Source organism: Haemophilus sp. HMSC71H05 (assembly GCF_001838635.1).
GTDB lineage: Bacteria > Pseudomonadota > Gammaproteobacteria > Enterobacterales > Pasteurellaceae > Haemophilus_D > Haemophilus_D parainfluenzae_R.
In genome coordinates this window covers 424,581-482,251 of the sequence record NZ_KV838037.1, presented here as the reverse complement: position 1 = coordinate 482,251, position 57,671 = coordinate 424,581, and the positions used below count along the sequence as shown (strand labels likewise).

General features: G+C 39.9%; 49 protein-coding genes and 1 tRNA gene (1 of these 50 only partly in view). 19 read left to right on the top strand and 31 right to left on the bottom strand.

Features of this window, described 5'->3' with window-relative positions; genetic code table 11:
- From HMPREF3279_RS08735 to uvrD, 3 genes are all read right to left on the bottom strand, one after another.
- Positions 1 to 175: the start of an ABC transporter permease subunit gene (locus HMPREF3279_RS08735; RefSeq protein WP_005697777.1), read on the bottom strand. It extends 722 nt beyond the left edge of the window; only the first 175 of its 897 coding nucleotides appear in the window; it begins with the start codon at positions 173 to 175; the stop codon falls past the left edge of the window.
- A gap of 12 nt (positions 176 to 187) precedes the next feature.
- Positions 188 to 1,192, bottom strand: coding sequence for an ABC transporter permease subunit (locus HMPREF3279_RS08730; RefSeq protein ID WP_070868901.1), 1,005 nt, complete (start codon positions 1,190 to 1,192; stop codon positions 188 to 190).
- Positions 1,193 to 1,300: 108 nt separating this feature from the next.
- Positions 1,301 to 3,478: a DNA helicase II gene (uvrD, locus tag HMPREF3279_RS08725; protein ID WP_070868900.1), complete on the bottom strand. Its 2,178-nt coding sequence runs from the start codon at positions 3,476 to 3,478 to the stop codon at positions 1,301 to 1,303.
- A 146-nt stretch (positions 3,479 to 3,624) separates the two neighbouring features.
- On the opposite strand from uvrD, the gene HMPREF3279_RS08720 reads away from it, so the two are divergent.
- Positions 3,625 to 4,671, top strand: a complete 1,047-nt coding sequence (locus tag HMPREF3279_RS08720; RefSeq protein WP_070868899.1) for an ABC transporter substrate-binding protein — start codon at positions 3,625 to 3,627, stop codon at positions 4,669 to 4,671.
- A 68-nt stretch (positions 4,672 to 4,739) separates the two neighbouring features.
- Here HMPREF3279_RS08720 and fdhD read toward each other — a convergent pair whose 3' ends face one another.
- Complete coding sequence (fdhD, locus tag HMPREF3279_RS08715; protein ID WP_070868898.1) at positions 4,740 to 5,549, bottom strand: formate dehydrogenase accessory sulfurtransferase FdhD; 810 nt, start codon at positions 5,547 to 5,549, stop codon at positions 4,740 to 4,742.
- Positions 5,550 to 5,824: 275 nt separating this feature from the next.
- Here fdhD and fdnG point away from each other — a divergent pair, with 275 nt between their 5' ends.
- The 4 genes from fdnG to fdhE are packed head-to-tail and all read left to right on the top strand — an operon-like array spanning position 5,825 to position 11,523.
- The gene (fdnG, locus tag HMPREF3279_RS08705; RefSeq protein ID WP_143422667.1) at positions 5,825 to 8,908 is read left to right on the top strand and encodes a formate dehydrogenase-N subunit alpha; all 3,084 of its coding nucleotides are present in this window, start codon (positions 5,825 to 5,827) and stop codon (positions 8,906 to 8,908) included.
- A gap of 1 nt (position 8,909) precedes the next feature.
- Entirely contained in the window at positions 8,910 to 9,845 is a 936-nt protein-coding gene (fdxH, locus tag HMPREF3279_RS08700) for a formate dehydrogenase subunit beta (RefSeq protein ID WP_049365401.1), read from the top strand.
- The gene (locus tag HMPREF3279_RS08695) at positions 9,838 to 10,554 is read left to right on the top strand and encodes a formate dehydrogenase subunit gamma (RefSeq protein WP_049365400.1); all 717 of its coding nucleotides are present in this window, start codon (positions 9,838 to 9,840) and stop codon (positions 10,552 to 10,554) included. Before fdxH ends, HMPREF3279_RS08695 begins: the two co-directional genes overlap by 8 nt.
- 60 nt (positions 10,555 to 10,614) lie before the next feature.
- Positions 10,615 to 11,523 (top strand): formate dehydrogenase accessory protein FdhE, encoded by a 909-nt coding sequence (gene fdhE / locus HMPREF3279_RS08690; RefSeq protein WP_070868897.1) that lies wholly within the window; start codon positions 10,615 to 10,617, stop codon positions 11,521 to 11,523.
- A gap of 55 nt (positions 11,524 to 11,578) precedes the next feature.
- On the opposite strand, the gene rimI is transcribed toward fdhE, so the two are convergent.
- The 3 genes from rimI to HMPREF3279_RS08675 are packed head-to-tail and all read right to left on the bottom strand — an operon-like array spanning position 11,579 to position 13,026.
- Positions 11,579 to 12,019, bottom strand: coding sequence for a ribosomal protein S18-alanine N-acetyltransferase (gene rimI / locus HMPREF3279_RS08685; protein WP_070868920.1), 441 nt, complete (start codon positions 12,017 to 12,019; stop codon positions 11,579 to 11,581).
- A 5-nt stretch (positions 12,020 to 12,024) separates the two neighbouring features.
- A complete protein-coding gene (locus HMPREF3279_RS08680; protein ID WP_070868896.1) occupies positions 12,025 to 12,429 on the bottom strand; it encodes a DNA polymerase III subunit psi in 405 nt (134 codons plus the stop codon).
- 3 nt (positions 12,430 to 12,432) lie between these two features.
- Positions 12,433 to 13,026, bottom strand: a complete 594-nt coding sequence (locus tag HMPREF3279_RS08675; protein ID WP_070868895.1) for a hypothetical protein — start codon at positions 13,024 to 13,026, stop codon at positions 12,433 to 12,435.
- A gap of 87 nt (positions 13,027 to 13,113) precedes the next feature.
- On the opposite strand from HMPREF3279_RS08675, the gene rsmC reads away from it, so the two are divergent.
- Together rsmC and HMPREF3279_RS08665 are read left to right on the top strand one after the other, a co-directional pair.
- On the top strand, positions 13,114 to 14,106 hold the full coding sequence (gene rsmC, locus HMPREF3279_RS08670; protein ID WP_070868894.1) for a 16S rRNA (guanine(1207)-N(2))-methyltransferase RsmC: 993 nt from the start codon (positions 13,114 to 13,116) through the stop codon (positions 14,104 to 14,106).
- 10 nt (positions 14,107 to 14,116) lie between these two features.
- Positions 14,117 to 14,614 (top strand): YbhB/YbcL family Raf kinase inhibitor-like protein, encoded by a 498-nt coding sequence (locus HMPREF3279_RS08665; protein ID WP_070868893.1) that lies wholly within the window; start codon positions 14,117 to 14,119, stop codon positions 14,612 to 14,614.
- Positions 14,615 to 14,690: 76 nt separating this feature from the next.
- Here HMPREF3279_RS08665 and HMPREF3279_RS08660 read toward each other — a convergent pair whose 3' ends face one another.
- Entirely contained in the window at positions 14,691 to 15,041 is a 351-nt protein-coding gene (locus HMPREF3279_RS08660; RefSeq protein ID WP_049362174.1) for a DUF496 family protein, read from the bottom strand.
- A 178-nt stretch (positions 15,042 to 15,219) separates the two neighbouring features.
- Here HMPREF3279_RS08660 and serC point away from each other — a divergent pair, with 178 nt between their 5' ends.
- The gene (gene serC, locus HMPREF3279_RS08655) at positions 15,220 to 16,302 is read left to right on the top strand and encodes a 3-phosphoserine/phosphohydroxythreonine transaminase (protein ID WP_070868892.1); all 1,083 of its coding nucleotides are present in this window, start codon (positions 15,220 to 15,222) and stop codon (positions 16,300 to 16,302) included.
- A gap of 63 nt (positions 16,303 to 16,365) precedes the next feature.
- Positions 16,366 to 17,469, top strand: coding sequence for a histidinol-phosphate transaminase (hisC, locus tag HMPREF3279_RS08650; protein ID WP_070868891.1), 1,104 nt, complete (start codon positions 16,366 to 16,368; stop codon positions 17,467 to 17,469).
- A gap of 40 nt (positions 17,470 to 17,509) precedes the next feature.
- Here the strand turns inward: hisC and HMPREF3279_RS08645 are convergent, their stop codons facing one another.
- The 4 genes from HMPREF3279_RS08645 to gshAB all read right to left on the bottom strand — a co-directional run bounded on the left by HMPREF3279_RS08645 (position 17,510) and on the right by gshAB (position 22,240).
- Entirely contained in the window at positions 17,510 to 18,295 is a 786-nt protein-coding gene (locus tag HMPREF3279_RS08645) for a Cof-type HAD-IIB family hydrolase (protein WP_070868890.1), read from the bottom strand.
- Positions 18,296 to 18,313: 18 nt separating this feature from the next.
- Complete coding sequence (gene ybeY / locus HMPREF3279_RS08640; RefSeq protein WP_070868889.1) at positions 18,314 to 18,778, bottom strand: rRNA maturation RNase YbeY; 465 nt, start codon at positions 18,776 to 18,778, stop codon at positions 18,314 to 18,316.
- 1 nt (position 18,779) lies between these two features.
- On the bottom strand, positions 18,780 to 19,868 hold the full coding sequence (locus HMPREF3279_RS08635) for a PhoH family protein (protein WP_065244359.1): 1,089 nt from the start codon (positions 19,866 to 19,868) through the stop codon (positions 18,780 to 18,782).
- A 98-nt stretch (positions 19,869 to 19,966) separates the two neighbouring features.
- A complete protein-coding gene (gene gshAB / locus HMPREF3279_RS08630) occupies positions 19,967 to 22,240 on the bottom strand; it encodes a bifunctional glutamate--cysteine ligase GshA/glutathione synthetase GshB (protein WP_070868888.1) in 2,274 nt (757 codons plus the stop codon).
- Positions 22,241 to 22,445: 205 nt separating this feature from the next.
- Here gshAB and HMPREF3279_RS08625 point away from each other — a divergent pair, with 205 nt between their 5' ends.
- The 3 genes from HMPREF3279_RS08625 to HMPREF3279_RS08615 all read left to right on the top strand — a co-directional run bounded on the left by HMPREF3279_RS08625 (position 22,446) and on the right by HMPREF3279_RS08615 (position 26,128).
- Positions 22,446 to 23,444, top strand: a complete 999-nt coding sequence (locus HMPREF3279_RS08625; protein WP_070868887.1) for an iron ABC transporter substrate-binding protein — start codon at positions 22,446 to 22,448, stop codon at positions 23,442 to 23,444.
- A 97-nt stretch (positions 23,445 to 23,541) separates the two neighbouring features.
- Positions 23,542 to 25,062 carry an ABC transporter permease gene (locus HMPREF3279_RS08620; RefSeq protein WP_070868886.1) on the top strand — a complete coding sequence of 507 codons (1,521 nt, stop codon included), beginning with the start codon at positions 23,542 to 23,544 and terminating at the stop codon, positions 25,060 to 25,062.
- 13 nt (positions 25,063 to 25,075) lie between these two features.
- A complete protein-coding gene (locus HMPREF3279_RS08615) occupies positions 25,076 to 26,128 on the top strand; it encodes an ABC transporter ATP-binding protein (protein WP_070868885.1) in 1,053 nt (350 codons plus the stop codon).
- 37 nt (positions 26,129 to 26,165) lie between these two features.
- On the opposite strand, the gene HMPREF3279_RS08610 is transcribed toward HMPREF3279_RS08615, so the two are convergent.
- The 7 genes from HMPREF3279_RS08610 to HMPREF3279_RS08580 all read right to left on the bottom strand — a co-directional run bounded on the left by HMPREF3279_RS08610 (position 26,166) and on the right by HMPREF3279_RS08580 (position 34,990).
- Positions 26,166 to 26,885 (bottom strand): TerC family protein, encoded by a 720-nt coding sequence (locus HMPREF3279_RS08610; RefSeq protein WP_070868884.1) that lies wholly within the window; start codon positions 26,883 to 26,885, stop codon positions 26,166 to 26,168.
- Positions 26,886 to 26,954: 69 nt separating this feature from the next.
- Positions 26,955 to 28,781 carry an excinuclease ABC subunit UvrC gene (uvrC, locus tag HMPREF3279_RS08605; protein ID WP_070868883.1) on the bottom strand — a complete coding sequence of 609 codons (1,827 nt, stop codon included), beginning with the start codon at positions 28,779 to 28,781 and terminating at the stop codon, positions 26,955 to 26,957.
- Positions 28,782 to 28,790: 9 nt separating this feature from the next.
- Positions 28,791 to 29,549 (bottom strand): 3-deoxy-manno-octulosonate cytidylyltransferase, encoded by a 759-nt coding sequence (gene kdsB / locus HMPREF3279_RS08600; protein ID WP_070868882.1) that lies wholly within the window; start codon positions 29,547 to 29,549, stop codon positions 28,791 to 28,793.
- Positions 29,550 to 29,558: 9 nt separating this feature from the next.
- Positions 29,559 to 29,738 (bottom strand): Trm112 family protein, encoded by a 180-nt coding sequence (locus tag HMPREF3279_RS08595; protein WP_070583226.1) that lies wholly within the window; start codon positions 29,736 to 29,738, stop codon positions 29,559 to 29,561.
- Positions 29,739 to 29,755: 17 nt separating this feature from the next.
- Entirely contained in the window at positions 29,756 to 30,736 is a 981-nt protein-coding gene (gene lpxK / locus HMPREF3279_RS08590) for a tetraacyldisaccharide 4'-kinase (protein WP_070868881.1), read from the bottom strand.
- A 53-nt stretch (positions 30,737 to 30,789) separates the two neighbouring features.
- Positions 30,790 to 32,538: a lipid A ABC transporter ATP-binding protein/permease MsbA gene (gene msbA, locus HMPREF3279_RS08585; protein ID WP_070868880.1), complete on the bottom strand. Its 1,749-nt coding sequence runs from the start codon at positions 32,536 to 32,538 to the stop codon at positions 30,790 to 30,792.
- A 49-nt stretch (positions 32,539 to 32,587) separates the two neighbouring features.
- Positions 32,588 to 34,990, bottom strand: a complete 2,403-nt coding sequence (locus HMPREF3279_RS08580; protein ID WP_070868879.1) for a DNA internalization-related competence protein ComEC/Rec2 — start codon at positions 34,988 to 34,990, stop codon at positions 32,588 to 32,590.
- Between the two features lie 262 nt (positions 34,991 to 35,252).
- On the opposite strand from HMPREF3279_RS08580, the gene dksA reads away from it, so the two are divergent.
- From dksA to folK, 3 genes are all read left to right on the top strand, one after another.
- On the top strand, positions 35,253 to 35,690 hold the full coding sequence (gene dksA, locus HMPREF3279_RS08575; RefSeq protein ID WP_049384440.1) for an RNA polymerase-binding protein DksA: 438 nt from the start codon (positions 35,253 to 35,255) through the stop codon (positions 35,688 to 35,690).
- 97 nt (positions 35,691 to 35,787) lie between these two features.
- On the top strand, positions 35,788 to 37,284 hold the full coding sequence (gene pcnB, locus HMPREF3279_RS08570; RefSeq protein WP_373897133.1) for a polynucleotide adenylyltransferase PcnB: 1,497 nt from the start codon (positions 35,788 to 35,790) through the stop codon (positions 37,282 to 37,284).
- A complete protein-coding gene (folK, locus tag HMPREF3279_RS08565; protein WP_070868877.1) occupies positions 37,284 to 37,787 on the top strand; it encodes a 2-amino-4-hydroxy-6-hydroxymethyldihydropteridine diphosphokinase in 504 nt (167 codons plus the stop codon). The genes pcnB and folK overlap by 1 nt, the downstream gene beginning before the upstream one ends.
- Before the next feature lie 54 nt (positions 37,788 to 37,841).
- On the opposite strand, the gene dcuC is transcribed toward folK, so the two are convergent.
- From dcuC to HMPREF3279_RS08540, 5 genes are all read right to left on the bottom strand, one after another.
- A complete protein-coding gene (gene dcuC, locus HMPREF3279_RS08560; RefSeq protein WP_070868876.1) occupies positions 37,842 to 39,200 on the bottom strand; it encodes an anaerobic C4-dicarboxylate transporter DcuC in 1,359 nt (452 codons plus the stop codon).
- Positions 39,201 to 39,429: 229 nt separating this feature from the next.
- Positions 39,430 to 40,320 carry an Abi-alpha family protein gene (locus HMPREF3279_RS08555; RefSeq protein ID WP_070868875.1) on the bottom strand — a complete coding sequence of 297 codons (891 nt, stop codon included), beginning with the start codon at positions 40,318 to 40,320 and terminating at the stop codon, positions 39,430 to 39,432.
- A 17-nt stretch (positions 40,321 to 40,337) separates the two neighbouring features.
- Entirely contained in the window at positions 40,338 to 44,246 is a 3,909-nt protein-coding gene (gene hrpA, locus HMPREF3279_RS08550) for an ATP-dependent RNA helicase HrpA (protein WP_070868874.1), read from the bottom strand.
- Positions 44,243 to 44,632 carry a DUF423 domain-containing protein gene (locus HMPREF3279_RS08545; protein WP_065244346.1) on the bottom strand — a complete coding sequence of 130 codons (390 nt, stop codon included), beginning with the start codon at positions 44,630 to 44,632 and terminating at the stop codon, positions 44,243 to 44,245. Before HMPREF3279_RS08545 ends, hrpA begins: the two co-directional genes overlap by 4 nt.
- Positions 44,633 to 45,085, bottom strand: a complete 453-nt coding sequence (locus HMPREF3279_RS08540) for a DUF441 domain-containing protein (RefSeq protein WP_070868873.1) — start codon at positions 45,083 to 45,085, stop codon at positions 44,633 to 44,635.
- A 167-nt stretch (positions 45,086 to 45,252) separates the two neighbouring features.
- Between HMPREF3279_RS08540 and HMPREF3279_RS08535 the strand changes: the two genes are divergently transcribed.
- Positions 45,253 to 47,157: a monovalent cation:proton antiporter-2 (CPA2) family protein gene (locus tag HMPREF3279_RS08535; RefSeq protein ID WP_070868872.1), complete on the top strand. Its 1,905-nt coding sequence runs from the start codon at positions 45,253 to 45,255 to the stop codon at positions 47,155 to 47,157.
- Positions 47,158 to 47,192: 35 nt separating this feature from the next.
- Here the strand turns inward: HMPREF3279_RS08535 and rlmKL are convergent, their stop codons facing one another.
- From rlmKL to mltA, 4 genes are all read right to left on the bottom strand, one after another.
- Positions 47,193 to 49,328 (bottom strand): bifunctional 23S rRNA (guanine(2069)-N(7))-methyltransferase RlmK/23S rRNA (guanine(2445)-N(2))-methyltransferase RlmL, encoded by a 2,136-nt coding sequence (gene rlmKL / locus HMPREF3279_RS08530; protein WP_070868871.1) that lies wholly within the window; start codon positions 49,326 to 49,328, stop codon positions 47,193 to 47,195.
- A gap of 119 nt (positions 49,329 to 49,447) precedes the next feature.
- Positions 49,448 to 50,434 carry a zinc ABC transporter substrate-binding protein ZnuA gene (gene znuA / locus HMPREF3279_RS08525; RefSeq protein WP_070868870.1) on the bottom strand — a complete coding sequence of 329 codons (987 nt, stop codon included), beginning with the start codon at positions 50,432 to 50,434 and terminating at the stop codon, positions 49,448 to 49,450.
- Between the two features lie 167 nt (positions 50,435 to 50,601).
- Positions 50,602 to 51,363, bottom strand: a complete 762-nt coding sequence (tcdA, locus tag HMPREF3279_RS08520; protein ID WP_070868869.1) for a tRNA cyclic N6-threonylcarbamoyladenosine(37) synthase TcdA — start codon at positions 51,361 to 51,363, stop codon at positions 50,602 to 50,604.
- Positions 51,363 to 52,490 (bottom strand): murein transglycosylase A, encoded by a 1,128-nt coding sequence (gene mltA / locus HMPREF3279_RS08515; RefSeq protein WP_070868868.1) that lies wholly within the window; start codon positions 52,488 to 52,490, stop codon positions 51,363 to 51,365. Before mltA ends, tcdA begins: the two co-directional genes overlap by 1 nt.
- 191 nt (positions 52,491 to 52,681) lie before the next feature.
- On the opposite strand from mltA, the gene HMPREF3279_RS08510 reads away from it, so the two are divergent.
- Positions 52,682 to 52,758 (top strand) — tRNA-Met (locus HMPREF3279_RS08510).
- Between the two features lie 114 nt (positions 52,759 to 52,872).
- Here HMPREF3279_RS08510 and HMPREF3279_RS08505 read toward each other — a convergent pair.
- The 3 genes from HMPREF3279_RS08505 to metC form a co-directional block, all read right to left on the bottom strand.
- Positions 52,873 to 53,379, bottom strand: a complete 507-nt coding sequence (locus HMPREF3279_RS08505; protein WP_070868867.1) for a DUF2301 domain-containing membrane protein — start codon at positions 53,377 to 53,379, stop codon at positions 52,873 to 52,875.
- Positions 53,380 to 53,453: 74 nt separating this feature from the next.
- A complete protein-coding gene (gene mpl, locus HMPREF3279_RS08500) occupies positions 53,454 to 54,809 on the bottom strand; it encodes a UDP-N-acetylmuramate:L-alanyl-gamma-D-glutamyl-meso-diaminopimelate ligase (protein ID WP_070868866.1) in 1,356 nt (451 codons plus the stop codon).
- Positions 54,810 to 54,900: 91 nt separating this feature from the next.
- On the bottom strand, positions 54,901 to 56,091 hold the full coding sequence (gene metC, locus HMPREF3279_RS08495) for a cystathionine beta-lyase (RefSeq protein ID WP_070868865.1): 1,191 nt from the start codon (positions 56,089 to 56,091) through the stop codon (positions 54,901 to 54,903).
- Between the two features lie 140 nt (positions 56,092 to 56,231).
- Between metC and HMPREF3279_RS08490 the strand changes: the two genes are divergently transcribed.
- Complete coding sequence (locus tag HMPREF3279_RS08490) at positions 56,232 to 56,834, top strand: peroxiredoxin C (RefSeq protein WP_049370140.1); 603 nt, start codon at positions 56,232 to 56,234, stop codon at positions 56,832 to 56,834.
- A gap of 90 nt (positions 56,835 to 56,924) precedes the next feature.
- On the top strand, positions 56,925 to 57,482 hold the full coding sequence (gene pgsA, locus HMPREF3279_RS08485; RefSeq protein WP_070868864.1) for a CDP-diacylglycerol--glycerol-3-phosphate 3-phosphatidyltransferase: 558 nt from the start codon (positions 56,925 to 56,927) through the stop codon (positions 57,480 to 57,482).
- Positions 57,483 to 57,671 lie beyond the last annotated feature (189 nt).

Below are 57,671 nucleotides of genomic sequence, written 5' to 3'. Positions count from 1 at the left end.
TTTGTTCGATAGGGTCAAAAGGTGCAATCCAAGGCGCAAAAACACTGATTAATGCCACAACAAGAATAAAAGTGAGCCCAATCACAGCCCCTTTATTTTGTTTGAAATAAAACCAAAACTCCTGCAACGGTGTGCGAGGTGCAATCGTTTCAATAGATAAAGTTTGTTCCGTCATTAATAAGGCTCCTTATTGATGGCGAATACGTGGGTTTACCACGCCATAAAGTAAATCAATCGTCAAATTCACCACAATGATAATTGTAGCAATAATCAACACGGCGCCTTGTAAGACAGGATAATCACGATTGGAAATCGCATCAATAATCCATTTACCAATACCCGGCCATGAGAAAATTGTTTCGGTTAAAACCGCACCGGATAATAGCTGTCCTACAATCAAGCCCACCACTGTCACAACAGGGATAAGTGCATTACGTAGCGCATGAACAATCACAATTCGGGTATAACTTAAGCCTTTCGCTTTTGCGGTACGAATATAATCTTCACCTAACACTTCCAACATCGAAGAACGTGTCATTCTGGTAATCACCGCAAGTGGAATGGTGCCTAACACAATAGACGGGAGAATCAATGACTTAATGGCATTCCCAAAGGCGCCTGGCACACCTGAAAGCCAAGTATCAATTAACATGAAACCGGTCGGCGTATCGATCCAGAAGCTATCTTCTAAACGCCCCCCTTGTGGTAAATCTAACCAAGGTGAAACATATAAGATCAAAATTAATCCCCACCAGAAAATTGGCATGGAATAACCCGTTAAGGACATGGCTGTTACGGTATGAGAAATCCAACTATCTTTCTTGACGGCCGCAATCGTTCCGAGCGTAATACCCGCAATTAACGACCAAAATAACGCAAAGAAAGCTAATTCAAAGGTAGCAGGAAAGAGTGTGAAAAACTCCCTCAGAACAGGTTGTTGGGTGCGGAATGATTCACCGAAATCGCCTTGTATTACATTGCCAATATAATTGAAATATTGCTGATACAACGGTAAATCAAGACCAAGTTGCTTCATCATTTGTTGATGAACTTCTGGCGTTAAACCTCGCTCTCCCATCATAATCTCCACGGGATCACCCGGAATAAAATGAATGAGAGCAAAAGTCACAAAAGTAATGGCGATAAAGGTAGGAATCACCATTAAAATACGTTTTAAAATAAATTTAAACATCTACTTCCCACATGATAAAAGTGCGGTCGTTTCTTCGAACATTTCCGCACTGGCATATTGAATATGAACACTAACATCCATACTCGTTGCAATAAAATCCTCCCGATTCTACCGCACTTTTTCTAATTTTGCCAAATGCGCAATCAGCCACTTAATGCCTTGAGCTTGGAAAGCAATTTGTAAACGGGTGTTATTATCTGAGCCTTCAACGTTTATCACTGTGCCAAAACCAAACTTTTCATGTTTCACTTTTTGCCCCATTTTCCATTCATTTTCTGGCAAACTCGTGCTTAAACTTCCTACTTTCGCTTGGTTTAATGCTCGAGTCACCGTTCCGCGCAAACGGATTTCTTGAATACACTCTGATGGCAATTCTGTGATAAATCGCGAAGGCAAATGACGTTCTTCTTTCGTATAAACACGACGGCTTTCAGCATAACAAATGGTGAGTTTTTGCTTCGCTCGAGTAATGCCCACATAAGCAAGACGGCGTTCTTCCTCCAAACGACCAGGCTCTTCAAATGAACGGAAACTTGGGAATACGCCCTCTTCTACCCCCACCATAAATACGCGCGGGAATTCCAAGCCTTTTGCAGAGTGTAAAGTCATCATTTCCACACAAGATTGATGCGGCGAAGCCTGCTCTTCTCCCGCCTCTAAAGAAGCATGAGTTAAAAAGGCGGTAAGATCGGTCATATCCTCCGCGTCATCAGGTTTGATAAATTCTCGGGTTGCCGTCACCAATTCTTCTAAGTTTTCAATACGTACTTCACCTTTCTCGCCTTTTTCCTGTTTATACATATCGTATAAGCCAGAATGTTTAATCACGAAATCAGTTTGTGCAAATAGTGGCATTTCGGCTGTATCAACCTGCAAAGAATTAATCAACTCTTGGAAACGAAGCAATGCGGTTGAAGCACGTCCCGTTAGCATATTTTCTTGTGTGGCCACTTGTACTGCTTGCCATAAGGTAATTTGACGTTCACGCGTTAAGTTACGTAATACATCTAAAGTACGATCACCTATACCACGCGTAGGCGTATTAATCACACGTTCAAACGCGGCGTCATCTTGACGATTATTAATTAAGCGTAAATACGCCAATGCATCTTTAATTTCTTGGCGTTCGAAGAATCGCATCCCGCCATAAATCCGATAAGGAATTTGGCAACGAATCAAGGCTTCTTCAATAACACGAGATTGGCTATTACTACGATATAAAACAGCACAATCATCTAATTTTCCACCGCTATCTACCCAATTTTGGATTTGAGACGCCACAAATTTAGCTTCATCTAACTCATTAAATGCCGCATAAATACCCACTGGCTCACCCATTTCACCGTCGGTCCATAAATTCTTACCGAGGCGATCACTATTATTCGAAATAAGTTGGTTGGCACTTTTCAGAATATTGCCGGTAGAACGATAGTTTTGTTCTAAACGAATAGTTTCAGCGTTGAAATCTTTTAGGAATTTTTGAATATTTTCGACTTGCGCACCACGCCATCCATAAATGGATTGGTCATCATCGCCCACAATCATCACTTTACCCGTATTACCGGCAAGAATTTTGATCCAGGCATATTGGATTTTATTAGTATCTTGAAACTCATCCACCAAAATGTGCTGAAAACGTTGCTGATAACGTTGCAAAATCACGGGCTTTTTAGCAAATAATTCATACGCACGAATTAACAATTCAGCAAAATCCACCAAGCCCGCACGATCACAAGTATCTTGATAAATTTGATAAATCTTAATCCACTCTTTTTCCTGACGATCACCAAAATCATTAATATCTTGCGGTCTTAAACCTTCATCTTTTTTATTATTGATATACCAGCACGCTTGTTTCGGTGGAAATGCTTTATCGTCATAATTGTGCAATTTCATCAAGCGTTTTACTAAACGAAGTTGGTCTTCAGAATCCAAAATCTGGAAATCTTGTGGCAAGTTTACATCTAAATGGTGAGCGCGTAATAATCGATGGGCAATGCTATGGAATGTGCCAATCCACATACCAAATAAATTGGATTGAGCATGTTTGGACAAGGTATCTTGAATACGATGGCGCATTTCAGCAGCGGCTTTATTGGTAAAGGTTACCGCCATAATGCTGCCTTCAGAAATATTTTCTACGGCAATCAACCAAGCAATACGATGAGTCAAGACGCGAGTTTTACCACTTCCAGCCCCCGCAAGCACAAGGTAATTGCCAAGTGGTGCTGCCACTGCTTCACGTTGTTTATCATTCAAGCCATCAAGTAATTCTGAAATATCCATTGCTCTTATTTTAATCTGGTTAAATTTACAGGGATTATAGTGGGAATTATATTTTTAAACAACCTGATATTTACAAATTTACTCCGCCCCTTTATATTAGCAATATCAAATAATTACTAAACATTGACGAAGTTAAAGGAGACACAATGTCAATTAAAACAACGCTAACATTAACCGCACTTTCAGCCCTAACCACCCTCGCGTACACTTCTCATGCTCAGGCTGAAGGAAAACTTACTGTCTATTGCAGCGTACAAAATGTTGTATGCGAAAAAGTCACTCAAGCCTTTAGTAAAAAATACAATGTAGATGCACAATTTGTGCGTAATAGTACAGGCGTTGTATTAGGCAAAATTAAAGCTGAAAAAGAAAACCCACAAGCTGATTTCTGGTTTGGTGGCACGATTGAACCCCATCTTCAAGCCGCAGAATTAGGCTTACTTGAATCCTATCGTTCCCCATTACAAAAAGATATCATGCCACAATTTAAATCTCTGATGGACCAACGTGGCAATTTCACCTCTGTTATTTACTTAATGGAACTTGGCATTGGGGTCAATACTAAAAAATTAAAAGAATTGAATATTCCAGCGCCAAAATGTTATGCAGATCTAATAAAACCTGAATATCAAGGCCAAATTCAATATCCTGATCCGCGTGTATCAGGCACGGGCTATTCCCTTATCAGCACTTTTTCCACATTATGGGGAGAAGAAAAAGCCTTTGACTATCTGAAAAAACTAGAACTCAATCTCATGCAACATACCAAAACAGGTCTTGCGAGCAACTATTTGGCTAACGGTACTGTAGCGATTGATTTAGGTTTTATGTTGGTTTATCCGCGTGAGAAGAAAAATGGTGCGCCAGTTGAAGGTATTCTGCCATGCGAAGGCGTAGGCTATTCTTTAGGTGGAGCAAGCATTATTAAAGGAGCTAGAAACCTTGATAATGCCAAGCTATTTATGGATTTCGTGCTAAGCAAAGAAGCACAAGAAATTCCATGGAAAGAATCAGACTCTTACCAACTTCCAACCAATATCCATGCAGAACCTGCACCAGGTTTCCTACCGGCTGGTAAATTAAAACTGGTGGATATTGATTTTATGAAATTTGGTACAGATCAAGAAGGTAAACGCCTCACCCAACGTTGGGTTTCTGAAGTGCTCTTAGAGAGTAAATCGCCAAAAGAATAAAAGGAATAAACAAAAAGTGCGGTCAAAATAAGAATGTTTTTGACCGCACTCGTTTTTATATAGATAAACTAAGCTAAAACCAACCGCTCTTTACCCGCATAGATATTAGCTTTTCCAGGGCGAGCAAAGCCGATAAGGGAAAGATTGTGTTGTTCAGCCATATTGACGGCAAGATCTGTTGCTGCAGAAATTGCAACAAGTAACTCGATGCCACAAGCTACCGATTTTTGGACCATTTCATAACTGGCTCGGCTTGAAACAAGTACGAATCCTTGCGGTTGATTCTGTTTAGCATGCCAGCCGATTAATTTATCTAGTGCCACATGTCGCCCAACATCTTCTCGAATCGCCAGTAAATTACCCGATAAATCAAAAAAGGCGGCGGCATGTGTCGCCCCTGTTTCTTTTCCGAGTGTTTGATTAGCTTGTAATTGTTCTAAACAGCCATCTAATAAATTTAAATTAAATTGGAAAGTGCGGTCTAATTTCGGCAATTTTTTATAAACTTGTGAGATTTGTTCTGTGCCGCAAATGCCACATCCTGTTCTACCTGTTAATGTACGGCGATGATCTTTTAATGCTACAAATTGACGGCTAGATAATTCAATTTGCACTTCAATGCCATTGCATACTTCCACCACATCTATGCCATAAATATCCGCTTTTTTCTCAATAATACCTTCCGCTAATGAAAAGCCTAAAGCAAAATCCTCTAAATCTTGGGGAGAGCACATCATGACGGTATGTGCAATACCATTATAGACAAGTGAAACAGGGACTTCCGCAGCCAAACTATCTTGTTTTTCCACTAAAAGTGCGGTCGGATTTTCAGATGTTTTTTTTAAAAAATTAATTGTTTTTTGGATTATCCAGTGCATTATTTTTTCCCAATAAAATGACTGTTGTAAAAATGTTACTTTTTTTTAACAAAAAATGTTTGTTTTGTGATCTAGCTCAAGTTTTAAAGCGATTATAACAAGTTTTGATTATAGATTTTCGGTTAAAAAATAGTTAAAATCGACTCCGTTTAAATTGGTCATTGTTATAATCAATTTAATGGTTGATACGTTATTTTAACGAAATCAAATAAATTATCTATACGAATTTATACTATCGAAATATCTTAACGGTTCGCCGTTATGAAGGAGTGATTATGCAGGTCTCTAGACGTAAGTTCTTTAAGATCTGTGCAGGTGGTATGGCGGGGACGTCTGCGGCAATGTTGGGTTTTGCACCATCATCTGTCTTAGCGGCACCACGTGAATACAAATTATTACGGGCTTTTGAATCCCGTAACACCTGTACATATTGTGCAGTGAGCTGTGGTATGTTGTTATATAGCACAGGCAAACCTTACGATGCTTTAAGCAGCCATACAGGCACCAATACCCGTTCTAAATTATTCCACCTTGAAGGTGACCCAGACCATCCGGTAAGCCGTGGGGCATTATGTCCTAAAGGTGCGGGCGCGTTAGACTATGTTAATAGTGAAAGCCGTGCATTATACCCTGAATATCGAGCACCGGGTTCGGACAAATGGGTTCGTCTTTCTTGGGAAGAAGCGATCAAACGCGTTTCTCGTTTATTAAAAGATGACCGTGATGCGAACTTCGTTGAAAAAGACGCAAGTGGCAAAACCGTTAACCGTTGGACCTCTACTGGTATTATGACCGCCTCCGCCATGAGCAACGAGGCCGCACTTCTTACTCATAAATGGGTTCGAATGTTGGGCATAGTGCCGATGTGTAACCAAGCGAATACTTGACACGGACCAACGGTAGCAAGTCTTGCTCCATCATTTGGTCGCGGTGCCATGACAAACAACTGGGTTGACATCAAAAACGCCAATCTTATTATTGTTCAAGGTGGTAACCCTGCTGAAGCTCACCCTGTTGGCTTCCGTTGGGCGATCGAAGCGAAGAAAAACGGTGCGAAAATCATCGTGGTTGACCCTCGCTTTAACCGTACAGCTTCTGTAGCTGACCTTCATGCACCAATTCGTTCCGGTTCTGATATCGCATTCTTAATGGGTGTGATCCGTTACTTATTGGAAACTAACCAAATTCAACACGAATACGTTAAACACTATACCAATGCTTCATTCTTAGTTGATGAAGGTTTCAAATTTGAAGATGGTTTATTCGTAGGCTTTGATGAAGAAAAACGTACTTACGATAAATCTAAATGGAATTACCAATTTGATGAAAATGGTAATGCTAAACGTGACATGACCTTACAAGATCCACGTTGTGTGATTAATATCTTGAAAGATCACGTTTCTCGCTATACCCCAGAAATAGTTGAACGTATTACCGGTGTTAAGCAAAAACTCTTCTTACAAATCTGTGAAGAAATTGGTAAAACCTCTGCACCGAATAAAACCATGACGCACTTATATGCGTTAGGCTTTACTGAACATACAATCGGTACTCAAAATATTCGTTCAATGGCTATGATCCAATTACTCTTAGGTAATATGGGGATGCCAGGAGGCGGTATTAATGCATTACGTGGACACTCAAACGTACAAGGTACAACAGATATGGGCTTATTGCCGATGTCTTTACCTGGTTATATGCGTTTACCGAATGACAAAGATACGTCTTACGAACAATACATTAATGCGATTACGCCAAAAGATATCGTACCAAACCAAGTGAACTACTATCGTAATACCTCGAAATTCTTCGTGAGTATGATGAAAACGTTCTATGGTGATAAAGCAACCAAAGAAAATGGTTGGGGTTTCGATTTCTTACCAAAAGCAGACCGCTTATACGACCCTATCACTCATGTTAAGTTAATGAATGATGGCAAATTGAACGGTTGGATTTTACAAGGTTTCAACGTATTAAACTCATTACCGAACAAAAACAAAACTGTTGCAGGTATGAGCAAATTGAAATTCTTAATCGTGATGGATCCGCTTCAAACTGAATCTTCTGAATTCTGGAAAAACTTTGGTGAATCAAACAATGTGAATCCAGCAGATATTCAAACTGAAGTATTCCGTTTACCAACCACCTGTTTCGCAGAAGAAGATGGTTCTATTGCTAACTCTGGTCGTTGGGCTCAATGGCACTGGAAAGGCTGTGACCAACCAGGTGAAGCGTTACCAGATGTTGAAATTCTTTCTATGATTCGTGAAGAAATGCATCACCTTTATCAAAAAGAAGGTGGTCGTGGTATCGAATCTTTCGAAGCGATGACTTGGAACTATGCTCAACCGCATTCACCAAGTTCTGTAGAATTAGCGAAAGAATTGAATGGTTACGCGCTTGCGGATCTTCTCGATGCTGATGGCAACGTCATGTATAAAAAAGGTCAATTACTTAACGGATTCGCTCACTTACGTGATGACGGTACAACTTCATCAGGTAACTGGATCTATGTGGGTCAATGGACTGAAAAAGGTAACCAAACCGCAAACCGTGACAACTCTGACCCATCAGGTTTAGGTTGTACATTAGGTTGGGGCTTCGCATGGCCAGCAAACCGTCGTATCCTTTACAGTCGTGCTTCACTTGATATTAACGGTAATCCTTGGGATAAACACCGCCAATTAATCAAATGGAACGGTAAAAACTGGAACTGGTTAGATGTAGCTGACTATGGCACACAACCACCAGGTTCTGATGCAGGTCCATTTATTATGTCTGCAGAAGGTGTTGGCCGTCTATTCGCTGTAGATAAAATTGCGAATGGCCCTATGCCTGAACACTATGAACCAATTGAAAGTCCGATTGACACTAACCCACTACACCCAAGTGTTGTCTCTGATCCGACTGTTCGTATTTATAAAGAAGACCGTGAATTTATCGGTTCAAACAAAGATTTCCCTTATGTGGCAACCACTTATCGTTTGACCGAACACTTCCACAGTTGGACTGCTCAATCTGCGTTAAATATCATCGCTCAACCACAACAATTCGTGGAAATTGGTGAGAAATTAGCAGCAGAAAAAGGCATCCAAAAAGGTGATATGGTGAAAATTACTTCTCGCCGTGGCTACATTAAAGCCGTAGCAGTGGTAACGAAACGTTTGAAAGATTTAGAAGTCGATGGACGTACCGTACATCACGTGGGTATTCCAATTCACTGGAATATGAAAGCCTTAAATGGTAAAGGTAATCGTGGTTTCTCCACCAACACCTTAACACCATCTTGGGGTGAAGCAGTCACTCAAACACCAGAATACAAAACATTCTTGGTAAACATTGAGAAAGCGGAGGCATAATATGGCAGGAAGTGGTCAAGGCGTTCAATCGCAAGACATTATCAAGGTCTCCGCTACGTCTGGTTTAACACCAGCACCTCAAGCGCGTGATCATAAAGTTGAAGTTGCAAAATTAATCGACGTATCCACCTGTATCGGTTGTAAAGCCTGTCAGGTGGGCTGTTCAGAGTGGAATGACATCCGTTCTGATGTTAATGCTCAATGTGTGGGGATCTACGATAACCCAGTAGATCTCAATGCAAAAGCATGGACGGTAATGCGCTTTAACGAAGTTGAAGAAAATGATCGTTTAGAATGGTTAATCCGTAAAGATGGTTGTATGCACTGTTCAGAACCAGGCTGTTTAAAAGCTTGTCCTGCACCAGGCGCAATTATCCAATATGCGAACGGTATCGTGGATTTCCAATCTGATAAATGTATCGGTTGTGGTTACTGTATCGCAGGTTGTCCGTTCAACATTCCACGTATGAACCCAGAAGACAACCGTGTCTACAAATGTACCCTTTGTGTGGATCGTGTATCTGTGGGCCAAGAACCGGCTTGCGTGAAAACCTGTCCAACCGGTGCAATTCGTTTTGGTTCTAAAGAAGAGATGAAACTCTACGCAGAACAACGTGTTGCTGACTTAAAATCACGTGGTTACGAAAACGCAGGTATCTACGACCCTGAAGGCGTAGGTGGTACTCACGTAATGTATGTATTACACCATGCGGATAAACCTGAACTTTATTCTGGTCTTCCAAAAGATCCAAAAGTTGACCTTACCGTCACCCTTTGGAAAGATGTATTGAAACCGGTAGCGGCTGTAGCAATGGGTGGTCTAGCACTTGCTGAAATCGCTCACTACTTAGCTGTAGGTCCAAACGTTGAAGAAGATGTAGAAGATCATCACCATGAATTTGAAGAAGAAGATAAAAAAGGGGGCAAAGATGAGTAAGATTGAGATTAGCAATGATACTCGAATCATTCGTCATAGAACGCCTGCTCGTTTTAGCCACTGGTTACTCGTAATCTGCTTCTTTATGACGATGTTCACTGGTGTGGCATTCTTCTTCCCAGATTTTGCGTGGTTAACTGAAATTTTAGGTACTCCGCAACTGGCTCGAGCAATTCACCCATTCACCGGTATCATTATGTTCGTTGCCTTTATTTTCCTCGGCTATCTTTACTGGGATCACAACATTCCAGAGAAAAACGATATTCGTTGGTTAAAAGGTATTGTTGAAGTATTAAAAGGGAATGAGCACGCTGTTGCAGATAACGGCAAGTATAACCTTGGTCAAAAAATGTTATTCTGGACATTGAACTTGGCGATGGTCACTTTACTTGTAACCGGTATCATTATGTGGCGTCAGTATTTCTCGCACTACTTCTCTATTCCGGTATTACGTTTTGCGATTTTCCTTCACTCTTTAAGTGCATTCATGTTGTTCACCGGTATTTTGGTACACATGTATATGGCATTCTGGATTAAAGGTTCAATCCGCGGAATCGTTGAGGGTTGGGTAACCGTTCGCTGGGCGAAAAAACACCACCCGAAATGGTATCGTGATGAAGTACTTCCTAAGCTAGAAGAAGACCTTGAAAATGAAGCTGAAGGTAAAAAAGTAAAAACCAAAGCATTGTTCAAAGGTATCAATGGCTAAAATCAAAAAGTGCGGTTAAAATTGACCGCACTTTTTCTTATCAATACTTAAGAGACTATTATGAGTATCAAAATCTTATCTGCAGACGAAATCAAACAAAAAAAGAATTCATACGATATTCCACCTGTTTTGTTTGCTAACCCTAAAAATCTTTATCAACGTCGTGCAAAACGTTTAAGAGAATTAGCAAAAGATCATCCATTGGCTGATTATTTACTCTTTGCTGCAGATGTTGTGGAAAGCCAATTAAGCGTATTTGAAAAAAATCCATTAGAAAAACAGTCATTCGATAACTTAAACGAAATCGAGCCGTTAAATGCTAAAACATTTAAACGCTCAGGCATTTGGATTGAATATCTCAAAGAAATTTTGCATAGCATTAAACCAAAAGCGAATGAACAGGTTATTGCTACCATTGAAAATCTTGAAAAAGCCTCTGATAAAGAGCTTGAAGAAATGGCTACTCATCTTTTAAGCCAAGAATTTAATTTAGTGAGCACTGATAAAGCTGTCTTTATCTGGGCAGCACTTTCTCTTTATTGGTTACAATTGGCTCAACAAATTCCTCATAACAGCCGCCAAGAAGGTACAGATAATCTGCATTACTGCCCTGTTTGTGGTTCTGCACCAGTGGCAAGTGTTGTACATATCGGCACATCACAAGGTTTACGTTATTTACACTGTAGCCTTTGTGAAAGCGAATGGAATTTAGTGCGTGCTCAATGTACTAACTGCAATGAACACAAAAATCTTGAATTGTGGTCATTAAATGAAGAGCTTGCACTCATTCGTGCTGAAACCTGTGGTGATTGCCAAAGCTACTTAAAAATTATGTTCCAAGAAAAAGATCCGAACGTTGAAGCGGTAGCGGATGATTTAGCATCGATTTTCTTAGATATTGAAATGGAAGAAAAAGGCTTCGCACGCAGTGGATTAAATCCATTTGTCTTCCCAGCAGAAGAAGTGTAATGTCTTACTTTTCAGATAAACAAAGTGCGGTCAAAATTGACCGCACTTTTGCATTCTAGAGATAACATGCCATCACAACAGCATTTTCTCGTCCACCATCCGGTTTCGGATAATAATTCTTACGAATATCAACCTCATTAAATCCCAGCTTTTCATAAAGGAAACGAGCCGGATTTGATTCACGCACTTCAAGCCAAAGGGTTTGAATGCCTTTCTCTTTCAGCGTATCCATTAAACCTTGCAATAAAAACGAACCATAGCCCTTTCCTTGTTGAACTGGATCTACCGCAATATTGAATAGTGTGGCTTCATCTAATACCGTTTGGCAAATAGCAAAACCAAGCACTTGCTCTTTTTCCACTAATTTCAAATTGAGATAACGCTCGCCAACATTATTTTTCAATGTTCCCAATGACCAAGGCACTAAATGTGCAGCTTGTTCAATTTCATATAAGCGATCCATATCGCATTCTTCAATAGGAAAAAGAGAAGCCATAATGATTAAATTTGTTGGATTTGTTGCCAAAGCTCACGTTTAGCTTGGCTATCTTGCTGGAATTGTTGCCAATCAATAGAGCGATAAACTCGCTCTGCATTTAGGCAATAAGGCAAAGTGCGGTCGATTTCATCAGCATTTTCAGCCAATAACCAATACCGTACAGAATGTTGTAACGTGATATGTTGAATTTGATCGAAATTCAGGCAAAGGCAATCTTCTTTTTTGAGCTCTAGCGCAAGTCGAATATCTGCAAAAAGTGATGAACTCGAGAGATTATCATTAGCCACCACAATAAATTTCACTTGTTCTGAAACACTCACACCAACCGCCCCTTGCAATACTTCTGGGCGATAGAGCTGCCAACGGGTTATTCCCATTTCATTTAAAAGAAGATTGCGTCTATCCATAGATTAACGAGCAATAGTATCTAACGGATAATCTCTTAAACCTTTAACAATCGCTTTTTCTTGCGCATCTGTTGGTTTTTCTTGATATGCTTTTAAGCTACGGAAAGAAAGAATGTTTTTCGCTTGATAAACCACAGCGATAAAGCGTTGGAAATCTTTACCATCACAAGCATAGTAAACATCTGAAGCGTTACCAATCGTTTTTAACTCACATACTTTTTTGTTTGCATCAAGATATTTTGTTGTTAATTCAGGAACGTGAGAAACATCTTTTAAATAATAGGTTTCGCTCATAATGAATTTACGATTGCTACGATCTACATTCGCAGCACCACTTAAGAAACGCGGATCTTCTGATTTATCGAAGGCTTTTGTTTGTTTATAGAATTTCTCGCCGTTGAAGGTGACTTCTTGATTACCATTTTTGATGCGCTCAAACTGCGCATCTAAGCTTTGCGCTTGTGCAGCAGGTAATTCAACTTTTGAGCTTGTTGTTGGTAAGGTTGAAGTTTTTTGTTTGCTACCTTGAAGTTGTTCGATTAATTGACAGCCAGACAATAAACTTGCCATTGCGACTGCGGTGATGATTTTTTTCATAAATAATTCCTTAATAAATACGTTTAAATCGTTATCTTTTGTTAGAATAACACGTAATTTTAACCAATAACCCACAGGATTTAAAGCGTGATTTCTCTCGAAAGCGAAGTTTTACAACGCCATCTTCCCCTTTTTAACGGTAAATCAATTCTTCTTGCCGGCGGCATTAATGATGATTTTCCTCAAATATTAAAAAAACATTGTCAATCCGTACAAATTTGGAGCTGGTATTTTGATTATGCTAAAACCCAAAGTGCGGTCAATTTTGAGGTTGAATTTCAACCGCAAACCGATCTGATCATTTATTATTGGACGAAGAATAAACAAGAAGTGAATTTTCAGCTGATGCAACTACTCGCCAAAAGTAAAATTGGCCAAGAAGTGTTAATTATCGGTGAAAATCGTTGTGGTGTCCGCTCTGCTGAAAAACTGCTTGAACCTTATGGTGAAATTGGCAAAATCGACTCAGCGCGTCGTTGCGGTTTATACCATTTTTCCTTACACAAACAACCGCACTTTGATCTTCAATCTTATTGGAAATGCTACCAAAATGATGCATTAGGCGATCTCCGTATTTTCAGCTTGCCGGGTGTATTCAGTGCCAATGAACTTGATAGCGGAACATCACTTCTACTTTCGACCTTAACATCGCCAATTCAAGGCAAAGTATTAGATGTTGGTTGTGGTGCGGGTGTCATTGGTTCAATGATCAAAAAACATCACCCTAAAGCGGATGTCACAATGACTGATATTCATGCAATGGCAATTCAATCTGCTCGTCAAACGCTTGCTGAAAATCAGCTTGAAGGTCAGGTTATCGCAAGCGATGTGTTTTCCCATATTGAAGGGAAATTTGATCTGATTATTTCAAACCCGCCTTTCCACGATGGAATCGACACTGCTTATCGTGCGGTGAAAGAACTTATTCAACAAGCAAAATGGCATTTAACGGCAGGCGGAGAACTGCGTATCGTTGCTAATGCATTTCTCCCCTATCCCGATTTATTAGCGCAACATTTCGGGAAATTCGAAGTCCTTGCTCAAACCACCAAATTTAAAGTGTATTCTGTGAGAAATTAAGGAGAAAACAATGTTTGTAACCAGTTCAGCCATTCAAAATGGTGCTTTTGAAGACAAATATGGTAAACGCGGCACACAATTTAGCCCAAATGGTATGCCAACCTACTCGATTCCGTTTGAAATTCACGATGCCCCTCAAGGTACCAAATCTTTTGCGATTGTTTTAGAAGATAAAGATGCCATTACTGCTAGCGGTTTTGTTTGGATTCATTGGCTCATTGCAGATCTTGAACGTACAGTTATTCAAGAAAATGAAAGCCAAACCGCAACAGATTATGTGCAGGGTGCAAACACTTGGGCGAGTAAATTAGGTCAATTTGATATTGAAGAAGCCTCATTCTATGGCGGTATGGCACCACCAAACTGCTTACATCGTTACGAGCTTATTGTGTATGCACTTGATACCAAACTAAACCTCAAACCGGGATTCCGTTTTAATGATCTACATTTTGCGATGCAAGGGCATATTCTAGATCAAGCTGTGGTGATGGGCACTTATGATGTTTAATCATTTATAGTTCATCCTAAAAACACCATAAAAAATGACCGCACTTCAACAAAGTGCGGTCATTTCTTTTAAGATTTTATAACGTGATTTTATTCGCGTCTTGCACTAATTTCGCGTGTGCTTTTTTCTGTTCTTTCATCTTATTGCTCGTTTCACGGCGTTGAGTAGAAAGTTCCGCATTGCGAATGTTATAATCATCCACACGACCTTCATAGTCGTCACGCATATTTTCGATAATCGCACGAACATCTTCAATGCTCATATCATCACGAATATATTGATTTAAGTTATCTAATAATAAGACACGTTTTTGGTTATCACGAATTTTGCGGTTGTTGTCTTCAATGTCGCGCTTAAGTTTATTTTTTAAACGATATAAACGTACATACTCTAATACTTCTTGGAAGGATTTATTCACATTTCCCATGATCGACTCTCTCAAAGTTAAAAATAAACTTCGGGTAATGTAGCCTTTTTTTTCGTCCCCGTCAAAAGCTTAAATTTAAATTGATGGATTAGATCAAAAAACTGTTTGATTTAGTTGATTATCCTATTCGGTAGTGGTAAAAATGAAGAATCTATTCAAAATAAAATAAGGAAACACAATGTCAAAAGTCTTTAATTTTAGTGCTGGTCCAGCCATGATTTTCCCTGAGGTACTACACAAAGCACAATCTGAGCTAACTAACTGGCTTGGTCAAGGTGTGTCTGTGATGGAAGTCAGCCACCGTGGCAAATATTTTATGGAATTGATTACTCAAGCAGAAAAAGATCTGCGCGAGGTATATCACATTCCAGATAACTATCGTGTGTTATTCCTACAAGGTGGCGCTCGTGGTCAATTTGCAGCCTTGCCAATGAACTTAATCGGTGAGAAAGGCAAAGCACTTTACTTAAATAGCGGTCACTGGTCTGCTACTGCAGCGAAAGAAGCGCGTAACTTTGCTGAAATTGATGAAATTACCATTGTAGAAAATGGTGATCACACACGCATTACCAACCTTGATTTCAGTGACATTGCGGAACAATACGATTATGTTCACTATTGTCCAAATGAAACGATTAGCGGTGTTGAAATTTTTGATGTACCGAATGTGGGCAATGCGGTACTTGTAGCAGATATGTCATCTAACGTTCTCTCTCGCGAAATTGATATTAGTAAATTCGGTGTTATTTACGCCGGTGCACAAAAAAATCTTGGTCCAGCAGGGATTACGCTTGTGATTATTCGTGATGATTTAATTGGTCATGCTCGCCAAGCAACCCCATCAATTTGGAATTATGCCACACAGCGTGATGCAGACTCCATGATCAATACGCCACCAACATTTGCTTGGTATCTCTGTTCATTGGTCTTCAAACACATTCAAGCAATCGGTGGCTTAAAAGAAATTGCAAAACGTAACGCAGTGAAAGCACAAACCCTTTATGACTACATTGATAGCAGCAAACTCTATCGTAACGTAGTGGCTAAAGAAAACCGTTCAACCATGAATGTCACATTTGTGACAGGTAATCCAGAGCTTGATGCTAAATTTGTTGCAGAATCTACAGCTGCCGGTCTTCAAGCTTTAAAAGGTCACAAAGTATTAGGTGGTATGCGTGCCTCTATCTACAATGCAATGCCATTAGAAGGTGTACAAGCGCTTATTGAATTCATGAAAAAATTTGAAACTGAAAATAGCTAATTATCTGATTAACTAAACTCAACGTGCGGGCTAAAGGCCCGCTCGTTTTTATAAGGAAAGCATATGCAATACATCAACGTTGCCAATCAAGGCGTAAAATCTCTTTCACCTTACCAAGCTGGAAAGCCAATCGAAGAACTTGAACGAGAATTAGGCATTACCGATATCGTTAAACTTGCCTCAAATGAAAACCCTTTCGGCTTTCCTGAAAGTGCGAAAAAAGCCATTCAAGCCCAACTTGATCATCTAACTCGCTACCCTGATGCGAATGGTTTTGAACTTAAAGCGGCTATTGCGAAAAAATTTGGTGTGCAACCAAACCAAATCACCCTTGGCAATGGTTCTAACGATTTATTAGAACTCTTTGCCCACACCTTTGCGGCTGAGCATGATGAAGTGATTTATTCACAATATGCTTTTATTGTTTACCCTTTAGTGACAAAAGCCATTAACGCTGTCTCAAAAGAAATTCCTGCTAAAGATTGGGGACATAATTTAAACGGATTTTTGACCGCACTTTCAGATAAAACCAAACTGATTTTTATTGCCAATCCAAACAACCCAACGGGGAATTTCTTAACGGAAGCAGAATTGGATGCTTTCTTGGCCAAAGTACCTGAAAACGTAATTGTGGTATTAGATGAAGCTTATACCGAATTTACCCATCCAAACGAACGGGTTAATTCTTTTGCGTTACTAGATAAATACCCTAACCTTATCGTTTCTCGCTCCCTATCAAAAGCTTATGGTTTGGCGGGGTTACGTATTGGTTACGCAGTCTCTAATCCTGAAATTGCAGATTTATTAAACCGTGTTCGTCAGCCATTTAACTGTAATAGTCTTGCTTTGACCAGTGCGATTGCGGTGATGAACGATGATGCCTTTGTCGAAAAAGTGGCTGAGAACAATCGCCAAGAAATGAAACGTTATGAGACCTTCTGTCAACAATATGGCTTAGACTTTATTCCGTCTAAAGGTAACTTTATTACCATTGATTTTAAACAACCTGCCGCACCAATTTATGATGCATTATTACGTGAAGGCGTCATTGTTCGTCCAATTGCAGGTTATGGCATGCCAAATCACTTACGTATCAGTATTGGCTTACCGCAAGAAAATGACAAATTTTTTACTGCACTTAAAAAAGTGCTGAAGTTAGAAAAATAAAAATAAGGCGCTTTCTTTTAACGAGAAAGCGCCTTTTTATTTATCCAGGAAAGATTTCGTTCAATATCAATGCTATTCCATCATCATTATGCGAAGCGGTGACTCGATTAGCGGCCTGTTTAATCTCATCCGGTGCATTGCCCATTGCCACGCCTAATCCCACGCTTTCTAACATATCTAAATCATTAAAGTTATCGCCGAAAGCAACACATTCTTCCATCTTCACATGAAAGTAATCTTCGAGAAAACGTACTGCATTACCTTTTGTCGCTGACTTATGCATCACTTCAAGGAAATTCGCATGAGAACGGCAAATGCTTAAATGCGGGAATTTCTCTTTCAAAATTTGCTCGATACCAATCACTTCATCCGTTTCACCAATAATTTGAATTTTATGCGGAGAATAGACCGCACTTTCATTATAAGGATCAATCTGAATACCAGTTACGCTACGTTCATAAATCACCCATTTATTATCTAAATCTCGAGCAACGCAATCATCATAAGTATAATAATTCACACCCAACGCAGGATGGTCTGCTAATACTTGGTTAATGACTTGAATATCAGCGGGATCAATTTGTACTGAATAAATAGGCGTAGCGTTTTTATCTAAAATCAAGGCTCCACTAAATGCCACAATAATATTGTAGTTTTCAATGAGTTTCGCATAAGGCCAAATACCCAGCGGTGAACGCGCAGAGATTGGTGTAAATGGAATACCTTGTTTGGTAATGCGTTGAATTGCATCTAAGGTTTTAGGGGAAATTCGATGATCGGAAGTTAATAAGGTACCATCAAAATCACTGAATACGGCTTTATACATAATAGCTCCAAATCGTCATTATTTTTCGGAAAGGTAAGGGTCAGCAAAGCCCAAACCCTGCATAATTTCAGTTTCTAAACTTTCCATTTCTTCGGCTTCATCATCTTCAATATGATCGTAACCAAGCAAATGTAAGCTACCATGCACAATCATATGCGCCCAATGTGCTATTAAAGGCTTTTCTTGCTCGATAGCTTCGCGCTCCACCACCTGACGACAAATCACTAAATCGCCCAACAGCGGTAATTCCACTTCATCAGGACATTCAAAAGGGAAAGACAATACATTGGTTGGACGATCTTTACCACGATAAGTCAAATTCAAGTCATGACTTTCCGCTTCATCCACAATACGTACTGTCATTTCAACATTATCACTTTCTGGTTGAACTGCAGCAGTTGCCCATTGCAGAATTTGCGCTTCTGATGGCAAGCCTTCTGTATTTTCACAGGCCAGTTGCAAATCGATAATCATATTGCCCATGTTATTCTCCTAAATTCGTTTCATTTTCTGACCGCACTTTTTGCTCACGTTCAGCTCGACGCTGCGCTGCGATTTCTTGGCGACGAATTTCATCTTGAGCTTCCCATTCTTCGTAAGCTTGCACCACTTTTGCCACCACAGGATGTCGTACAATATCTTTACTCTCAAAATAGTTAAAGCTTAGCTCTGACACTTTACTTAACACTTCCATTGCGTGGCGTAAACCCGATTTTGTGCTGCGCGGTAAATCGATTTGGGTCACATCCCCTGTAATCACGGCTTTGGAATTAAAACCAATACGAGTCAAAAACATTTTCATTTGTTCGACCGTCGTATTTTGGCTTTCATCTAGAATGATAAAGCTATCATTAAGTGTGCGACCACGCATATAAGCCAATGGTGCGATTTCAATCACATTACGCTCCATTAATTTTTGTACACGTTCAAAGCCAAGCATTTCAAATAACGCATCATAAAGTGGTCGTAAATAAGGCTCAATTTTCTGACCTAAATCACCGGGCAGGAAACCTAATTTTTCGCCCGCTTCCACCGCAGGACGAGTCAGCAAAATGCGACGAATTTCTTGGCGCTCTAATGCCTCCACGGCCGCTGCTACGGCTAAAAAGGTTTTTCCCGTTCCAGCAGGTCCAATTCCAAAACTAATATCGTGCGTAAGAATATTATGTAAATACTGAATTTGATTTTCACCACGCGGTTTAATCAAACCTCGCTTGGTTTTAATTGTGGTGCTATAGACGTGATTTTCACTGCGTGACTCACTGCCCTCTTGCGATAACATTCTGCTCTCTTGCAAGGCAATATGCACATCTTCCAAATCAAGTTCTTTCACTTTCCCCTTAATTGGCGCTGTCTCCACATATAATGCTTGGATTAATCTAGCTGCACGCTCAACTAATTGCTCATGATGTGGTTTCGGACTTTCATCGTTAGATTTCACCGTGAAAGTGAAATTATTGCGGGAAATATTGAGATTAAATTCTTTTTCAATCAGTTTGATATTTTCATCGAATGCACCGCAAAGGGATTGCAGACGATCATTTTCTTGAGGTTCTAAGGTAAAAGTTGTCATTAAATTTCATTTTAGAATTGTGAATACTGTTTCCATTTTAGCCTAATTACGATGAATGTAAAACGGGCTTCACCAACTGATGAAGCCCGATAACTAAATTAAGGCAATTCAGGGAAAAGCATCTTAATCACATTCATTGTCAATCGTCGAGATTGTCCACTAAATGGGAAAATATGCATCATCATCATAGGATTAAAGTTTGCCTCAATCACACCCCACGAACGTAAACTCGGTTCTGCCGGCTGTTTCAAATCAGGAATAATTAAATCTACACCACAAACTGCCGCCCCCATTGCCTTGCTAATCCCTACCGCAATTTCTTTGTAACTGGCATGCATTTCATCCGTCATATCAATAGAATCACCGCCGGTACTAATATTAGAATTCGCACGTAATTGAACAAGTTGATCTTTTGCAGGAATAGAATTCACGGTTAATCCTTGCTCCTTAAGCTGCAACTGCTCAATATCCCCCAATGCTATTTTTTTCAATGGTGTACGACTGCCATCGCCCCGTAAAGGATGATCATTTTTAGCCGCAACTAATTCTGCAACGGTATGTACACCATCTCCAATCACATTTGCTGGAACACGTAATAAGACGGCTAACGTTTGATCCCCCAGCACAAAGAAGCGATATTCAGTGCCAAGTAGATAATCTTCAACCATGATCTCTTTATCTTCACGGAAAGCAATCTCTACAGCTTTTGCAAAATCATCTCGATCCGTTACACCTTGTTGGAAAATACTGATCCCCAAACCAAAATTCGTTGATTTTGGCTTAATCACGACGGCTCGATTTTCAAAAAGTGGGAAATTTTCGACCGCACTTTTCACATCGGTAAACTCGATGCTTTGCGGTACATTAAATCCAGCTTTCGCTAACACTTTCTTCGTCACCACTTTATTTTCCATGATGAGTGGGGAAATATAGCTATCGTGAGAAGTCATATTACCGTTTTTCACATATTCCAAATGGTCGCCAAATTGAAGACTGATAAATTGATCGCGTTCATCTAAAATCTCAATCTTTAGCCCTTTTTGGATTGCATCAAATAATAATGCCTGTGTGGACAGCTCCATATTATCAAACGCACTTAAGGCATAAAAACGTTCAAAGGCTTTTGCTTTATTGGATTGCGCAATATCTGCCCCTAATTGTTGGTAACTGCCGACCTGTTCAATTGCCGAGACGACTTTTGCACAAAGCGTTTGGCTTGGATCCGCAAATTGTCCTAATTTATCTTTAACAATCGTTTTAATCTCATCACTCACATTGAGTTGCTCAAGCATTTTGAGCATTTCAAGGAGGACTAATTCGCCTTCTACCGCATAAACACTTTGCTCTCTTGGATCTTCCCATGCCACTTCAGCAAGACGTGCTTTGCCTAATTTTATGCCTTCTTGATCAGAGGTATCATCAAGCCATGCCATTAACAAAATAAAATAATGAATGAATTTCGCATCAGCAAGTTCCATTCCATAAGGTGCAAACGGATTGAGATCAAACAAACGAAATTCTAAATATTGAATTCCTTTTTCAAGTAAATCTCGCGCTTTTTTAGCACCACGCAAACGTACACTTGAATAAAATTCTTTTTCTGCAATCAAATCGCCCGATTTCACCCAGTGTTCTAACGTCTCAACATACTCTTGCAAACTGTCATAAGAGACGTAGATCTTCGGAGCATTCACATAACCATATTTCCCTGAACGTAAACTCCGCACATATTGATGCGGTTTAAGGGGTGAATTGCCTCTGAAATATTTATCCTCTACCGTCGGTGTTGCAGAAAACAAGTAAAGTAAAATCCATTGATAGCGTAAGAAGTTCTTCGCTATTTTTAGGTAAAAATCATTTTGAAAATCAACCGCACTTTGTGTTTCATTTTGCGCATGAAATAAGGCATCAATAAACTTAGGGTCAATTTGAAAATTGTAATGAATACCACTGACCATTTGCTTATATTTACCGTAAGACTGGACTAAATGCTCACGATAAGCCACATCTTCCTGATTATCTAATTGTGCAACCTTAATTTGCTCTTCTGGCGGTAACCCTGCAGGCATACTGAAAGGAAAAATAAATTCATCCTCCGGTAAAGTTCGTAAAGTCACTTCATGAATAGCTGAAAGCCACCGTAATGTATCCTCTAATTTTTTCATCGGGGGAGTCACCAATTCCAACTGACTTTCTGCAAAATCTGTTTGAATGTAAGGGTGGAAACGACGATTACCAAAGGCTTTAGGGTGCAATGATGTCACTATTGAACCATCCGCATGCACCCGTTGACTTTCCTTTTCAATCCCAAATGACCCTTGCTGAAATAAGAGCTCGAGGTGATGTTGTTTAATGATTTGCTGAATATTCATATCCGTCCTTATTAGAAATTTCCACCTGACATTATGGAGAAAAAACAACGTGGGGCGAAGTAAGAAAATAGAATGGAATATGAAATTTTGATATAAGAGAAAAATATCTGAGAATTATTTGCATTATCTATTCTGAGTTATTAGAATGGGACAATTTTTATTTTCAGAAAATGGGTGATTTACCCGATAACATAAAGGAGTTTTCATGAAAATTAAGCATTTCCAAATTGCAGCCCTTACCGGCTTAATGGCATTTGCAGGATTCGCTTCTGCAGATATTACCGTTTACAACGGACAACATAAAGAAGGTGCAAAAGCCGTTGCCGATGCGTTTACCAAAGCAACGGGCATTAAAGTGACCTTAAACAGCGCGAAAAGCGATCAACTTGCGGGCCAATTGAAAGAAGAGGGAGATAAAACCCCTGCAGATGTATTCTATTCTGAACAAACTGCACCTTTCGCTGCACTCTCTGATGCGGGTTTATTAGAACCTCTTTCTGCAGACACCATTAAACAAACTGCACACAAAGGTGTACCTGTTGCACCGAAAAAAGACTGGATCGCGCTAAGTGGTCGTTCTCGTGTTGTGGTTTATGATCACACCAAACTATCTGAAAAAGACATGGAAAAATCCGTGTTAGATTATGCAACACCAAAATGGAAAGACAAAATTGGTTATGTTCCAACTTCAGGTGCATTCTTAGAGCAAGTTGTGGCGATTACTAAATTAAAAGGTAAAGATGCGGCACTTAAATGGTTAAAAGGCTTGAAAGAAAACGGTAAACTTTATGCGAAGAATACGGTTGCACTTCAAGCGGTTGAAAATGGTGAAGTTCCTGCAGCGTTAATCAACAACTATTACTGGTATGCACTCGCAAAAGAAAAAGGTGCTGATAACCTCAAAACACGTCTTTACTTTATTCGTCATCAAGATCCTGGTGCATTAGTGACTTATTCTGGTGCGGCTGTATTAAAAGGATCTAAAAATAAAGAAGAAGCGAAAAAATTTGTTGATTTCTTAGCAAGTAAAGAAGGACAAGAAGCATTTGTTTCAGTACGTGCAGAATACCCACTTCGTACCGATGTGGTTTCTCCATTTAACATGGAACCTTATGCGAAATTAGAAGCACCTGTTGTTTCTGCAACCACTGCTGAAGACAAAGACAACGCAAACAAACTTATTGAAGAAGCTGGTTTGAAATAAGTTTAATTTGCTATGCTATGCAATATAGGGCGTGTAATACACGCCCTTCTGTTGTTTACTCTACTTACTCTACACTGATATTTTCAAAGGATTTTTTGTGTCTAATCGCCCACCTCGCTGGCTTGTTGCCTTAATCGTGCTGATTAGTTTGCCATTATTACTCCCTTTTTTATATGTTATTGAGCGAGCTGCAGATGTTGGATTGGCTCGTAGTATTGAGCTACTTTGGCGCCCAAGAATGTGGGAATTGCTCAGTAATACGCTACTTTTAATGGTATTTGTCACGCTTTTTGCCATTATTCTCGGTACGCTATGCGCATTTTTGTTAGAACGTTATCGCTTTTGGGGAAAAGGCTTTTTCCAAGTTGCCATGACGCTTCCGCTTTGTATTCCTGCATTTGTCAGCTGTTTTACCTGGATCAGTCTCACCTTTAGAGTGGAGGGCTTATGGGGAACTATCGGCATTATGACGCTGAGTTCTTTTCCGCTTGCTTATCTCCCTGTCGCTGCAACCTTAAAAAGACTCGACCGCTCTTTAGAAGAAGTGAGCCTTTCATTGGCGAAAAGCCAAGCTTATACATTCTGGCATGCGATTTTTCCGCAACTCAAACCTGCCATCGGTAGCAGCGTATTATTAATTGCGCTTCATATGTTAGTGGAGTTCGGTGCGGTTTCTATTTTAAATTATCAAACTTTCACCACCGCCATTTTCCAAGAATATGAAATGGCCTTTAATAACAACACTGCCGCTTTACTTTCTGGTGTGTTAATGGTCATTTGTATCCTTGTTGTGATGGGCGAAATTCGTTTTAGAGGTACGCAAACACTCTATCAAAGTGGCAAAGGCGTAATACGCCCTTATCCATTGAAAACGCTCTCTGTTGGAAAACAAATTTTAGTCGTAAGCTTTTTCACAACCATTTTTGTGCTCAGTATTGGTGTGCCGATTACCATGCTGATTTATTGGCTAAAAGTAGGAAATTCCATTGAAAGTGCGGTCGATTTTGGTGAATTTTTTACCGCCTTCACAAATTCACTGACTATATCAACACTGGGGGCAACACTTACCGTTATTTGTGCACTACCATTGGTATGGGCGGCAGTACGCTATCGCAGTAAATTGACGATTTGGCTTGATCGCATCCCTTATCTACTTCATGCAGTACCAGGGCTCGTGATCGCATTATCGTTGGTTTTCTTTACCATCAACTATGCGTATTCGCTTTATCAAACCTTTGCGATGGTTGTGGTCGCCTACTTTATGCTTTATCTTCCAATGGCACAAACGACCTTACGAGGATCGCTTGAACAGATGTCTGATAACATCGAAAAGGTGGGGAAAAGCTTAGGCCGTAGCAACTTTTATATTTTCCGTACCTTAGTCATCCCCGCTATGTTACCTGGAATTGCTGCCGCATTTGCTTTAGTTTTTTTAAACTTAATGAAAGAGCTCACCGCCACCCTATTACTGACCCCAAATGACATTAAAACACTTTCAACCGCAGTGTGGGAATATACATCCGATGCGCAATATGCGGCAGCAACGCCTTATGCCATTATGTTAGTGCTATTTTCTGGGATTCCTGTATTTTTACTGAAACGATACGGTTTTAAATAACGAAAAGATAAAAATGACAACATTACTCGATATTAAAAATTTGAATAAATCCTTTAATGGGCTACAGGTTTTACACAATATCTCGCTACAATTAGAGAAAGGTGAAATTCTATTTCTTCTCGGTGCATCCGGTTGTGGGAAAACCACCTTATTGCGTAGCATTGCTGGTTTTGAACAACCAACAAGCGGTGAGATTTGGTTAAAAAATCAACCTATTTTTAACGACAATATCAATGTGCCAACCCAACAACGTAAATTAGGTTATGTGGTACAAGAAGGTGTGTTATTCCCCCATTTAAATGTTTACCGCAACATTGCTTATGGCTTAGGCGATGGCAAAGGAAAAACAGAGGCAGAAAAACAACGTATACTGGAAGTAATGAAACTAACCGGCATTAGCAGCTTAGCTGATCGTTTTCCTCATCAGCTTTCAGGCGGGCAACAACAACGTGTTGCACTTGCTCGAGCTCTCGCACCAAGCCCTGAACTCATCCTGTTCGATGAGCCATTCAGTGCATTAGATGAGCATCTAAGAAATCAAATTCGTTACGATATGTTACAAGTATTAAGAGAAAGTGGCTCATCCGCTATATTTGTGACCCATGATCGTGATGAAGCGCTCTGTTATGCTGATAAAATTGCGGTGATTCAAGAAGGAAGAATCCTCCAAATTGCGACACCTAAAACACTGTATTGGTCACCGCAGCATTTATCTATCGCAACATTTATCGGAGAAAGTATTATTTTCCCTGCAACGTTAAAAAATGATGCCATCGCGACCTGTCAATTAGGTGAGGTCGCTGTCGAAAATAAAGGAAATGGTCATATGCAAGGGAAGGTTTTATTCCGCCCTGAGCAATTCTCTCTTGCGAAAAAAATCCAAAATCCGACATCATCTTTTAAAGGTGAGATTAAACGGATTGAATCGAGAGGACGCGCCATTAATCTGTGTATTGATGTAGGCGGTTATGAGTTTAATCTTAATGAAGATCTCATTAATAATTACCAAATTGGAGAACACGTCACACTGTATTTATACGGGAAAGGGGTTTTCTATCATCACTAAAAAAGGCGGAACACATTGTTCCACCCTTTTTATATAATTAATGTCCAAGTGATTTTCGCATCTTGATGTTGAGCATTTCTACCACCGAAGAGAAGCCCATAGCAAAGTAAATGTAGCCTTTCGGAATATGAATATCTAAGCTTTCCGCAATTAAACTTACTCCCACTAAAATTAAGAAGGCTAAAGCCAAAATCTTCAATGTTGGATGAGTATCGACAAAATCACCAATTGGTTTCGCCGCAAACATCATGACACCCACTGCAAGCATAATCGCCAAAATCATCACAGGAAGGTGGTTTGCCATACCTACTGCCGTAATCACAGAGTCTAAAGAAAACACAATATCTAAAACTGCAATTTGGATTAACACGCCCAAGTAACTGACTTTCTTCTTGTTCGTTTCTTCTTCATGATGTGCTTCAGGATGCATCGCTTCTTTGATTTCACCTATACTTTTTACAATCAGGAATAAGCCCCCAAGGAATAAAATCAAATCACGGCCTGAAATTTCCTGACCGACTAAAGTAAATAGCGGCTCCGTTAATTTCATCATCCAAGAAAGGGAAACAAGAAGTAAAATACGAGTAATCATCGCTAACCCAAGACCGATAATACGACCAGATTGGCGTTGATTCGCAGGTAAACGGCCCACTAAAATACTAATAAAAATAATGTTATCGATACCCAAGACGATTTCAAGTGCGGTCAAAGTAAGCAATGAAATCCATGCTTCAGGATCAACAAGCCATTCAAACATAATATGTTCCTATTTAAAATCCGAAAGGTTGAAATAATAGACAGTTTGCCTAGAAAATCAAGATTTTTCCTAACTTTTTAAGGTCTCGAAAATCTTTTCTGCTAAAGCTTTAGAAATACCGGGTACAGAGGCAATTTCATCCAATGTGGCATTTTTGACACCTTGTAATCCACCTAAATATTTCAACAAGGCTTGACGTCGTTTGGCGCCTACACCTTCAATGGTTTCCAATCCACTTTGGGTAAAGGCTTTTTGGCGTTTTTGACGATGACCGCTAATCGCATGATTATGGCTTTCATCTCGAATATGTTGGATTAAATGCAGTGCAAGGCTATCATCCGGCAAATGGATTTCACGATCTTGTTTGCTAATAATCAACACCTCTTGTCCTGCTCGACGATCCACACCTTTTGCGACACCAATTAAGTGTGGTCGATTTTTATCCCATTTTACGTTAAGGTGATGAAAAACTTCTAAGGCTCGATTAAGCTGCCCTTTACCACCATCAATAAAAATAATATCGGGAATTTTATCTTCATCAAGATCGCGATCGTAACGTTTCTTTAAGGCTTGCTCCATCGCTGCATAATCATCGCCGCCAGTAATGCCTTCAATATTAAAACGGCGATAATCAGATTTCAGTGGTCCTTCTTGATTAAATACCACGCAAGATGCCACAGTTTGATTCCCCATCGTATGACTAATATCAAAACATTCCATACGTTTAATTTCAGGCATATCGAGCAATTCGCAAAGGGCTTGATAACGTTCGTGCATTCGGGAAGATTGTTTAAGTTGAGTCGCTAACGCCACTTTGGCATTAATTTGTGCTAGTTGTAGATATTTACCTTTATCGCCTTTAGCGGATTCTTGTATCACCACTTTTCGGCCAGCTTGTTCAGTTAATAAGGCTTCAAGCTCCGCTTTTTCATCTAATTTATGATCCACAATAATACTATTAGGGATACTTCTGCCTTGATGGCCTTGCAAATAAAACTGCCCAACAAACGTTGCCGTTAATTCGGATAAATCTGTATTAGCTGGCACTTTCGGAAAATAACTGCGATTGCCTAATACTTTACCTTGACGAATAAACATCACCTGAACACAAGCTAAACCATGTTGATACGCAATAGACATAATATCCATGTCGTCCAAACGCTTATTAGATACAAATTGTTTTTCGATAACAGCACGAACGGCTTGAATTTGATCACGATAACGTGCCGCCCCTTCAAAATCTAAGTCTCGGCTCGCCTGCTCCATTTTGCTAATGAGATAATCTAATACTTGCTGATCTTTTCCTTGTAAAAATAGTCGTGCTAATTCAACTTGTTGGTTATATTCCTCATCAGTCACATAACCTGGTACACAAGGTGCTGAGCAACGCCCGATTTGATATTGCAAACAAGGACGGGAACGATTGTTATAAACCGAATTTTCACATTGACGAATAGGGAATAATTTTTGCATTAACGACAAGGTTTCACGCACTGCACCGGCATGAGGATAAGGTCCGAAATACTCGCCTGCAATTTTTTTCGTTCCGCGATAAGAAGTAATACGAGGATGACGTTCTTTCGTCAATAAAATAAAAGGATAGGATTTATCATCTCGCAATAATACGTTATAACGAGGTTGATAAAGTTTAATAAAGTTATGCTCAAGCAATAATGCTTCTGTTTCAGAAGAGGTAATGGTTGTGTCGAGATGATGAATTGACGACACCAAGGCTTCTGTTTTTTTGCTGCTTAAGTTTTTTCGAAAATAGCTGGAAAGGCGCTTTTTAAGATCTTTCGCTTTACCCACATAAATAACCTGATCTTTATCGTCATACATACGATAAACACCAGGTTCATGAGAAACATCTGAGAGAAACTTCTTGGAATCAAACATCAGTAAAAACTATGCAAAAATTGACCGCACTTTTTCTAAATCTTCTGCGGTATCCACACCAACAGCCGGGACTTCTTTCGCCAATTCCACGTGAATACGCTCACCGTACCACAATACACGGAGTTGCTCTAATTTCTCTAAGTTTTCTAATTGTGTTGGTGCCCATTGCACATATTGTTTAATAAAGCCTGCTCGGTAAGCATAAATACCGATATGACGAAGATACGCATCAGCCAGTTGTGCCTTGACGGTATCTGCTAATTGCATAAATTGATCACGATCGTAAGGGATTACTGAACGAGAGAAATATAAAACGTAGCCATCTTTATCCGTAACGACTTTCACGGCATTTGGGTTAAATAACTCTTCCGCTTCGTGAATTTTTACCGCAAGCGTCGCCATATTCACGTTAAACTTCGCTAAATTCTCTGCCACTTGACTCACAATAACAGGGGGGATTAACGGCTCATCCCCTTGGATGTTTACAATAATTTCATCATCAGCAATACCAAGCTTACTTACCACTTCCGCTAAACGCTCAGTACCGGAATTATGTGCTTCTGATGTCATACACACTTCTGCCCCAAAAGCTTTTGCCGCATTTTCAACTTGTTCGTTATCTGTGGCAATAATCACTCGGCTTGCCCCTGATTGTTGAGCTTTTTCAAAAACATGTTGAATCATTGGTTTACCAGCAATATCTGCTAAAGGTTTACCTGGTAAGCGGCTCGATGCAAAACGAGCAGGGATAATAACTGTAAATGACATAAGTATTCCTTATTCTTTCAATGTTTCGGCTTTTTCTGCCAACAATACCGGCACGCCGTGTTCAATAGGATACGCCACTTGCTCAAAAGGGCAAATGAGCCGTTGATTTTCTTGATCGTATTTCAATCTTGCCAAACATCGCGGGCAAGCAATCACGTCTAATAATCGAGGATTAAGTTTCTCACGCATATTTCACTCGAATAGAGTTAAACTAAATGACGAATTTTTTCCCACAATTGTGGAAGTTTTTGGCCTTGGTTTTCAGCCTCAACAATCTCCGCATCAACTGGAACATACCACCAATTCTCTTTAGCAAACGCTTGGCATTTTACGGCATCCTTTTCGGTCATAAAGAGCGGTTGGTTTTCAGCAAGTTTTTCTAACAATTGTGGTTCAAAATGTTGGTGATCTTGAAAAGCTTTCGTATTTCCTAAACGAATATTTAAATTTTCCAACATCGTGAAAAAACGTTGTGGGTTGCCAATTCCCGCGATGGCTGAACCTTGAGTAAATTCACTTAACAAGCGTTTTTCAGCCGTCACTAAATTAATCGCATAGTGAGGAACTAACGTCATAATGACATCAGAATAAGCGTTTTTTCCACCATTGGTAATCACAAAGTCCACATTTTTTAAACGACTTGGTAATTCACGCAAAGGCCCTGCGGGCAAAACAAAGCCGTTCCCTAAAGCACGTTCTGCGTCCATCACCACAATTTCAATATCACGCTGCAACTTATAATGTTGTAATCCATCATCCGAAATAATGAGATCGCAATCCTGTGTTTTCAAAAGTAATTCGATAGCTTGCTGACGATTCGGTGAAATCACCACAGGCACACCTGTTCTTTTGGCGATTAAAACAGGTTCATCGCCCCCTTGAACGGGATCGGTTTCAGGCGTGACAAGCAAAGGATAAGTTTTAGATTGGCTACCATAACCACGAGAAATCACGCCTACACGCAATCCTTGTTTTTGTAACTCTTCCACTAGCCAGACAACGACAGGCGTTTTACCATTTCCGCCAACAGAAAGATTACCGACAATAATGACGGGTTTCGGGGATTTATAAGAGGATAAGATATTAAGAGAAAATAGTGCTCGGCGAATTTGGCTAATCAACCAAAATAGCAGTGAAAAAGGCAGGAACAACCAAGCAAGTTTTGAATTTGAGTACCAAAAAGGCATTTCATTTATCCTATATTGATTTTGGGCGAACACATTGGTTCGCCCTTATTATTTTATCCGCTAAACTGCATACTGTGTAATTGTTTATACGCACCATCAAGCGCTAATAAATCTTGATGCGTACCACGTTCTTTAATTTCACCGTGTTCAATAACTAAGATTTCATCGGCATTTTCAATGGTTGATAAACGATGGGCAATTACCAATACCGTACGATCTTTCTTCAGTTCTTCTAATGCAGATTGGATCGCACGTTCAGATTCTGTATCGAGTGCAGAAGTCGCCTCATCTAAAATTAAGACAGGTGAATTACGCAATAGCGCACGAGCAATGGCTAAACGCTGACGTTGACCACCAGAAAGGGTTGCACCATTTTCACCAATAATGGTATCAAAACCTTGTGGAAGTTTCTCGATAAACTCCAGGGCGTAAGCTGCTTTTGCTGCTTCAATAATTTGCTCACGCGTGTATTTATCTTCTGCCGCGTAAGCAATATTATTGGCAATCGTATCGTTAAATAAATGTACTTGTTGAGAAACGACAGAACAATTCTCACGTAAATTAGATAAACGATAATCTTGAATTCTTACGCCATCTAATAAAATCTCACCTTCGTCAATATCGTAGAAACGCGTCACCAAATTAGCAATCGTTGATTTTCCCGAACCTGAACGTCCAACTAATGCCACAGTTTTGCCTGCAGGCACATAAAAAGAGATATTATTTAAGGCTTTCTCTTCTTTACCCTCATAAGCAAAACTCACGTTTTTAAATTCTAAATCACCTTTTGCAGGTTCTGCTTTATATGCGCCATTATCTTTCTCAGTTTCTAAATCTAAAATAGCAAATAATGTCTGACAAGCTGCCATACCACGTTGGAACTGTGAGTTCACATTCGTCAAGGATTTTAACGGACGCATCATGGCTAACATGGAAGAAAATACTACAGTGAAAGAACCCGCAGTTAAATTATCATCCGCAATTAATGGTGTGGTTGCCAAATAAAGCACGGCGGCTAACGCCAAAGAAGCAATCACTTGCACAACGGGATCAGAAATCGCATCGGCAGTCACCATCTTCATGCCTTTACGGCGCATATCGTTACTGACTTTATCGAAACGCTCTTCTTCCACTAACTGACCACCAAAAGACAGCACCACTTTATGCCCTTTTAGCATTTGTTCCGTTGCAGAGGTCAATTCCCCCATGGAATCTTGCATGTTTTTACTAAGCTTACGGAAAATCTTAGATACCATGCGAATCAGTACTGCAATAATCGGGCCAATCACGAAAAGTACAAGTGTTAATTCCCAACTGGTATAGAACATCACAACAAGCAACGAAATTAAATAAGCTCCTTCGCGAACAATTGTCACTAATGAACTAGATGAAGAATTGGCAATCATTTCCGAATCGTAGGTAATACGAGAAAGCAATTTGCCTGTTGAATTACGATCAAAGAAGCTTACTGGCATAAACATTAAATGTTTGAACAATCGGCGGCGCATAATCATCACCACTTTACCAGATACCCACGCCAGGCAATAAGTAGAGACAAAGTTAGTTACACCACGTAACATAATCATGCCAACCACAACAAATGCCATCATTTTCAAGAAAGAATGATCTGCTTTACCAAAACCGTCATCAAGCAAAGGCTTAAGCATATAAATCAAACCTGAGTCAGCCAGGGCATTAAAAATTAAAGCAAAAGCTGAGACTAACAAACCTGATTTAAAAGGTGAAATCATTGGCCATAAACGCTTAAAAGTTTGTGTGGTTGAGAAATCTTTATCTTGCATAGCTTGTTCTTACATCAATTATCTTAAAAAATTGGCTGCATTGTACCTGTTATTTAGGGGATAATCCAATTACACGGGCAAACCAAGGTGAAAAATCCTCTCTCGCCTTTTCTATTTCAACCCCTTTTTCAGTAAATTTTAACCTTATGTGACCTGAAATAGCCGTATTTTCGACCGCACTTTGATAACGATTTAATCGTTCAATCACGGTTGGATGAGGAAAATTCCACGCATTCCATCGTCCACTTGAAATTAAAGCGATATCCGGTTTTGTCTGTGCCAGTAAAAACTCGCCCGTTGAGGTTTTACTGCCATGATGTCCCACTTGTAACACATTAATTTTGCCTAGGTTTTCAGCAAAAGATCTTTCTGTTGTCAGATCAGCATCACCGGTTAAAAGGATCTGATACTGTCCATCCGTGAGTAAAATCACGCAAGATTGAGGATTCTCTGCCCTGTCTGTAATTTGCGTGGGTGAAAGAACTTTAAAATTAAGCCCTCGCCACTGCCATTGTTTTCCCTGAAGACAAAAAGTGCGGTGCGTTTCGCCATAGTTTTTACGAGAAGGTGTAATCAGCTCAATCTCTGGGTATGTGGCTAAAATTGCTTTAGCGCCACCTGAATGATCGTTATCATCATGGCTTAAAATCAAGGTTTCAAGTTCAATGCCTTCTCGTTGAAGGTAAGGCAATATTTCCAATTCCGCCATGGAGGAGCCCCCTGTTCCACTCTGCCAAGCTGGGCCCGTATCATACAACACGCCTTTCCCTTTTTTTACAATTAAGGTTGCTAAACCTTGTCCAACATCTAACGTGTCTAACTGCCATTTAGGTTTCGTAAAATATCGATACCCTAGCGTACTCATACAAACACTAAAAATAAGGATTACGCCCAATAGGGCTTGTTTATACTCTTCTGGCGATAAGATTTTTGTGTTATTTAACGTGAAAAATCGACTTGATTTTAACGGTGTATTTTTTGTTTGTGCTTGAGACAAAAAATACAATCCACCTAAAATCCCGCCAAAAATAAGGCTTAAAAGTGCGGTCAAAATGAAAGATAAATTCATCGAAATCGGAATATACGATCCTTGGAAAACACTGAGACATTGCGTAATACCTTGAGCAATCGCATTTGAAAGATGCCAAGAAGAAAATGCACCATTTGTTAACACCGCAAAGAGAATCAAGGGTACAAGTAAGAAACTATACAAGGGCACAGCAATTAAATTCGCTAAGAATCCATTTAACGCCAAGCCATTAAAGAAAAAAAGCTGAATAGGCGTGAATAAAATCAGCAGCCCTAACTGCAAATGAAACAAGCCTAAAATCCACCGCACTTTGCGGGATAATTTTTGATGTCGCCATTCGAGTATTGATAAGGGAACATATCGGTACCACACAATCAAACAGGTAACAGCACCAACTGAAAGCCAAAAGCTCACCGAAAGTGGCATAAGTGGATCACAAAACAGTAAAAACGCTATCACTAAACAAAGCATTTGCAAAGGCGTGTAATATCGTCGAGAACATTGAAGGATTGCAATAAAAAGCAATGCCATCATTGCACGAAAGGTCGGTAAACTAAATCCGGCTAAATAGGCATAACCTAAAGCAATCAACACACCAAAGCAAAGTGGAAACCAGGATGAAATAAAGCGTGTAGGCAGTACGAATTGCAATAATCGAGCAAAGAAAAAGCCTATTCCCATTGCTAAACCAATATGGAGCCCTGAAATGGCAATCAAATGTGCCGTATTCGTTTGTTGGTAAATCAGCCGTGTTTTATTATCTAACCAAGCTCGCTCACCAAATGCCAATGCAATAAGCAAGCCTTGCAAAGAAAGCCCCTCTGTTTGCTTGAGGCTATTCTGTAGAAAATGTGTGCGGTAAGAAAAATCTTCACCAATTTTGACCGCACTTTTCACATATCCAACGGCGATAATCCTTTTGGAAAAATACCATTGCTGTCGATCAAATCCTCCATGATTTAATCTTGCAGAAATAGGTCGAAGTTTTACATCAGCCCGCCAAATTTCACCTACTTGTGGCTTTTCCGGCGCTTTCCAATTAATAAAAATCTGTTGTTCTTTCTCATCAAATAATGACGTTCTTGCAACCAACGTTTGATAATCTTGTTGATGAAGAATTTCTGAGATATGGAGATCTAACGTAATTTTATTCGGTAAACTTGAAATTTTCTCTGCTTGTCCCAATAACGATAAAGCTGGTGAATGGGCATAAGCCAAAATAAGCCAAAACAAGATACCGCTTATGCAAAAATTTCTGGCTTTAAAATAATTGAACCAATGGAAACAAAGCGCGGTCATAACCAACATTAAAATGCTCAGCCCAGCCTGTTGCCAAGTGAACAGTAAAAAATCTGGCACGACAAGCAAGGATAAGGCTGAGACAATGAGCATCATGCACAGTTGAAATAGCGTGATTTTCATTTTAAGTGTGATTTATAGCGAGAAAGTAAGGCAAACTAGCCTTAACCTCACAGATAAGCAAATAAACATACCGTTTTTTGCGACCACGATCGCAAATTTGAAATTTCTAGGCTAAATTTATTTGCTAAATAGGTAAAGTTCTGCTATTTATATCGCCCTTAAAAAACAGGGTTCTTATGTCAGCTATTTTTAGCCAATAAGAATCAATCAAAAACAACAAGACAGGAAGTCGTAAAAATCTGTATTACATTAGGAGTTATCAATGTCTAAGGCATCTCTAAGTTTGCTGGATTTAGCCGGCGTTAAGCCTTATCAACCAAAGAAAGATGAAGAATACATGAATGAAGATCAGATTCTTCATTTCAGAAAAATTTTAACTGCGTGGCACGAGCAAATTGTGGAAGAGGCATCAAGAACGGTTGCTCATATGCAAGATGAAGCATCAAACTTCCCTGATCCGGCTGACCGTGCGACGCAAGAAGAAGAATTCAGTCTTGAATTACGTAACCGCGATCGCGAGCGTAAATTAATGAAAAAGATTGAATATACATTGAAAAAATTAGATACCGATGATTTCGGCTATTGCGATTCTTGTGGCGAAGAAATTGGTATTCGTCGTTTAGAAGCGCGCCCTACTGCTGATCTTTGTATCGATTGCAAAACTCTTGCTGAAATTCGTGAAAAACAAGTCGCAGGTTAATTTATTTAAGTAACCCAACAAAAAAGTGCGGTCAAAAATAACCGCACTTTTCGTGTTTTTATCAAATGCGCATTGAACATAGAGAATGGAGTAAATTATTCTTACTTATATAAAAAATTTATTTGGTAAAAAAACTAAAAAAGAAACCGAAACCAATATAAATTCGCCCGTTCCAAAAACGGCGCCCAAAACCAAAAAATCAAACGTTTCAAAAACAGAGCGTTCACAACCCAAGATCGCCCCGTCCTCTTCTCACCATAAAAAAGCCAACACTCAAGCATCTCGTTACGACAAGCATAGCGTGAAAGCCTCTCATTTCGGCATTAATCCACGTATGTTTAGCCGTAATGCCATCACTGTGGTAGAAAAATTGCAACGCCAAGGTTATGAAGCTTATATCGTTGGGGGTTGTTTGCGTGATTTATTGTTGGGTAAGCATCCAAAAGATTTTGATGTAGCAACAAATGCACGTCCCGACCAAATTCAAGCGGTATTCCAACGTCAGTGCCGTTTAGTCGGTCGTCGTTTCCGCCTTGCGCATATTATGTTTGGTCGTGATGTGATTGAAGTGGCCACATTCCGTGCTAGTCATTCAGATGCACGCAGCGAAAATCAAGCTAAACAAAGCGATGAAGGGATGTTACTGCGTGATAATGTGTACGGCACTATTGAACAAGATGCGGAGCGCCGTGACTTCACCGTAAATGCGCTTTACTACAATCCGCAAGATAATACGTTGCGTGATTACTTCAACGGAATTGATGATCTGAAAAACGGTAAATTACGTCTGATTGGCGATCCCGTTACCCGTTATCAAGAAGATCCCGTGCGTATGTTACGCTCTGTGCGCTTTATGGCGAAATTGGATATGTTCTTGGAAAAACCAAGTGAACAACCCATTCGTGAGCTTGCACCATTGCTGAAAAATATTCCACCGGCGCGTTTATTCGATGAAAGCTTAAAATTATTGCAGTCTGGCAATGGCGTAAAAACCTATAAATTACTGCGTCAATACGGCTTATTTGAACAGATTTTCCCGAGCTTAACGCCTTATTTCACTGAAAAAGAAGACAGCCTTGCGGAACGCATGATTTTAACTTCGTTAAATTCAACTGATGAACGTATTGCCGACAAATTACGTATCAATCCAGCCTTTTTATTTGCGGCATTCTTCTGGTATCCATTACGCGAAAAAGTGGATGTGCTGAAAAATGAAGGTGGCTTAAACAATCACGATGCCTATGCCCTTGCGGCAAATGAAGTGCTTGATCAATTATGCCGATCATTAGCTGCACCTCGTCGTCATACATCCGTCATTCGTGATATTTGGATGTTGCAATTACAATTGCTTAAACGCACGGGTTCTCACCCTGCTCGCACGATGGAACATCAAAAATTCCGTGCAGCCTTTGATTTATTGGCGATGCGTGCTGAAGTAGAAGGTGGCGAAACCGTTGAACTCGCAAAATGGTGGCATGAGTACCAACTCAGCAATCAAGAACAACGTCGCCAATTGGTTCAAGAGCAACAAAAATTGCATCCTGCACCAAAGAAAAAATATTACCGCAGACGTAAGCCTAAGGCGGCTAACTAATGGTTCAAGTGTATATCGCCCTTGGCAGCAATTTAAATACGCCTACAGAACAATTAAATTCGGCATTAGAGGCAATCTCTGCGCTACCTAATACCGAATTAAAATCGGTGAGCGGATTTTACCAAAGCAAACCATTAGGCCCGCAGGATCAGCCGGATTATGTAAATGCAGTGGCGATGATCGAAACCACTCGCCCACCTTTAGCCTTGCTTGATGAATTGCAACGCATTGAAAATGAACAAGGTCGCGTGCGTTTACGTCGTTGGGGTGAGCGTACACTGGATTTGGATATTCTGCTTTATGGTGATCAAATCATTCAAAATGAACGCTTAACGGTGCCTCATTACGATATGAAAAACCGTGAATTTGTGATTGTGCCGCTTTATGATATCGCACAAGATTTGGTTTTACCGGAAGGGGAAAAAGTCGCCAATTTGGTGAAAGCCTTTGAAAATCATCAAATGCATAAAATCAAAAACAGCGAGAAAATTGACCGCACTTAACTCAAAACAAAAGGGCTGATATTCACTATCAGCCCTTCTTTTTTACCTATCAAATTAGGCGGCAACGGAAACAAAGATTTCTGTGCCGATAATCACACAAATAAAACCAACCAACATTGGGACAGACATACGTTTTACGATTTCAAATGGTGAGATTTTTCCCATACCAGATACCGCCACAACCACACCAGAAACCGGTGATAAACCACGTCCTAAGTTAGAGGCTTGTAACATTGGAATGGTTAAGAACGCTGGATTGACGCCCATTTGAGTGGCTAATTTTGGAATTAATTCTGCAAAAGCATAGAACGCCGCGTTACCTGAACCTGTCGCCATGGTGGCTAAAATGGTAATCACCGCAAGCACTAACATCATAAAGAATGCTGAACCGCCGAAGGATTGTGCTGAGTCGATTAAATTAGTGATAAAGCCGATTGTACTTAAACTTTGTGCAAATACACCTGCCGCCACTAAAAGCATCACTACTCCCGCAAAGGCATCTGCCATACCGCGATATGCCACAATGAGATTATCGAAGGTTTGTTTTGCGTTAAAGCTACGTAAGAAATCTACCGCGGCAGTAATGATAAAGCAAAGCACCATCACGGTAACAATGTGTAAATTTGGTAAGCCCCATTTACCGTCAAAAATCAACACACCGATAATGGGTAATAATGGCAAAATCGCATAGTAGTTTGGTGCAGTAGTTTTAATTTCATCTGCATTCAAACGTTCTACTTGCACGCCTTCTTTTTTATCTAAATAACGCTGCCAGAAGAAGTGTGCGACAGCAATCCCTAAAATCGCAAAAATCGAAACCGGCAATGCGGTGCTAAAAGCAAACTCACCTAAAGGAATTTTTGAAATTTCAGCAGAAAGCACCACGTCGCCCGATGTTGGAGAAAGGATAATCGAAATTGGCGATGCACAAATTGCAGCTGCTGCCCCTCGTGAAATCCCCACGTTTACCATGACAGGGAATAATGTCGCCATTAATAACACACCTAAACCTGTTGCAGATGACACGGCAAAAGACATTAAACATGCAAGGAAATAAGCAAATACCATTAAAATATAAGGTGAACGGATGTTTTTCAGTGGTTTTGACACCAATTTCACCACCACATCGTTCGCGCCAAGATGAGTCATGTACACGGAGAAACCACATAACACCATGATCATCAAGCCTAAACCGCCACCACGATTACCGAGTAGATATTTCACATATTCTAAAATATCAAAATAGGTGGAACCGGTGCTTTTCACACCTTCCGGTAAAATCGAATGCCCCATCAGCACTGAAATGAATAACAAGACCAAGCCACCGAACATCAGCACGCCGGTCGCTGAATAGCCTTTCACGATGTAATATGCCACCAAAACAATGGCAATCAAACCTATAATCAGATCCATAATTTACCTCTTTATTAAAATAATAATATCAGCAAGATAGCGATTGAATTGGCAGTTGTAAATCAGTTCAATACGAAAATTTGAGGTAGATCACAAAAAGATTTTGGGAAGAAAGTGCGGTTGGTTTTAGAGGTGTTTTTGAGATTGAAAAAATTAGAAAAAACAACCCCATATCCATAATAACTATTATGGAACAATTAGATTAAGAGCTGATATCTATGTAATTTAACTACTTTAAAATGCCAACGATTCTGGCAAATTTCTCTCCTAATTTAGTGAGAGATACTCTTAGAAGAGTATCACTGGGTTTATACTTTTCAAGAATTGCTGATAGGTTTTCTCCATAAGCCACGCCCGTAGGATTGATATTCAGTTCAGGGTAAAGCCCTTCCACTTTAATTAATTTTAATCTTTCAAGATTGTCTATCAAACTCATATCTTTAATATCTATTAATTTTCTTTCTAAATCTCCAATAAGAGATATTTCAGCTAAAAGAACAGATTTTTCTTTATCAAGTAAGGCATTAAAATTCACATATTGATTATTAATTGACTTTAAAGCAAATTCAGAATAAATACCTATAAATTCATTAAAGACATTAGCACACTCAGGGCTTAAGTCCTTTAAAATATTAAGATAAACCCTATGATTTTCCTCCTTTAATTTAGAATCAAAATTAGATATAAGTAACTCATTAAACATATCTGATAATAATTTATTATCAACTTTTTGAATCTCCTCTAGAATATCATTTGCAACACTTACATTATTTAATGTCAGATGAATATCACTCTCTGCCAATCTTATACTTCTATTCCTAATATCTGACTTTTGTTCTTCTGACAAATCATTAAGTCCTTCAACAAATTCTGTACAGATTTTCTCCCCTCTTGATGTTTTTACCAATCCAGGAAAAAATTCGTGTATTTTTAGTCTTCTTTCTGAAGATAAACGTTTTAATTTAGCCTCATTTTTTCCAAAAGCTTGTAAATCTGGGTTGTCACTTTTTAAGGCTTTATCTATTTCATCAACGCTTTTTGTAAAAAGTGTATTCGTAGCAACAGATGTTGCAATACTAATAATTGCTGAAATACCACCTGCCACTAATTGATTTTCCATATTAATTCCTCATATTGTTATTCATTAATCAAATTCAAAATCCGCTTATCCGACACTTGATACTTCGTGCCTAACTGCTGCGCAAATAAACTCACGCGCAATTCCTCAATCATATAGCGAATTTCCGCAATTTCATCAGAAATCGGTTTGGATTTCGGCAGTTTTGCGAGCAATTGTTGGTAAGCCTGTTGCACTTGTTCCACGCGTAGCATCGCTGCACGATCGCGATTTACATCTTGAGCCAGTTTATCGATACGTTTATCAATAGCTTGTAAATAACGTTGTAAATCCGGTAGGCGATCATAACCGCTCTTTTGCACAAAGCCTGGATAAATCAATCCGCTTAATTGCGCCTTAATATCAGAAAAGGCAAAGGCCATAGTGAAATCCATTTTGCCTTTTAAACGTTGGTTTAAGGCATGGTTGAGGGAGAGAATTTGCTCCACTTTCTGCGCAATATCTACGGTCACTTCATTGAGGTTTTCCCGCACGAAATCACGCAATTTTTCAAAGCCTGCTTCATCCCAAACAAAGCCGCCAAAATCGGCAATCAGTTTATCCACAGCACAAGCGATACAGTCATCAATCAAATCCAACACGCGACCAAACGGGGTAAAATACAGCCCTAATTTGGCTTTATTCGGCAATTTTTCATGCAGATATTTAATCGGTGATGGCACGTTGAGCAGCAACAAGCGGCGTAAACCTTGTTGCATCGCTACTGCTTGCTCAAACTCTGTTTCAAACAGTTTGATACCTACGGCATCTTTTTCATCTACAATAGCCGGGAACGCTTTGACGCTGAAACCGCGTTGTTTTTGTTCGTAACATTGTGGTAAATCTGCAAAGCTCCAAATATGTAGCCCACTTTGTTCAATACCATCATCTGCCACAGCAGAAATACTTTCCTGCACGCGATCTTTTAAGTTGAATTTCAGCTCGTCCAAATTCATAGATTCGGCAATTTTCTTGCCGTTTTCATCCACCACACGGAACGTCATTTTCAAATGGCTTGGAATTTGTTCCCAATTCCAATGTTCCGCTTCTACAGTAACGCCCGTCATACGACGCAATTCATAAATTAGCGTATCTAATAATGGCTTTTCCAACGGTACGGCACGACTTAAAAAAGCCTGGGCATAATTAGGTGCTGGCACGAAGTTACGACGATAAGATTTCGGCAGAGATTTAATCAGCGCAATCACTAATTCTTCACGCAAGCCTGGAATTTGCCAATCAAAACCGGTCATTTCCACTTGGTTAAGCAATGGCAATGGAATATGCACGGTTACCCCGTCCGCATCTGTACCCGGTTCAAATTGATAAGTTAATTTGAGTTTCAAATTGCCTTGATGCCAGAAATTCGGGAAATCCAGCTTGCTCACCTGTTCCGCATCATCATTAATCAAGAATGAGCGTTCAAAATTAAGCAATTCAGGATCTTTTTGCTGCGCCTTTTTCCACCAGGTATCAAAATGTTTTTGGGAGACGACTTCCGTACCAATACGCTGATCGTAAAATTCAAAAAGCGTACGGTCATCCACCAAAATATCACGGCGGCGACTTTTGTGCTCCAATTCTTCTACTTCTCGAACGAGTCGTTGATTTTCTTTGAAGAATTTATGTTTGGTATTCCAATCCCCTTCCACTAAGGCAGATTGAATAAAGATCTCGCGGCTCACCGTTGGATCGATAGAGCCGTAATTCACTGGTCGAGCAGCCACAATCGGCACACCGTAAAGCGTGACTTTTTCATCGGCAATCACCGCCCCACGAGATTTCGACCAATGCGGTTCTGAATAGGATTTTTTAATTAAATGCTCGGCAAGTGGCTCGATCCATTCTGGCTCGATTTCCGCCACCATACGCCCCCAAAGTTTGGAGGTTTCCACTAACTCTGCCGCCATCACCCATTTCGGTTGTTTTTTGAAAAGTACTGAGTTCGGGAAAATCGCAAAATGGGCATTACGCGCGCCAAGATATTGTTGTTTCTCCGCTTCTTTTAAACCGATATGAGAAAGCAAACCGCTTAAAAGTGCGGTATGAATTTGCTGATATTCTGCTTTTTCAGAATTAATTGGCAAGCCCATTTCACGCACGGTTAAACGAATTTGATGATAAATATCCTGCCATTCACGAATACGTAAATAATTTAAGAAATCCTTTTGGCACTGACGACGGAATTGGTTTTTACTCAATTCTTTTTGTTGTTCTTGTAGATAACGCCAAAGATTTAAGAACGCCAAGAAATCCGATTTTTTATCGGCAAAACGACGATGTTTTTCATCGGAAGCTTGTTGTTTTTCTTGTGGGCGCTCGCGAGGATCTTGAATGGATAACGCGGCGACAATAATCATCACTTCATGCAACGCACCTTGTGAGACAGCAGTCAGCAACATCTTCGCTAAACGAGGATCCACAGGGAGTTGAGCTAATTGACGACCTACTGCGGTTAATTGACGTTTCTCGCCCGCTTTAGTGCGAACCATTTCAAACGCACCCAATTCTTCCAACAGTTTTATACCATCTTGAATATGGCGTTTATCTGGCGCATCAACAAACGGGAAAGCTTCAATATCATCTAAGCCCAGTGCTGTCATTTGCAAAATAACGGAGGCTAAATTGGTGCGAAGAATTTCAGGATCGGTAAACTCTGGACGAGAATTAAAATCCTCTTCCGAATATAAACGAATACAAATCCCTTCACTTACACGACCACAACGACCTTTACGCTGATTAGCAGATGCCTGTGAAATAGGTTCAATCGGTAAACGTTGTACTTTGGTGCGATAACTATAACGGGAAATACGCGCTGTACCTGGGTCAATCACATATTTAATGCCAGGTACGGTCAATGAAGTTTCCGCGACGTTAGTCGCTAATACAATACGATTTAAACCGCTAGGATGGAAAATTTTATTTTGTTCTTGCGCAGACAAGCGTGCAAAGAGCGGTAGAATTTCCGTGTGTTTTAGATTTTGTTTTTGTAAAGCTTCGGCGGTATCGCGAATTTCTCTCTCACCGTTCATAAAGATCAAAATATCGCCCCGACCTTCCGCTTGCAGTTCATCCACCGCATTGAGAATGCCTTGTAGTTGATCTTGGTCATCCTCTTCCACTACGGGACGATAACGCACTTCCACGGGATAAGTTCTGCCCGAAACTTCAATAATCGGGGCATTGTTGAAATGTTTGGAAAAGCGTTCCACATCAATGGTTGCGGAAGTGATGATAAGTTTTAAATCACGACGGCGTGGTAAAAGCTGTTTCAGATAACCGAGAATAAAATCGTTGTTTAGGCTACGTTCGTGGGCTTCATCGATAATCAGACAAGAATATTGATTGAGGAAACGATCGTTTTGAATTTCTGCTAACAGGATCCCGTCGGTCATCAACTTGATTTGCGTATCATCACTGATTTGATCGTTAAAACGAACCTTATAACCAACTAAACCGCCAAGTTCTGTTTCCAGCTCTTCCGCAATACGTGCAGCCACCGAACGAGCGGCAATACGGCGCGGTTGAGTATGGCCAATCATGCCCAAATTGCCGAAACCTAATTCCAAACACATTTTCGGCAATTGGGTGGTTTTACCTGAACCGGTTTCCCCTGCCACCACGATGACCTGATGCTCAGAAAGCAGTTTTTGAATTTCTGCTTTACGTTGACTAACGGGCAAACTCTCTGGAAAAACAATCGGATTTTTAACCGCACTTTTACGATTTTCTACACGCAATTGAGCCTGTTCAATCTGCAACTGGATTTCAGCGGCAACAGCTTGTTGGGCCTCTTGGCTTTTAATTTTTCCAATACCATGAATACGGGCGGATAAACGACGTTGATCCACCAGCATAATATCCTTGAGTTTCGAAAAGAGAGATTGTTGTATCGGATTTAATTCACGTTTGACTGATTTGTTCTTCATACTGATTTACTTTTAAAACCACCGTAAGCCAAGCAAAGCCAACCAATTAAAAATAACGTGCCTCCAATCGGTGTCACCCAAACGAGGAATTTGCCTGCACCAAGCGCAAGTGCATAAAGGCTGCCACTAAAAAGAAGAATGCCGTACGCCCAAGTCCCTGCAGCAAGATTAACTATTTTGTTTGCAATCAATGATTCACGGCATAATTGCAAAATGCCAATCGCTAAAATCGCAATGGTGTGGAACATTTGATATTTCACACCCGTTTCAATCCACGCTAATTCTTTAGGTTCTAAAACCTTGCTTAATCCATGTGCTGCAAAAGCACCAATCGCCACACACAAAAAACCGCTTAATCCCGCGATAAATAACCATTTGTTTTTCATTTAAAATTTTCCTATTAATACCGCTAAAATCCCTGCGGCAATGAGAGGTCCCACCGGAATACCACCTAAGAAAGACACACCAATAATCGTACCAATTAATAACCCCGTCACCAAAACAGGTTGTTCACTCATTAATGGCACGCCTTTCCCCGCAAGCCATGCGACGAATACCCCTGTTAAAATAGAAACGCCCATTTTCCAGTTTAAAAATGAACTGAGATCGGGCAGTTGGATTTTTCCCGACACTAACGGTGCTAGGACACCAATCGTTAAGATGATGATCCCAATTTTGACACCGTATTGTTCGAGTATGGGAATGTATTTGGATAATAAGGTTTGCTGCATGATTAACAGCACGGCGGCTGAGATAGTAATCGCACTATTTTCGCTAATTAAACCTAAAACAATTAAGAAAACCAATAACAACGCGACCATATTGAATTGTAATGTCATAATACCTCTAAAGTGCGGTCAAAAAACTGACCATTTTTATGCGTGTAAAGTTTTTGTAAATTATACCAATTTCTTGCTTTTCTGTGTTTTTTATTTAGTGAAAAAAAGCTAGAATACAAGTCAACTTTCTTCTCATACTCCCTGTTTTTACTAAGGTTTTTTGCCCTATGTCGAATGTCGTCAGCCCTGAATTAATTAAAACTGTAGTCCTGCTTGCTACCAGTGTCACTATCGTGCCGCTTTTTAAGCGTATTGGCTTAGGTAGCGTGTTGGGTTATTTAGTGGCTGGCTGTTTAATTGGTCCTTCCGTTTTCGGCGTAGTGAAAGATGCCGAATCGATTCTGCATATGGCTGAACTTGGTGTGGTGATGTTCTTATTCATCATCGGTTTAGAGATGCATCCAGAACGTTTATGGGCCATGCGAAAAGCGATCTTCGGACGGGGCTTTCTACAAGTCGGGCTATGTGGTGTTCTGCTTACCTTTGCTGGTATCTATATTTTAAATCTTCCTAAAGAAGTCGCATTTATTGCGGGGATGGGCTTTACCCTTTCTTCCACCGCTATTGTGATGCAGGTATTAGAAGAACGCGGGATTACGAATACACCAAAAGGCCAACGAGTTATTTCTACCTTAATTTTTGAAGATTTATCCATTGTGCCATTATTGGCTTCTATTGCCTTTTTAACGCCTGAAACCAAACATATTGAACATCAAACCAACTGGACATCTATTGCTATTGCACTCGGCGCCGTTGTCGGTTTAGTCGTTGCGGGTAAATGGTTAATGAACCCAATTTTCCGTTTGATTTCCAAAGCGCATATTCGTGAAATGATGACGGCTGCTGCTTTACTTGTTGTATTAGGTGCGGCATTAGCGATGGAAGCGAGCGGCCTTTCAATGGCGATGGGCGCATTCGTTGCGGGTGTAATGCTTTCAGAATCCGCATTCCGCCACCAATTAGAAGCCGATATTGAACCATTCCGTGGTTTATTGCTCGGTCTCTTCTTTATGGGCGTGGGAATGTCGCTTGACCTCAGTTTAGTCTTCAATGATGCGGTTTGGTTGTTAGGTATCGTATGCCTTTACATCGTCGGCAAAGCCTTAGCCGTTTATACCGTAGCGCGTATTACGAAACTAGACCGTACCGAATCTGTTGGCCGAATGACCATCATGGCACACGGTGGGGAATTTGCATTCGTACTCTTCTCTGCTGCGACCACTGCAGGCGTGATGACAAAAGATCAAAATGCGACTTTTACCGCTGCCGTCATTATCTCGATGTTATTCTCACCATTGATTGGCTTATTAATGCGTAAAATTAACCAACGCAAATCAGCGAATCAAGAGGAAAAAGTCGATACTAGCGATCTCGATCCAATTGTAGATTTAGAAGATAGCGTGCTCGTGATTGGTTTTGGTCGTTTCAGCCAAATCGTGTGTCAATCGCTTCTTGTTCGAGGTATTAACGTCTCGGTGATTGACCGCAACATTGAAAACATTCGTGCAGCAGCGAAATTCGGTTTTAAAGTCTATTACGGTGACGGTATTCGTCTTGATGTATTACGTGCCGCGGGTATCGAAAAAGCTAAATGTGTTGTCATTGGGATTAACGATACACAACGTATTGAAAACATCGTTCAGAATTTGAAAGATGCTTATCCAAAACTCCCTATTTTGGCGCGAACTTATGACCGTCAAACAACCGTGAGTCTTATTAAGCAAGATGTAGACTTTATCGTGCGTGAAACCTTTGAATCTGCATTGACGCTCAGTCATGCAACCTTAGTGCAATTAGGTGTAAATAAAATTGAAGCAGATGAAATCATTGCGGAAGTTCGTTATTTAGATCAAGAACGCTTAAATGAAGAAGTTTTACATGGTTTCTCAACAGACATCATCCGAAAATATTGGATGCCTAAACCCTTCATCAAACCACATTCTGATGCTAAAGCATTAAATGAAGAAGCAGCGGAAATCTTAGAAAAAGAAGATGAGATCAATGATGAAGCTGCGGTCGAAACCCTTCTTCATGATGATTCTGAAACCGAAAAACAAAAAGAAGTCGAATAACAAAAAAGCCCGATAAATCATTATCGGGCTTTTTATTAGGCTTTCATTGTCACAACCCAGCAGTTGTGGATTTGTTTATTTCGCTCAAAATCAAGCGGTAAGGTTTTCGCTGAAATTTCGACCGCACTTAATCCTAATTCATCTAACGCCTCAAAATCCATTTTAAAACCACGTTTATTGTTCGAGAACACGATGGTGCCGTTAGGACGTAAAATACGCTTAAGATTACGCATTAATTTGATGTGATCACGTTGTACATCCCAACTGTCTTCCATACGCTTAGAATTCGAGAATGTTGGCGGATCCACGAAAATCAAATCAAACTGGCAATCACATTTCTCTAACCACTGCAAACAATCTGCCTGGATGAGCTTGTGCTGCTTGCCTTCAATATCATTTAAAATCAGGTTTTGCTCTGCCCAGTTTAAATAAGTGTTAGACATATCCACGGTTGTTGTCGATTTTGCCTCACCTAATGCTGCGTGAACCGTTGCTGAACCGGTATAAGCAAAAAGATTGAGGAAATCTTTGCCTTTTGCCATTTCACCAAGTATTTTACGGGTTAAACGATGATCTAAGAATAATCCTGTATCCAAGTAATCCGTTAGATTCACCCAAAGCTGAGCGCCGTATTCATTCACATAAAAATATTCGCCTTTATTGGCCAATTTTTCATATTGATTCGTGCCTTTTTGTTTTTGACGCACTTTCAAAATCAGTTTATTGGTTTCAATACCGGTGACTTGCAAGGTTGCAGTCACGGCATCCAATAAACGTTGACGGGCTTTATTTTCATCAATATTTTTCGGTGCTGCATACTCTTGCACCACGATATGATCACCATAACGATCCACTGCCACGTTATATTCCGGTAAATCGGCATCATATAAACGATACGCATCAAGGCCTTGCTGCTTCGCCCATTTTTCAATTTTCTTGATATTTTTCTGTAAACGATTCGCAAAATCCACCGCTACCATTGAAGTGCGGTCAAATTCAAGCGGATTTTCAACCGCACTTTCTTTACGTTCTGAAATTTGATAATTCTTTTGTACACAATCTAACGGACCATTTTTCGCTTTAAATTGACGATGTGAACGCATACGCAAACAATCAAGCAACGTAGATTCACTACTGAAAATCGACGCATTCCAACCACCAAATTCATTTTTAAGACGTTGTCCAAAGACTGAATATAGCGCAATCAAAGCAGGAGTTGTGCCTAATCGTTCACCGTAAGGCGGGTTACAAATCACCGTTCCCACTTCATCTGGACTTGGATTTTTTAATGCGGCGACATCACCTTGTTTCCACTGAATTAAATGTGCTACGCCTGCATTCTGTGCGTTCTTTTGCGCTTTTTTCAGTACGCGGTGATCGAGATCGAAACCATAAAAATGCGGTTTTGGATTTTGATTAAAATAAGTTTCTGCTTGCTGTATCGCTTCTGCTTTCACCTTATCCCAAGCATCTTGATTATGCTCTTTCCAGCAATCAAAGCCCCAATGTAAACGATGTAATTGCGGCGCAATTTGTGCTTCCATTTGTGCAGCTTCGATTAACAAAGTACCCGAACCGCACATTGGATCCACTAATGGTGTCCCTTTTTTCCAACCTGAACGAAGCACTATCGCAGCGGCTAAGGTTTCACGTAAAGGCGCTTGGCCTGTATCTTCACGATAGCCACGTAAATGCAATGCTTCGCCACTTAAATCGAGTGAAACGACGAGTTCTTCTTTATTTAAATAAGCATGAATTCGCACATCTGGATAGTCTTTATCCACATTTGGACGCGCTTTCCCTTGGCGTTCAAAATAATCCACAATGGCATCTTTCACTCGCATCGCACCAAATTGGGTGTGACGAATTTCTTGGTTTGTCCCATTGAAATCAACAAAAAATGTGGCTTTCTCATCAAAATAACTTAACCAATCCTGCCCTGTCACAATTGAATACAAGTCTAAATCACTATATACCTTTCCATTTACAATCGGTAACAAAATACGCGAAGACAAACGTGACCATAATAAGCTGCGATAAAGTGTTTCATCATCAGCCTGAAAATGTACGCCGCCTTGTGCAATTTTACATTCCGTTGCACCAAGCTCTGTGAGTTCGACTTTTAATAGTTCTTCAAAACCACGGGCAGTTGTGGCAAATAGTTGTTTCATGTGTTTTCTCGATAGGGAAAAATTGGGCGAATTATAGCACGAAAGTGCGGTTAAATTTGGGGATATTTCAAGAATATTCCCCCTCTTTTATAAAGAGGGGGTAAGGGGGAGATTTTTGATTATTTACTTAAACATTGAGCATAGCTATCAGCGGTGGCTTGAAGGAAATTCGCATAGGAATTTGGACCAAGCTGTACGTTATCACCAATAGGATCTAAACGACCAACATTAACTTTTGTACTTTGCGCAAGCGTATCAATCACTTTTGGTGTGAATTGAGGCTCCGCAAAAAGACAATTTACACGATGTTCTTCAATTTCTTCTTTGATGTGAGCAATGGTTTTTGCACCAGGTGCCACTAATGGATTAATGGTGAAATAACCGGTTTGATTTAAACCATAAGCATCGTTGAAATAGCTATAAGCATCATGGAATACAAAGAAGCCTTTATCTTTGAGTGGGGCTAATTGCGCTTTGATCTTATCGCTTTGCTCGGTCAAAGTGCGGTTAAAATCGGCTAAGTTTTTCGCGATGAGCTCTTTTTTATCCGGATATTGTTCCGTTAATTTATCCGCCACTTTTTGTGCCACAATTTGGCTGATGGCTGGTGAATACCATAAGTGCCAGTTCACGCTTAACCCATTTTCATCTACATCGTGGTGGTGATGCTCATGGTCATGGCCATGCTCGTGCTTATGATCGTGTCCATGCTTATGATCATGCCCGTGCTCATCTTCATCGCCTTCATGATAATGTTCATGATGGACCTTGCTTAAAAGCGGTTTAATTTCTGGAATCTCAGAAATATTGATGATTTTTTTGCTATCAATTTGGCTAATTGGTTTTGCTAAGAAAGCATCAATATCTTCACCAACCCAAACCACTAAATCCGCCGATTTCACTTTTTGCACATCTGAAAGCTTTAAGCTGTAATCATGTGGAGAAGCACCTGCTGGCACTAAAATTTGCGTATCTGTTACACCATTAGCAATAGACGATGTAATAAAACCGAGGGGTTTCACGGATGCCAATACATCTGCATTTGCCATCATTGGAAGCGTTAAAAGTGCGGTAGAAATTGCACTCATTTTTAATACTTGTTTCATGTTTGTTTCCTTACTTTCATTGGGAATTATTCTCAAAGCCAACATAGACTACGCCTTTTTGATAAAATTGCAACGTTCCAAATAAAAAAATGAAGTGATATTTCTTCATCTTGTTAAATACTTTCATTCATAAAGAAAAAGCAACGTTTTCACGTTGCTTCATTTCTTTATTTTAATAACTTATCGATTACCCTAGAAACGGCAAAAAAGCCAAAGGTTGCGGTTATCATAGTTGCTGCACCAAAGCCATTTGCACAATTCATGGTGGCTGAGACTTCACAGCCTTCGCCCATTTTAGGGAAAATCAGAGGCTGGCTGGAAAACACTGCATCAACTGCAAACTTACGTTGTGGATTTTGAGTAAAATTGAAATCCTTACGTAAAACTGACCGCACTTTTGCCAATAATGGATCTTGAATCGTTTTACTTAAATCAGCAATTTGAATTTTCGAAGGATCAGTCTGACCACCTGCGCCACCAATTGTAATAATCTTGATTTTATTACGTTTGCAATAGGCAATCATCGCGGCTTTGGTTTTCACGCTATCAATGGCATCAATCACATAATCATAACCACGATTTAAGTATTCCGCTTGATTATCCGGTGAGATGAAATCATCAATAATATTCACCACACATTCGGGATTAATCAGCTTAACGCGCTCGGCCATCACTTCCGTTTTAAGCTTGCCAATATTGCCGCTTAATGCAGGAAGTTGACGATTAATATTGGTGACACAAATATCATCCATATCAATCATAGTGATCTGCCCTACACCGCTTCGCGCCAATGCTTCCACCACCCACGAACCTACGCCGCCAATACCTATGACGCACACATGAACCTGACGCAAACGCGCCAAGCCTTCTGGGGTATAAAGGCGACCAATGCCGCCAAAACGTTGTTCGTAGTTATCGACACGAGCCATTATTGTAGTACCCAAACGCGTCCATAGTGTTTTGATAAACCCGCGATATGGCCTGCTTGATCACCAATACCACGATATAAGTCAAAGTGGTGACCATTTACCGCGCCGCCCACATCAAGTGCCACCATTAAGTGTAATTTGTGCGTGCCCATCCAGTTACCATCATTATCAATATCTGGCACTTCAACCAATAATACGGTACCAGAAGGAATGACATTGCGATCAGAAGCAACTGCTGCCATAGGTACTAAAGGCACGCCTGCAGAACCTTTCACTTCACCTGTTGGATCGTTTTTAAAGAAAACATAAGATGGATTACGTTCTAACAATTCTCGTACTCGAGATGGGTTTGCTTTCCCCCATTCACGAATCGCTTGGATAGACATTTTTTCTTTTGGAATTTCACCATCTTCTACCAACAAACGCCCAACAGCTTGATATTTATAGCCATTTTGGCCAGCATAGGCTAAATAATTTAAATTGCCATCACCGTAATCAACATAGCCACTACCCTGCACGCCTAATAAGAAGTTATCCATCATTGAATCACTGTAAGCAAGCTCTAAGCCTTGTCCTGCCAATGCACCATTATAAATTTCTGCACGGCTATAACGTTTATAGCTTGGCATCGCATAAATTGGATGTTGATATTGGCCTTGTGCAGTACGGCGTGCATGAATCACCGGCGAATAATAACCTGTCATCAACACGTTTTGATAACCATCAAAACCTTTCATAATCTGAGGATTAATGCCGTATTGTGCTAATTCATTTACATTAGCTCCTGCAAGCACCCAGTTAGTGATTTTGCCATAATTTGCCGCAAAGCGATTTGTTAATGAATTTGAATAATCACGAACATTCGTCAACTGTGTTAAAAAATCACCTTGGTTAACGACCGCACCTTTGTTTTCAACGGAAGCCACTGGGCTTAAAATAGCTTGTTGATAAGTACGTCCACTATACTTTGCTCCGAATTTTTGTGGATCGTCGCCTGTCGCAGTACGCGGCAAGCTAGAATTATTTTTTGGAGAGACTTTACTTGGTGCCGATCCACATGATGCAAGCACTGAAACAGCCGCTATCACAGAAAAAATTTTTACGGCGAGATTTTGACGAAATTTCATTCTTATTTTCCTAAATTAAACTAACTAATACAAAGTTGCATACGCTATCAAAAATTCCCTTTTAGGACTAGCACTATTTCATAAAATGATTAATTAATATTCACATTGTTTATTTTCTTAACAAACAGAAAGTCAAATTCAGTTTAAATCTTGCAATAATTTTTGAAACGAGTATATTACGCGCCATCAGACGCGGGGTGGAGCAGCTTGGTAGCTCGTCGGGCTCATAACCCGAAGGCCGTCGGTTCAAATCCGGCCCCCGCAACCAAATTACAAAGCACCGAAATTTCGGTGCTTTTTTCGTTTTTAGATAAAGATAAAATTGAATCAAAATAAAAAGGCACAATGTCGGGAAACATTATGACTTTATCCATCAATCTTATTAGATTTGATACTTTGTCTTATCACCGATATCAAAATGCAATGGCATTCGCCATTTTTGAACAGCAAGAATTAATAATAATCCGCCGACAATCAACGATAAAATTCGAGCAATCCAACCACTCTCAAATACCCAAGCAAACCAAAGTGCAGCGACAAATGCAGGTTGTAAATTTAATAGCGGTACTCTAAAACAGAAGTATTCTTTAAAACATAAACCGCCCAGTGTGACCAATGCACCACCTAACGCTAATTCATGCCAACCTAAAAGCGCACATAATAGTGCAAGCCACGTGGCAAATTGTAATGTTAAACGGAAATGCTTTAAATAAATATGAAGGGATGATGCACAACAAGTTGCCGCAATCAACACGGCAATTTGAGCCTGTTGAGGATACCAAGTTAAAGCCAAGATGCTAAGTGCAGCAATGACAAAGCCTGTGCGATAAATAACGACGGTGAGTTTATCCCAAACATCCATTGGAGATTGAATATGTGGATCGGCCATGTGATTTCCTTATTTTTGATGATAAAAAGTGCGGTCAAAAACACTTTCATTTTTGACCGCACTTTACATTGAGATCATTTTAATCGATCTAAAATCTTTTGATGAATGCCACCAAAGCTACCATTTGACATCACAAGAATGTGATCCGTTGGTTTTGCTTCTGCCACAATCATATCGACTAATTTATCAACATTTCCTGTGTAATGTGCCGGTTGCACACATTGTCCTGCAATTTCAGCCACATCCCATGGAATATTATCTGGTTGTAGCATAAACACGGCATCAGCTCGCCCAAGTGCGGGTGCTATTTCATCTTTATGCACGCCCATTTTCATGGTATTTGAACGAGGCTCTAATACGGCAAGAATACGTACACTACCGCCGACTTTATCACGCAACGCTGTGAGTGTCGCAAGAATGGCTTCCGGATGGTGAGCGAAGTCATCATAAACTGTAATACCGTTTACTTCGCCCTTCACTTCTAAACGACGTTTTGCATTGATAAAGCTGCCTAATGCATGACATGCATCTTCAATTTTGACGCCCGCATGGTAAGCGGCTGCAATCGCCATTAAAGCATTGTGCATATTGTGCTGCCCAACAATATTCCATTTCACTTCAGCGACTTTTTGACCGTGATGGAATACAGCAAATTCTGAACAATCATTAGTAATACGTTCCGCAAACCATTCTTTATCTTTACCGATAAATTGCTGTTCTGACCAACATCCCATATTGAGGGTTTCTTTCACGCTCTGTTCATCTGCAAAAGAAAGAACGCGTCCTGTAGAAGGAATGGTGCGGATCATATGATGGAATTGGCGCTGGATCGCATGAAGATCATCGAAGATGTCGGCATGATCGAAGCTGATATTGTTAATGATCAAAGTTTTCGGATTGTAATGGACAAATTTAGAACGTTTATCAAAGAACGCCGTATCATATTCATCCGCTTCAATCACGAAGAACTCACTCTCCCCTAAACGAGCAGAGGTACCAAAATTCCCTGCAATACCACCGATTAGGAAACCTGGTTTTAACCCATTTTGTTCTAAAATCCAAGTCAACATCCCCGTTGTTGTGGTTTTACCATGTGTACCTGAAACCGCTAACACCCAACGATTACGCAATAAATGGTCGTGTAACCATTGTGGACCTGATGTGTAAGGCAAGGCATTATCCAAAACATATTCCACGCAAGGATTACCACGCTTCATAGCATTTCCGACAATCACCATATCGGGTGCAGGCTGAAGTTGAGCCACATCATAATTAGGAATAATTTCAATACCCTGATCTTGTAAAAAAGTGCTCATTGGCGGGTAAACATTAGTATCGGAGCCTGTGACTTTATAACCCATTTGTTTGGCAATCATCGCGACACCGCCCATAAAGGTCCCGCAGATGCCTAAAATATGAATATGTTTCATTGTTCTTCTCTAGTTGCTAAAAATGCTGACTATGATAAATCAACTCAAAGATTGAGTAAATAAGGGCTGTTTACATAAACAGCCCTCTTTCTTATTTGATTCGATCAAATCCCGCTTGAAGATCGGCAATTAATTCATCTGTGTCCTCAAATCCAATATGCAGACGAATTAATGAGCCCGTTAATTTACGCTCAATACCTGGACGAATTTTCGCAATATCTTCTGGTTGATTACATAAAATGAGCGATTCAAACCCGCCCCAAGAATAAGCCATCGTGAACAGCTCAAAGTTATCCATAAAGGCTGAAAGCTCTCCGTCATTTAAACGCTTATGTAATTCAAAAGAGAATAAACCGCTTGCACCCGTAAAATCACGTTTAAAGTTTTCATGCCCAGGACAGCTTGGTAACGCGGGATGATAAACTGCTTTAACTTGTGGTTGTTCACTTAACCATTTGGCTACTTTTAAACTACTTTCATGATGTTGTTTTAATCGCACACCTAAGGTACGAATACCACGAGCAGTTGTATAAGCAGAATCGGCATCAATCATTTGTCCCATTAAATAGGAATGCTCGCGCAATTTATCCCAAGTACGCGCATTAGCCACTGCGGTACCGATCATAATATCTGAATGCCCCACTAAATATTTAGTTCCTGCTTGAATAGAGATATCAATACCGTGTTCTAACGCTTTGAATAGTACGCCCCCCGCCCATGTATTATCGATAATAATGACAATTTCGGGACTTACGGCTCGAACGGCTTTAACAATCGCAGGAATATCGGGTACTTCCATTGTTAAAGAACTTGGTGACTCTAAAAATAAGACTTTCGTGTTTGGCTGTACAAGTTTCGCAATATCAGTACCTATCATTGGATCATAATAGGTCGTATCAATATGCATTTTTTTCAAAATCACATTGCAAAAATCTTGTGTTGGCTCATAAGCCGCACCTGTCATTAAAACGTGATCGCCCGTTTCTACAAATGATAAAATAGCATTGGTTACCGCTGCGGCACCACAGGGATAAAGATAGCAGCCCGCTCCACCTTCCATTTCACACATTAAATCTTGAAGCGCAAAGTGTGTTAACGTGCCACGGCGTCCGTAGAAAAGCTCTCCCTTATAACGATTTTTTGTGCAATGTTTTTTATCTGCAATAGTGTCAAATACTAAAGAAGATGCACGTTGGACCACAGGGTTTACCGCCCCTTGGGTAAAACGTTTTTTACGTCCGGCATGAACCAGTGTGGTTGATAAAGTATGATGTTCTGACATATATTTCACCTGTAACTTAGACAATATTAATTAATTCAATAGATAAAAACAGCTGTTAAAGTGCGGTCAATTTTTTTAGAATACTACCGAGTTTTTGCGTTAGCAAAATTTTTATTAACATTTATATAGGAATTATGACTATGGTATTAGTAACTCGTCAAGCTCCAGATTTTACTTCCTCTGCAGTTTTAGGCAATGGTGAAATCGTTAACAACTTCAATTTCAAAAAACACGTTAATGGTAAAGCTGCGGTATTATTCTTCTACCCATTAGACTTTACTTTCGTTTGCCCATCTGAATTAATCGCATTCGACCACCGTTATGAAGAATTCAAAAAACGTGGTGTTGAAGTTGTTGGTGTATCTATCGACTCAGAATTCACTCACAATGCATGGCGTAATACCCCAACTGAAAACGGCGGTATCGGTGCAGTTAAATATGCATTAGCAGCTGACGTTAAACACGAAATCGCTAAAGCATACGGTATCGAACATCCAGAAGAAGGTGTGGCATTACGTGCTTCATTCTTAATCGACAAAAACGGTGTTGTTCGTCACCAAATCGTAAACGACTTACCATTAGGTCGTAACATCGATGAAATGTTACGTATGGTAGATGCGTTACAATTCCACGAAGAACACGGTGAAGTTTGCCCAGCTCAATGGGAAAAAGGCAAAGAAGGTATGAAAGACAGCCCTGAAGGTGTTGCTAAATACTTGAAACAAAACGCTGACAAACTTTAATTTTAAAGAAAAAGCCACATTAAGTGGCTTTTTTTATTTTTGTAGATCCTTTAAAATGAACGTATCTTTAACCAAAGTACGGTTATTTTTATGAAATATAATATTCCCATTTTCCTGACGATTCTCCGAGTGATTTTAATCCCATTCTTCGTCTTGGCGTTTTATTTGCCTATCCCTTCTGCGCCTTTTATTACCACTCTTATTTTCTTTATCGCTGGTGTTACCGACTGGTTTGATGGCTATCTTGCTCGAAAATTAAAACAAACAACTCGCTTCGGTGCTTTCCTTGATCCTGTAGCTGATAAAGTAATGGTTATTACTGCGCTTGTATTAATTGTGGAATATCAACATTCTTTCTGGATTACCATCCCTGCGATTATTATGATTTCACGTGAAATCATTATCTCTGCTTTACGTGAATGGATGGCTGAGTTGGGTGAACGTAATAAAGTGGCTGTTTCATGGCTGGGAAAAGTAAAAACCACCTCTCAAATGCTAGCTTTAGGTGGATTACTCTGGCGATATAACGTTTATATGGAAACGTTGGCAATCGTACTACTCTACTTAGCTGCAATTTTAACGGTTTGGTCAATGCTCCAATACTTGAAAGCAGCAAAAGGTAGCTTGTTAGATAACATTGAATTATAAAATTGACTAAATTTTAAATAAAAGGTGCGGTTATTTTAATCGCACCTTTTGTTTTTGAATTATTTTTAACCAATCAAAAAAATTTTTTACGAATTTTATTTGACACAATAAGATAAATCCGTAAAATACGCCCCGTTGTTTGGCAACAAGCAAACGCGGGAATAGCTCAGTTGGTAGAGCACGACCTTG

Coding starts and splice junctions, on each gene's coding strand:
- HMPREF3279_RS08730 (WP_070868901.1), bottom strand. CDS start 1,192: ATGTTTAAATTTATTTTAAAACGTATTTTAATGGTGATTCCTACCTTT.
- uvrD (WP_070868900.1), bottom strand. CDS start 3,478: ATGGATATTTCAGAATTACTTGATGGCTTGAATGATAAACAACGTGAA.
- HMPREF3279_RS08720 (WP_070868899.1), top strand. CDS start 3,625: ATGTCAATTAAAACAACGCTAACATTAACCGCACTTTCAGCCCTAACC.
- fdhD (WP_070868898.1), bottom strand. CDS start 5,549: ATGCACTGGATAATCCAAAAAACAATTAATTTTTTAAAAAAAACATCT.
- fdxH (WP_049365401.1), top strand. CDS start 8,910: ATGGCAGGAAGTGGTCAAGGCGTTCAATCGCAAGACATTATCAAGGTC.
- HMPREF3279_RS08695 (WP_049365400.1), top strand. CDS start 9,838: ATGAGTAAGATTGAGATTAGCAATGATACTCGAATCATTCGTCATAGA.
- fdhE (WP_070868897.1), top strand. CDS start 10,615: ATGAGTATCAAAATCTTATCTGCAGACGAAATCAAACAAAAAAAGAAT.
- rimI (WP_070868920.1), bottom strand. CDS start 12,019: ATGGCTTCTCTTTTTCCTATTGAAGAATGCGATATGGATCGCTTATAT.
- HMPREF3279_RS08680 (WP_070868896.1), bottom strand. CDS start 12,429: ATGGATAGACGCAATCTTCTTTTAAATGAAATGGGAATAACCCGTTGG.
- HMPREF3279_RS08675 (WP_070868895.1), bottom strand. CDS start 13,026: ATGAAAAAAATCATCACCGCAGTCGCAATGGCAAGTTTATTGTCTGGC.
- HMPREF3279_RS08665 (WP_070868893.1), top strand. CDS start 14,117: ATGTTTGTAACCAGTTCAGCCATTCAAAATGGTGCTTTTGAAGACAAA.
- HMPREF3279_RS08660 (WP_049362174.1), bottom strand. CDS start 15,041: ATGGGAAATGTGAATAAATCCTTCCAAGAAGTATTAGAGTATGTACGT.
- serC (WP_070868892.1), top strand. CDS start 15,220: ATGTCAAAAGTCTTTAATTTTAGTGCTGGTCCAGCCATGATTTTCCCT.
- hisC (WP_070868891.1), top strand. CDS start 16,366: ATGCAATACATCAACGTTGCCAATCAAGGCGTAAAATCTCTTTCACCT.
- HMPREF3279_RS08645 (WP_070868890.1), bottom strand. CDS start 18,295: ATGTATAAAGCCGTATTCAGTGATTTTGATGGTACCTTATTAACTTCC.
- ybeY (WP_070868889.1), bottom strand. CDS start 18,778: ATGGGCAATATGATTATCGATTTGCAACTGGCCTGTGAAAATACAGAA.
- HMPREF3279_RS08635 (WP_065244359.1), bottom strand. CDS start 19,868: ATGACAACTTTTACCTTAGAACCTCAAGAAAATGATCGTCTGCAATCC.
- gshAB (WP_070868888.1), bottom strand. CDS start 22,240: ATGAATATTCAGCAAATCATTAAACAACATCACCTCGAGCTCTTATTT.
- HMPREF3279_RS08625 (WP_070868887.1), top strand. CDS start 22,446: ATGAAAATTAAGCATTTCCAAATTGCAGCCCTTACCGGCTTAATGGCA.
- HMPREF3279_RS08615 (WP_070868885.1), top strand. CDS start 25,076: ATGACAACATTACTCGATATTAAAAATTTGAATAAATCCTTTAATGGG.
- HMPREF3279_RS08610 (WP_070868884.1), bottom strand. CDS start 26,885: ATGTTTGAATGGCTTGTTGATCCTGAAGCATGGATTTCATTGCTTACT.
- uvrC (WP_070868883.1), bottom strand. CDS start 28,781: ATGTTTGATTCCAAGAAGTTTCTCTCAGATGTTTCTCATGAACCTGGT.
- kdsB (WP_070868882.1), bottom strand. CDS start 29,549: ATGTCATTTACAGTTATTATCCCTGCTCGTTTTGCATCGAGCCGCTTA.
- HMPREF3279_RS08595 (WP_070583226.1), bottom strand. CDS start 29,738: ATGCGTGAGAAACTTAATCCTCGATTATTAGACGTGATTGCTTGCCCG.
- lpxK (WP_070868881.1), bottom strand. CDS start 30,736: ATGCCTTTTTGGTACTCAAATTCAAAACTTGCTTGGTTGTTCCTGCCT.
- msbA (WP_070868880.1), bottom strand. CDS start 32,538: ATGCAAGATAAAGATTTCTCAACCACACAAACTTTTAAGCGTTTATGG.
- HMPREF3279_RS08580 (WP_070868879.1), bottom strand. CDS start 34,990: ATGAAAATCACGCTATTTCAACTGTGCATGATGCTCATTGTCTCAGCC.
- dksA (WP_049384440.1), top strand. CDS start 35,253: ATGTCTAAGGCATCTCTAAGTTTGCTGGATTTAGCCGGCGTTAAGCCT.
- folK (WP_070868877.1), top strand. CDS start 37,284: ATGGTTCAAGTGTATATCGCCCTTGGCAGCAATTTAAATACGCCTACA.
- dcuC (WP_070868876.1), bottom strand. CDS start 39,200: ATGGATCTGATTATAGGTTTGATTGCCATTGTTTTGGTGGCATATTAC.
- HMPREF3279_RS08555 (WP_070868875.1), bottom strand. CDS start 40,320: ATGGAAAATCAATTAGTGGCAGGTGGTATTTCAGCAATTATTAGTATT.
- hrpA (WP_070868874.1), bottom strand. CDS start 44,246: ATGAAGAACAAATCAGTCAAACGTGAATTAAATCCGATACAACAATCT.
- HMPREF3279_RS08545 (WP_065244346.1), bottom strand. CDS start 44,632: ATGAAAAACAAATGGTTATTTATCGCGGGATTAAGCGGTTTTTTGTGT.
- HMPREF3279_RS08540 (WP_070868873.1), bottom strand. CDS start 45,085: ATGACATTACAATTCAATATGGTCGCGTTGTTATTGGTTTTCTTAATT.
- HMPREF3279_RS08535 (WP_070868872.1), top strand. CDS start 45,253: ATGTCGAATGTCGTCAGCCCTGAATTAATTAAAACTGTAGTCCTGCTT.
- rlmKL (WP_070868871.1), bottom strand. CDS start 49,328: ATGAAACAACTATTTGCCACAACTGCCCGTGGTTTTGAAGAACTATTA.
- znuA (WP_070868870.1), bottom strand. CDS start 50,434: ATGAAACAAGTATTAAAAATGAGTGCAATTTCTACCGCACTTTTAACG.
- tcdA (WP_070868869.1), bottom strand. CDS start 51,363: ATGGCTCGTGTCGATAACTACGAACAACGTTTTGGCGGCATTGGTCGC.
- mltA (WP_070868868.1), bottom strand. CDS start 52,490: ATGAAATTTCGTCAAAATCTCGCCGTAAAAATTTTTTCTGTGATAGCG.
- HMPREF3279_RS08505 (WP_070868867.1), bottom strand. CDS start 53,379: ATGGCCGATCCACATATTCAATCTCCAATGGATGTTTGGGATAAACTC.
- mpl (WP_070868866.1), bottom strand. CDS start 54,809: ATGAAACATATTCATATTTTAGGCATCTGCGGGACCTTTATGGGCGGT.
- metC (WP_070868865.1), bottom strand. CDS start 56,091: ATGTCAGAACATCATACTTTATCAACCACACTGGTTCATGCCGGACGT.
- HMPREF3279_RS08490 (WP_049370140.1), top strand. CDS start 56,232: ATGGTATTAGTAACTCGTCAAGCTCCAGATTTTACTTCCTCTGCAGTT.
- pgsA (WP_070868864.1), top strand. CDS start 56,925: ATGAAATATAATATTCCCATTTTCCTGACGATTCTCCGAGTGATTTTA.